General features: G+C 26.2%; 50 protein-coding genes, 2 pseudogenes and 1 riboswitch. Of the genes and pseudogenes, 44 read left to right on the top strand and 8 right to left on the bottom strand.

Annotated features, from left to right (window positions below):
- The first annotated feature begins 265 nt into the window (after positions 1-265).
- The 12 genes and pseudogenes from CSGHG_RS25215 (at position 266) to CSGHG_RS13510 (ending at position 13,991) form a co-directional block, all read left to right on the top strand.
- Positions 266-376: a hypothetical protein gene (locus tag CSGHG_RS25215; RefSeq protein WP_010296338.1), complete on the top strand. Its 111-nt coding sequence runs from the start codon at positions 266-268 to the stop codon at positions 374-376.
- A 60-nt stretch (positions 377-436) separates the two neighbouring features.
- Positions 437-595 (top strand): iron-sulfur cluster assembly accessory protein, encoded by a 159-nt coding sequence (locus CSGHG_RS24330; protein ID WP_010296335.1) that lies wholly within the window; start codon positions 437-439, stop codon positions 593-595.
- A gap of 259 nt (positions 596-854) precedes the next feature.
- Positions 855-1,550 (top strand): MgtC/SapB family protein, encoded by a 696-nt coding sequence (locus tag CSGHG_RS13565; protein ID WP_010296333.1) that lies wholly within the window; start codon positions 855-857, stop codon positions 1,548-1,550.
- 64 nt (positions 1,551-1,614) lie between these two features.
- Complete coding sequence (locus CSGHG_RS13560) at positions 1,615-1,932, top strand: hypothetical protein (RefSeq protein WP_010296330.1); 318 nt, start codon at positions 1,615-1,617, stop codon at positions 1,930-1,932.
- Between the two features lie 264 nt (positions 1,933-2,196).
- Positions 2,197-3,474: a uracil-xanthine permease family protein gene (locus CSGHG_RS13555; RefSeq protein WP_010296327.1), complete on the top strand. Its 1,278-nt coding sequence runs from the start codon at positions 2,197-2,199 to the stop codon at positions 3,472-3,474.
- 423 nt (positions 3,475-3,897) lie between these two features.
- Positions 3,898-5,403 (top strand): annotated as a pseudogene (locus CSGHG_RS20850) (YfcC family protein); the annotation flags it as partial.
- A 343-nt stretch (positions 5,404-5,746) separates the two neighbouring features.
- A complete protein-coding gene (locus CSGHG_RS13545) occupies positions 5,747-7,267 on the top strand; it encodes a YfcC family protein (protein WP_010296322.1) in 1,521 nt (506 codons plus the stop codon).
- 1,255 nt (positions 7,268-8,522) lie between these two features.
- A complete protein-coding gene (locus tag CSGHG_RS13530) occupies positions 8,523-10,253 on the top strand; it encodes an ABC transporter ATP-binding protein (RefSeq protein WP_010296319.1) in 1,731 nt (576 codons plus the stop codon).
- Between the two features lies 1 nt (position 10,254).
- Positions 10,255-12,015: an ABC transporter ATP-binding protein gene (locus tag CSGHG_RS13525; protein WP_010296317.1), complete on the top strand. Its 1,761-nt coding sequence runs from the start codon at positions 10,255-10,257 to the stop codon at positions 12,013-12,015.
- 569 nt (positions 12,016-12,584) lie between these two features.
- Positions 12,585-12,911: a hypothetical protein gene (locus CSGHG_RS13520; protein WP_010296315.1), complete on the top strand. Its 327-nt coding sequence runs from the start codon at positions 12,585-12,587 to the stop codon at positions 12,909-12,911.
- Between the two features lie 14 nt (positions 12,912-12,925).
- A complete protein-coding gene (locus CSGHG_RS13515; protein WP_010296313.1) occupies positions 12,926-13,162 on the top strand; it encodes a TIGR04540 family protein in 237 nt (78 codons plus the stop codon).
- A gap of 148 nt (positions 13,163-13,310) precedes the next feature.
- On the top strand, positions 13,311-13,991 hold the full coding sequence (locus tag CSGHG_RS13510; RefSeq protein WP_010296310.1) for a pseudouridine synthase: 681 nt from the start codon (positions 13,311-13,313) through the stop codon (positions 13,989-13,991).
- A gap of 76 nt (positions 13,992-14,067) precedes the next feature.
- Here CSGHG_RS13510 and CSGHG_RS13505 read toward each other — a convergent pair whose 3' ends face one another.
- Entirely contained in the window at positions 14,068-14,859 is a 792-nt protein-coding gene (locus tag CSGHG_RS13505; RefSeq protein WP_010296309.1) for an SDR family NAD(P)-dependent oxidoreductase, read from the bottom strand.
- A 166-nt stretch (positions 14,860-15,025) separates the two neighbouring features.
- Here CSGHG_RS13505 and CSGHG_RS13500 point away from each other — a divergent pair, with 166 nt between their 5' ends.
- The 9 genes from CSGHG_RS13500 (at position 15,026) to msrB (ending at position 23,413) form a co-directional block, all read left to right on the top strand.
- Entirely contained in the window at positions 15,026-16,372 is a 1,347-nt protein-coding gene (locus tag CSGHG_RS13500; RefSeq protein ID WP_010296307.1) for an FAD-dependent oxidoreductase, read from the top strand.
- A 117-nt stretch (positions 16,373-16,489) separates the two neighbouring features.
- Entirely contained in the window at positions 16,490-16,657 is a 168-nt protein-coding gene (locus CSGHG_RS13495) for a (2Fe-2S)-binding protein (protein ID WP_010296305.1), read from the top strand.
- A gap of 233 nt (positions 16,658-16,890) precedes the next feature.
- Entirely contained in the window at positions 16,891-17,889 is a 999-nt protein-coding gene (locus tag CSGHG_RS13490; protein ID WP_010296302.1) for a DUF4003 family protein, read from the top strand.
- Between the two features lie 154 nt (positions 17,890-18,043).
- Positions 18,044-19,255, top strand: a complete 1,212-nt coding sequence (locus CSGHG_RS13485; RefSeq protein WP_010296300.1) for an ABC transporter substrate-binding protein — start codon at positions 18,044-18,046, stop codon at positions 19,253-19,255.
- Complete coding sequence (locus CSGHG_RS13480; protein ID WP_010296297.1) at positions 19,245-20,105, top strand: ABC transporter permease; 861 nt, start codon at positions 19,245-19,247, stop codon at positions 20,103-20,105. The genes CSGHG_RS13485 and CSGHG_RS13480 overlap by 11 nt, the downstream gene beginning before the upstream one ends.
- Before the next feature lie 14 nt (positions 20,106-20,119).
- Positions 20,120-20,905, top strand: a complete 786-nt coding sequence (locus CSGHG_RS13475) for an ABC transporter permease (protein ID WP_010296294.1) — start codon at positions 20,120-20,122, stop codon at positions 20,903-20,905.
- A 37-nt stretch (positions 20,906-20,942) separates the two neighbouring features.
- Positions 20,943-21,965 (top strand): ABC transporter ATP-binding protein, encoded by a 1,023-nt coding sequence (locus CSGHG_RS13470; RefSeq protein WP_010296291.1) that lies wholly within the window; start codon positions 20,943-20,945, stop codon positions 21,963-21,965.
- 439 nt (positions 21,966-22,404) lie between these two features.
- Positions 22,405-22,992 carry a peptide-methionine (S)-S-oxide reductase MsrA gene (gene msrA / locus CSGHG_RS13465; protein WP_010296288.1) on the top strand — a complete coding sequence of 196 codons (588 nt, stop codon included), beginning with the start codon at positions 22,405-22,407 and terminating at the stop codon, positions 22,990-22,992.
- On the top strand, positions 22,967-23,413 hold the full coding sequence (gene msrB, locus CSGHG_RS13460) for a peptide-methionine (R)-S-oxide reductase MsrB (protein ID WP_010296285.1): 447 nt from the start codon (positions 22,967-22,969) through the stop codon (positions 23,411-23,413). The genes msrA and msrB overlap by 26 nt, the downstream gene beginning before the upstream one ends.
- Before the next feature lie 28 nt (positions 23,414-23,441).
- On the opposite strand, the gene CSGHG_RS13455 is transcribed toward msrB, so the two are convergent.
- From CSGHG_RS13455 to CSGHG_RS13445, 3 genes are all read right to left on the bottom strand, one after another.
- The gene (locus CSGHG_RS13455; RefSeq protein WP_010296282.1) at positions 23,442-23,975 is read right to left on the bottom strand and encodes a permease; all 534 of its coding nucleotides are present in this window, start codon (positions 23,973-23,975) and stop codon (positions 23,442-23,444) included.
- Entirely contained in the window at positions 23,972-24,457 is a 486-nt protein-coding gene (locus tag CSGHG_RS13450) for a hypothetical protein (RefSeq protein ID WP_010296279.1), read from the bottom strand. The genes CSGHG_RS13455 and CSGHG_RS13450 overlap by 4 nt, the downstream gene beginning before the upstream one ends.
- An 83-nt stretch (positions 24,458-24,540) precedes the next feature.
- On the bottom strand, positions 24,541-24,888 hold the full coding sequence (locus CSGHG_RS13445; protein ID WP_010296275.1) for a winged helix-turn-helix transcriptional regulator: 348 nt from the start codon (positions 24,886-24,888) through the stop codon (positions 24,541-24,543).
- A 350-nt stretch (positions 24,889-25,238) separates the two neighbouring features.
- Here CSGHG_RS13445 and CSGHG_RS13440 point away from each other — a divergent pair, with 350 nt between their 5' ends.
- The gene (locus CSGHG_RS13440; protein ID WP_010296271.1) at positions 25,239-25,958 is read left to right on the top strand and encodes an SDR family oxidoreductase; all 720 of its coding nucleotides are present in this window, start codon (positions 25,239-25,241) and stop codon (positions 25,956-25,958) included.
- Positions 25,959-26,047: 89 nt separating this feature from the next.
- Here the strand turns inward: CSGHG_RS13440 and CSGHG_RS13435 are convergent, their stop codons facing one another.
- On the bottom strand, positions 26,048-26,485 hold the full coding sequence (locus CSGHG_RS13435; protein WP_010296267.1) for a GNAT family N-acetyltransferase: 438 nt from the start codon (positions 26,483-26,485) through the stop codon (positions 26,048-26,050).
- 345 nt (positions 26,486-26,830) lie between these two features.
- On the opposite strand from CSGHG_RS13435, the gene CSGHG_RS20845 reads away from it, so the two are divergent.
- The 8 genes and pseudogenes from CSGHG_RS20845 (at position 26,831) to CSGHG_RS13380 (ending at position 36,353) form a co-directional block, all read left to right on the top strand.
- The gene (locus tag CSGHG_RS20845; protein WP_010296265.1) at positions 26,831-27,388 is read left to right on the top strand and encodes a hypothetical protein; all 558 of its coding nucleotides are present in this window, start codon (positions 26,831-26,833) and stop codon (positions 27,386-27,388) included.
- A 365-nt stretch (positions 27,389-27,753) separates the two neighbouring features.
- The gene (locus tag CSGHG_RS13425) at positions 27,754-28,500 is read left to right on the top strand and encodes an NUDIX hydrolase (protein ID WP_010296263.1); all 747 of its coding nucleotides are present in this window, start codon (positions 27,754-27,756) and stop codon (positions 28,498-28,500) included.
- Between the two features lie 31 nt (positions 28,501-28,531).
- A pseudogene (locus CSGHG_RS24910) lies at positions 28,532-29,163 on the top strand (histidine phosphatase family protein).
- Between the two features lie 754 nt (positions 29,164-29,917).
- Positions 29,918-33,055, top strand: coding sequence for a GNAT family N-acetyltransferase (locus CSGHG_RS13415; RefSeq protein ID WP_010296255.1), 3,138 nt, complete (start codon positions 29,918-29,920; stop codon positions 33,053-33,055).
- A 592-nt stretch (positions 33,056-33,647) separates the two neighbouring features.
- On the top strand, positions 33,648-34,049 hold the full coding sequence (locus CSGHG_RS22045) for a GNAT family N-acetyltransferase (protein ID WP_010296252.1): 402 nt from the start codon (positions 33,648-33,650) through the stop codon (positions 34,047-34,049).
- A gap of 185 nt (positions 34,050-34,234) precedes the next feature.
- On the top strand, positions 34,235-34,765 hold the full coding sequence (locus CSGHG_RS20830; protein WP_328284740.1) for a YdcF family protein: 531 nt from the start codon (positions 34,235-34,237) through the stop codon (positions 34,763-34,765).
- An 82-nt stretch (positions 34,766-34,847) separates the two neighbouring features.
- Entirely contained in the window at positions 34,848-35,516 is a 669-nt protein-coding gene (locus tag CSGHG_RS13385) for a Type 1 glutamine amidotransferase-like domain-containing protein (protein ID WP_010296245.1), read from the top strand.
- Between the two features lie 276 nt (positions 35,517-35,792).
- Positions 35,793-36,353 carry a histidine phosphatase family protein gene (locus tag CSGHG_RS13380; protein WP_010296242.1) on the top strand — a complete coding sequence of 187 codons (561 nt, stop codon included), beginning with the start codon at positions 35,793-35,795 and terminating at the stop codon, positions 36,351-36,353.
- 50 nt (positions 36,354-36,403) lie between these two features.
- On the opposite strand, the gene CSGHG_RS13375 is transcribed toward CSGHG_RS13380, so the two are convergent.
- A complete protein-coding gene (locus tag CSGHG_RS13375) occupies positions 36,404-37,093 on the bottom strand; it encodes a cyclic nucleotide-binding domain-containing protein (protein ID WP_010296239.1) in 690 nt (229 codons plus the stop codon).
- 565 nt (positions 37,094-37,658) lie between these two features.
- Between CSGHG_RS13375 and CSGHG_RS13370 the strand changes: the two genes are divergently transcribed.
- Together CSGHG_RS13370 and CSGHG_RS13365 are read left to right on the top strand one after the other, a co-directional pair.
- Positions 37,659-38,081, top strand: coding sequence for a DMT family transporter (locus CSGHG_RS13370; RefSeq protein WP_010296235.1), 423 nt, complete (start codon positions 37,659-37,661; stop codon positions 38,079-38,081).
- 11 nt (positions 38,082-38,092) lie between these two features.
- The gene (locus tag CSGHG_RS13365) at positions 38,093-38,533 is read left to right on the top strand and encodes a DMT family transporter (RefSeq protein WP_010296229.1); all 441 of its coding nucleotides are present in this window, start codon (positions 38,093-38,095) and stop codon (positions 38,531-38,533) included.
- Between the two features lie 27 nt (positions 38,534-38,560).
- Here CSGHG_RS13365 and CSGHG_RS13360 read toward each other — a convergent pair whose 3' ends face one another.
- Entirely contained in the window at positions 38,561-39,382 is an 822-nt protein-coding gene (locus tag CSGHG_RS13360; RefSeq protein WP_010296225.1) for a phosphotransferase, read from the bottom strand.
- A 196-nt stretch (positions 39,383-39,578) separates the two neighbouring features.
- Positions 39,579-39,752, top strand: a riboswitch (cobalamin riboswitch).
- A gap of 154 nt (positions 39,753-39,906) precedes the next feature.
- Between CSGHG_RS13360 and CSGHG_RS13355 the strand changes: the two genes are divergently transcribed.
- From CSGHG_RS13355 to CSGHG_RS13340, 4 genes are read left to right on the top strand one after another with little or no spacing between them, the layout of a single operon-like run.
- The gene (locus CSGHG_RS13355) at positions 39,907-40,821 is read left to right on the top strand and encodes an ABC transporter substrate-binding protein (protein ID WP_010296223.1); all 915 of its coding nucleotides are present in this window, start codon (positions 39,907-39,909) and stop codon (positions 40,819-40,821) included.
- Complete coding sequence (locus CSGHG_RS13350; protein WP_010296220.1) at positions 40,811-41,833, top strand: FecCD family ABC transporter permease; 1,023 nt, start codon at positions 40,811-40,813, stop codon at positions 41,831-41,833. The genes CSGHG_RS13355 and CSGHG_RS13350 overlap by 11 nt, the downstream gene beginning before the upstream one ends.
- A gap of 4 nt (positions 41,834-41,837) precedes the next feature.
- Positions 41,838-42,593 carry an ABC transporter ATP-binding protein gene (locus CSGHG_RS13345; protein WP_010296217.1) on the top strand — a complete coding sequence of 252 codons (756 nt, stop codon included), beginning with the start codon at positions 41,838-41,840 and terminating at the stop codon, positions 42,591-42,593.
- Between the two features lie 10 nt (positions 42,594-42,603).
- Positions 42,604-43,251, top strand: a complete 648-nt coding sequence (locus CSGHG_RS13340; protein ID WP_010296215.1) for a Dph6-related ATP pyrophosphatase — start codon at positions 42,604-42,606, stop codon at positions 43,249-43,251.
- A 128-nt stretch (positions 43,252-43,379) separates the two neighbouring features.
- On the opposite strand, the gene CSGHG_RS13335 is transcribed toward CSGHG_RS13340, so the two are convergent.
- Complete coding sequence (locus tag CSGHG_RS13335) at positions 43,380-43,835, bottom strand: MarR family winged helix-turn-helix transcriptional regulator (protein WP_010296212.1); 456 nt, start codon at positions 43,833-43,835, stop codon at positions 43,380-43,382.
- 360 nt (positions 43,836-44,195) lie between these two features.
- Here CSGHG_RS13335 and CSGHG_RS13330 point away from each other — a divergent pair, with 360 nt between their 5' ends.
- The 8 genes from CSGHG_RS13330 to CSGHG_RS13290 all read left to right on the top strand — a co-directional run bounded on the left by CSGHG_RS13330 (position 44,196) and on the right by CSGHG_RS13290 (position 57,411).
- A complete protein-coding gene (locus tag CSGHG_RS13330) occupies positions 44,196-46,412 on the top strand; it encodes an ABC transporter ATP-binding protein (RefSeq protein ID WP_010296209.1) in 2,217 nt (738 codons plus the stop codon).
- A complete protein-coding gene (locus CSGHG_RS13325; protein ID WP_010296206.1) occupies positions 46,405-48,267 on the top strand; it encodes an ABC transporter transmembrane domain-containing protein in 1,863 nt (620 codons plus the stop codon). The genes CSGHG_RS13330 and CSGHG_RS13325 overlap by 8 nt, the downstream gene beginning before the upstream one ends.
- 267 nt (positions 48,268-48,534) lie before the next feature.
- A complete protein-coding gene (locus CSGHG_RS13320) occupies positions 48,535-49,521 on the top strand; it encodes a sodium:calcium antiporter (RefSeq protein WP_010296203.1) in 987 nt (328 codons plus the stop codon).
- A 1,098-nt stretch (positions 49,522-50,619) separates the two neighbouring features.
- On the top strand, positions 50,620-52,122 hold the full coding sequence (locus CSGHG_RS13310) for a S41 family peptidase (protein ID WP_010296199.1): 1,503 nt from the start codon (positions 50,620-50,622) through the stop codon (positions 52,120-52,122).
- 146 nt (positions 52,123-52,268) lie between these two features.
- Entirely contained in the window at positions 52,269-52,511 is a 243-nt protein-coding gene (locus CSGHG_RS13305; RefSeq protein WP_010296197.1) for a hypothetical protein, read from the top strand.
- Between the two features lie 230 nt (positions 52,512-52,741).
- Positions 52,742-54,700, top strand: a complete 1,959-nt coding sequence (locus CSGHG_RS13300; RefSeq protein ID WP_010296194.1) for a GTP-binding protein — start codon at positions 52,742-52,744, stop codon at positions 54,698-54,700.
- A 346-nt stretch (positions 54,701-55,046) separates the two neighbouring features.
- The gene (locus tag CSGHG_RS13295; protein WP_010296191.1) at positions 55,047-55,577 is read left to right on the top strand and encodes a GNAT family N-acetyltransferase; all 531 of its coding nucleotides are present in this window, start codon (positions 55,047-55,049) and stop codon (positions 55,575-55,577) included.
- 499 nt (positions 55,578-56,076) lie between these two features.
- On the top strand, positions 56,077-57,411 hold the full coding sequence (locus CSGHG_RS13290; protein WP_010296189.1) for a phenylacetate--CoA ligase family protein: 1,335 nt from the start codon (positions 56,077-56,079) through the stop codon (positions 57,409-57,411).
- Positions 57,412-57,671: the final 260 nt, after the last annotated feature.

Here is a 57,671-nt window from a genome sequence, read left to right as displayed (position 1 = left end):
TATGGTAAAATTAAAATCTATAAAATGAAATATTAAAATTATAAATATTAAAAGTTTTCAGCTGAAGAGTTAAGAATTATTCTTCAGTTTTTTTATTTAAAAAAATATAGAAAAATATAGTTAGAGTAGTAATTATATTTTTGAATATAATAAAAATATATTGCAATGAAGTTAAATATGTATTATTATTGATTTGCGACTAAATAATAATTATTATCAATAACTTTGTCTTATTATTTAAAAAAAGGAAGAAAGAGGGATAAAAATGAGTATTATTAAAATAAGTGAAAATGCATTTAAAGAATTTAAACAATTCTTAAATGATAATGAAGTTACAGCTGATGTAATAAGAATACATTTTGCAGGTATGGGCTGAGGAGGTCCAGCATTTAGTCTTGTTCTGGATGAACAAAAAGAATCAGATAACACTGAAAAAATGCAAGATTTGACATTCTTAGTAGATAAAGATGTCACTGCACAATTTGGTGAATTAACAATATTATCCGGTGAAGAAAATGGAATGGGTGGATTTTCTATAGAGCCTGAAACTAAGCCAGAAGGTGGCGGATGCTCATCTTGTTCAAGTTGTAGTTAGTTTTTAATATATTAATTATAAATAAATCAAAAATGGTGCCAAATAGGCACCATTTTTAGTTTTGAAATAAAAAAGTTAAAATGAAAAATAATCACAAAACAATAGATAAGTGCATACTATATTAATATAAGTAAATATTCGCAGTATACTTTAATAAGGGCTTAATAAAATTTGAAAAGTTAAAAATTTAACAAACAAAGAATGTAGACATTTGTGCTAAAGGCTAATTGTATAGTACATAAATTTTGGGGGTGTAGCTATGGAGTGGACAGATATCGTCATTAGATTATTACTAGCTTTTGTTATTGGAGGGGTTATTGGACAGGATAGAGAGAACAATCGTAGACCAGCAGGGCTTAGAACTCACATGTTGGTTTGTGTAGGTGCTACAGTTACATCTATGGTACAACTTTGTACAATGGAATATGCAATTAACTTAATAAGTACTAACCCAGAACTTTCTCAAGTGTTAAAAGTGGATTTGTGTAGACTTGGAGCACAAGTGATAACAGGGGTTGGATTTTTAGGTGCAGGAACAATAATACATGAAAAAGGGTTAGTGAAAGGTCTTACAACAGCAGCATCTATATGGGCAGTTGCATGTATAGGTCTTGGTGTTGGAATGGGCTTTTACGTTTTGTCAATAGTTTCAACTATAGCAGTGTATTTTGTTTTGGTGTTTTTTAAAAAAGCAGAGAATAAGTATGCAGACGGTAAAAAAATGAAAATATATTTAGAATATGAAGATAAATATGAAGCTACAAAAGTTTTCTATGAAATTTTAAAAGAAGAAAATATAAAAATATGTGGAATGGAGTGCAATGTAAAAGAAGAAAGTAATAAAAAAATTGAAAGTTGCACATACTATATGATGATTCCAATAAGTGTTGATATCTTAGAACTTTTAGATAATATTATTTTAACTCAAAAATTTATACAAGTTAAGTTTATTTGAATATAAAATTAAATTTAAACAATTAATTAAGTAAATAGAAAATAACAACAAGGAGAGTAATATAATGGGTACAATTATAGAAAATGTTTCTCTTATAATACTTATAGTGTCTTTATATGTTATGGTAATAACTTTAAAGAGATTTGAAGATAAAGAGAGAAAAGTATTAACATTAGAAGAGTGTCGACATATTGTTGTTTGGCATAATGATCTTAATAGAAAAATAGATCCACCAGAAAAGCTAGATAAAATTGTTGAGCGGGTCACAAATGGCGAAATTGTCCAGGTAGATAGTAAAAAGGTTTATAATGATATTATAAAAATAACCACTAAAGCTATAAAATTCAATAATTTAATACTTGTAAAACCTAAAAGAAAGTGATATACTTAATAAAAAATAATCTTTAAAATAGTCCAGAGAGGCTGCAAGATTTAATAAGTTAAGTTGAAATATTACTATTATAACTAGGAATATTATAACTTCTTGCAGCCATGCAAGAAGTTTTTTTATTATAAAATATTTTATAATAAAAAACTTATAATAAAGATTATTAAATTAAAGACAATGTTGCCTTTAAATCAGTCCAGAGAGGCTGAAAAGGAGAAAGTTAATTTCTCCTTGAAAAAATTTTCAGGAGGTTTTTTTATGACAGAAAAAGCGATATCTATATCCAAGTCAAATGAAGGAGGTTGTTTACTAGCTAAATTAAAAAGGATAGTTTTAGCAAGTCAACACCTAATAGCAATGTTTGGAGCTACAGTGTTAGTTCCAATATTAACAGGTTTTAATCCATCAATAGCACTTATAGCAGCTGGAGGTGGAACTTTAATATTTCATTTTTGCACTAAAGGAAAAGTTCCAGTATTTTTAGGGTCATCTTTTGCATTCATATCTGTAATAATATCAGTTAGTGAAATGCATGGTGGTGACTTAAGTTATGCTCAAGGTGGAATTATGGTAGCAGGATTTTTGTATGTATTGTTATCCTTTGCCGTAAAAAAAGTAGGTGTAAAAAATATAAAAAGATATTTACCAGCACAGGTTGTAGGGCCTATGATTATAGTAATAGGTTTAAATTTAATACCTACAGCATTTAATATGGCATCAGAGAATTTATTAATAGCGGCAATAACACTTACAACAGCCATAGTAATTAAAAATTTTGGTAAAGGTTTTTTAAAACAATTATCAATATTAATAGCAGTTGTAATAGGGTATAGTATATCATTGGCATTACAAATTGTTGATACATCTATAATATCAAATGCACCATTAGTGGCAATGCCAGCTTTTAATTTGCCTAAGTTTGATTTAGCATCAGTAGTGGTGATAGCGCCAGTAATACTAGCTGTATTAATGGAACATGTAGGAGATATAACAACTAATGGGCAAGTTGTAGGAAAAAACTTCATAGAGGATCCAGGATTAAATAAAACATTACTTGGAGATGGTCTTGCAACAATGTTTTCTGCATTAATAGGCGGACCAGCTAATACTACTTATGGAGAAAATACAGGTGTTCTAGCTCTAACAAAGAATTATGATCCATCTATATTAAGGTTAACAGCTGTAATAGCCATATTACTCGGAGTTGTAGCTAAAGTAGGAGGGTTTTTACAATCAATACCATCTTGTGTTATGGGAGGAATAAGTTTAATATTATTCTCTATGATTTCTATGGTAGGAGTGAAAAGCATAAAAAATGATGGAGTGAAATTTAATTTCAATAACATAGCAGTTATGGCAACTATATTAATAGTAGGTTTAGGAACTGGTATAGTAGAAAGAAATTTTGGTATAGTTTTAGGAATTCCGGTTACAGAAACAGTAAAAATTTCAGGACTGAGCTTAGCAGCTATATTAGGAGTAATTTTAAATAGTATTATAAATAGAAAAACTATAAAAGAAAATAAAAATATATAGAATAACATTAGAATAAAGAATGCTTTAAGATGATACAACATCTTAAAGCATTTTTAAATTAACAAATGTTTTTAAGCGGTAAGTTTTTAATTTTAATAGTGGATTGTGCTAAAAAATATATAATATCAAAGAATTAACTACTAAAAATATTAACAAATAGTTAATAAAAAATGAATAAAAAAATGAAATATGTATATATAGCAATGAAATAAATAATAAGCAGTTACTAAAAATAATATACTATAGCTAAAAAAAGTATTTTATTATATATATGATTTGTTCAATTTAAAAGAAAATACAAAATTGACAGAAAAATTATAAAAGTATGTCGAAAATACTTGAAAAAAGACAAAGAGAAATATATAATTAAATTGTAACAATTTTAACAAAAATTTAACAACAAGGAGGAAAAATGATGAGTAACAAAAAAAGAAAAAATCATTCCCAACGGCCTTTACAGTATTATTTATAGTATTAATACTTGTAGCGTTATTAACTTACTTAGTTCCGGCAGGAAGCTATGCTAAACTTAAATACAATACAGAAGCAGATAAGTTTGTTATAACAATGCCAAAGGGTGACACTAAAGAGTTGCCAGCAACACAAGAAACTTTGGAAAGCTTAGGCGTTAAAGTTAATGTTGAGAAGTTTACAGAAGGAAGCATTAGCAAGCCAATAGCAATTCCAGATACATATGAGGAACTTCCAAGTAATCCACAAGGTTTAGTAAAAATTTTATCAGCACCGATACAAGGTGTTTATGATTCAATAGATATTATAATGTTTGTATTTATTTTAGGTGGGATTATAGGAGTAATAAATCATTCTGGAGCTTTTGATGCAGGTATTGCTAGTTTATCAAGAGCTACAAAAGGAAGAGAAATGCTACTTATAGTTATAGTTACTGTATTAGTAGCAGCAGGAGGAACAAGTTTTGGATTAGCAGAAGAAACTATAGCATTCTATCCTATACTTATGCCAATATATTTAGTGTCAGGCTATGATGCATTAGTATGTATAGCTGCAATATACTTAGGCTCAACAATAGGAACAATGTTTGCAACAACTAATCCATTTTCAGTTGTTACAGGTTCAAATGCTGCTGGAGTAAACTTTACAGATGGTATTATGTTCAGAGGAGTAGGTCTTGTATTAGCAATAGGATTAGCATTGATATACATAATTCGTTATGCAAAAAAAGTACAAAAGGATGCAAAAAATTCTTACATATTTGAAGATAAAGAACATATAGATAAAAAATTCTTAAGTGGATATGATGCTGATAATCTTCCAAATTTCAATATAAGAAGAAAACTTATGTTAATAATATTTGCACTTGCTTTCGTAGTTATGGTTTGGGGAGTTTCAACTCAAGGTTGGGGATTCCAAGATATGACAGCACTATTCTTAATAGTAGGAATAGTTATCGGAGTTATCTCTGGTATGGGAGAAAAAGTATTTGTTGAGAAATTTATAACAGGAGCAGGAGATTTGATAGGTGTTGCGCTTATTATAGGTGTTGCTAGAGGCGTTAACATAATAATGGAAAATGGCTTAATAAGTGATACTATACTTTACGGATCATCTAATTTAGTAACTGGTATGAATTCAATATTATTTATACTTGTTATGGTAGTAATATTCTGTGTATTAGGATTTTTCATACCATCATCATCAGGACTTGCAACACTTGCAATGCCAATTATGGCACCACTTGCAGATTCAGTTGGAATATCAAGAGATGGTATTGTTAGTGCATATATGTATGGTCAAGGTCTAATGTCATTTATAACTCCAACAGGGCTTATACTTGCGTCATTAGAAATGGTAGATGTAACTTATAACAAATGGCTAAAATTTGTATTACCATTAATGGGTATGATAGGTGGAATAGGAATAGTAATGTTAATACTTCAAGTATTAATCTAATATAATAAAAAAAGAAAGTAGGGGATTACGCTTATCTCCTACTTTCATTTTTTATAGTTAATGCAATATATATACATTAGTAACATGATTTTAATAATTTAGTGGTAAAATAAAAACAAAGCATTTAGAATACATATTATTTTGTAGAATAATAGTAAAAAAAGCAATAAAAAGGATTAAAATGGATATTTTATAATTATTTAAAAAATACCTTTAAATAACTATAAATAAGGAAAAAATCTAGGAGCAAACTTAGTTTTCTAAATATAAAAACTATTGAAAAAAATAACTCGATAGTACTATAATAGGATATGTAAAAGATTACAAGAATTGGGGGATTGAAATGTCAAAGGAAAAGAAGAAAAAGTCTTTCCCTACGGCTTTTACTGTTTTATTTATAGTGCTTATTTTAGCAGCAATACTTACATACATAGTTCCAGCTGGAAATTATGCAAAGCTTAAGTATGATAGTGAAAGTGAAGCATTAGTAGTAACTAAGCCAAAGGGAGACATAGAAAATTTAGAAGCAACTCAGGAATCTTTAGATAAACTTAATATTAAAGTAGATATACAAAAATTTAAGGATGGAAGTATAAGTAAACCTATAGCAATACCTGATACTTATGAAGTGGTTGAAAGCAATCCACAGGGATTATATGATATAATTTCTGCTCCGATAGTGGGAGTTTATGACACTATAGGTATAATAATGTTTGTATTTATTTTAGGTGGTATTATTGGAGTAATAAATCATTCTGGAGCCTTTGATGCAGGTATAGCTAGTCTTTCAAAGGCAACAAAGGGTAGAGAAGTATTACTTATAATAATAGTTTCTGCTGCGGTATCTTTAGGTGGAACAACTTTTGGTCTTGCAGAAGAAACCATAGCCTTTTATCCTATACTTATGCCAATTTTTCTGGTTGCAGGATATGATGCAATTGTATGTATAGCAGCAATATATTTAGGTTCGTCATTGGGAACGATGTTTTCAACAGTAAATCCATTTTGTGTTGTTATAGGATCAAATGCTGCAGGAATAAATTTCACAGAGGGACTTACTTGGAGAATTATAGGTCTTATACTATCTATGATAGTATGTATTATATATATAATTTACTATGCTAAAAAAGTTCAAAAGAATGTTAAAGCATCAGTTGTATATGAAGATAAAAAGCATATAGAAGAAAAATTCTTAAGTGGATATAATCCTGAAAATATACCTAATTTTAATTTTAGAAGGAAATTAATGTTAATTTTATTATTATTAGGATTCATTATTATGATTTGGGGAGTAGCAACCAAAGGTTGGTGGTTTGAAGAAATGACAGCACTATTCCTATTTATAGGAATACTAATAGGTGTAGTATCTGGAATGGGAGAGAAAACCTTTGTTGACAAATTTGTAGCTGGAGCTGCAGATTTAATAGGTGTTGCACTTATTATAGGTGTTGCTAGAGGCGTTAACATGATAATGGATAATGGCTTAATAAGTGATAGTATATTATTTTATTCATCTAACTTAGTAAATGGAATGAACTCAGTATTATTCATAATAGTTATGATGATTATATTCTGCGTATTAGGATTCTTTATACCATCAGCATCTGGACTTGCAACTTTAGCTATGCCAATAATGGCACCACTTGCAGATACTGTTGGACTATCAAGGGATGTTATAGTTAGTACTTATGCTTATGGTCAAGGTCTTATGGCATTTATAACTCCAACAGGACTTATATTGGCTACATTAGAAATGGTAGATGTAACTTATAATAAATGGTTGAAGTTTGTATTACCATTAATGGGATTAATAGCTGGATTGTCCATTGTATTATTAATTTTAGAAGCATATGTTCCGTTATAAAATATTAAAACGAATTCAAAAATTCTGTTTCATATTTAACAGAAATATTTATAGGTATAACTATAAAGGAGATATAAAAATAAAACAGGAATTGTTCCTGTTTTATTTTTATATACTTTTTCAATAACTAACAGATTATTTTAGTAAATAGTGAACAGTTATGTTTATTACTACTCACTTTGCTACTAGTAATTCTCAACGTATTTTTAACTTTAAGAAACTGATGCCCAGTTTCATCAATAAATTTTAATTCTTAACTAACTATATTTGTACTTATTTTTCTTAACTGATAACAAAAATTTGATGTATAAATTTAAGTTATAGATTACATCTGTATACTTAGTTAAAAATTATAAATAAAAAATATTTGCGATAGAAGATTCAATTGAGTGAAATAAAAAATATAAAGTAATTAAATATTTAAAATAGAAAAATACTAGTTTAGTATAATAGACTATTATATTGGGAGGAATTTATTTGAATGTTATAATAAAAGCCCTTATATTTTTCTTATTTTTATACTGGTGGTATATTAATAAAAAAATATGAAATTATTATTTATGGCAATCTTTTTCTTTATAGATTTTTGTAGAGTAGCATTTTTAGATAAACTATTAAACAATACTTTTATACTGGCTATAAGCATAATACAATTATTAATAATTATATGTGTTTTTATATTTTATATAAAATCAATTATAAAAACACATACAAATAGAACTTAAATACATTTGTTTTTCAGTGTTATACTTTTATAATTATTTTTTATGCATAACCAAAAACTTTTTATTATCGTAGATTTAATTTGAAGTAATTTTTATAAATAAATATTTTTTGTAAAAAATGTTTCAAAATTGAGAAAATTGATTTAATTGTATTGACCATTTAAAAAAACAATGTAATATTTAAATGTAATATAAAATAATGAAAAATTTGAAAAAAGGAGGTAAGATCATGAAAACTAATTTAAATATAATAAATGCTTTAATTAATTTAAAATTTAATAAATTATTGTTCTTACCTCTAGGTGAAAGTATAGCTGGGTTTTATGTCTTTAGTTAATAAAATATTTTTAAAGGTACTTTTAGAAAAAAGTATTATTGACATAGTTGCGTTAAATTAAAAATATTTTTAATAATTTTTAGCTAAAAAAGACTTTCTGTTAATCTTAGAGTGGTTAATAGAAAGTCTTTTTATTTTTATATTACAGAGTGAAATAACTTATAATGTTACAGTGAAAAAGGGGTGAATCTTAATGAAATTATTTAAAAATTATATCTTAAAACACATGAAAGTATTAATAATACCAATTGCAACTATGATTATAGCACTTACTATTGATAGTACTTTTCCATATCTCCAAAAAATATTTGTAGATGATATCATGTTAAATAGTAAATGGGAGTATATTGGAAAATTCTTTTTTATATTTATATGCCTTACATTAGCTCGTTCTATAATTGGGTATATTAAGGAATATCTTTTTGACAAGTTTGCTCTTAATGTAGCAAAGGAAATGAGAAATGATTTATTTAACAAAATACAATGTTTTGAGTTTTCATTTTTTGATAATACAAATACAGGGGAATTAATGTCTAGAATAGCAGAAGATGTAGATACTGTATGGGAAACTTTAGGTTTTGGAATGAGGCTTTTAATTGAAGGAATAATACTTTTTATTATATCTACAGTTATAATGTTTAGATTGAGTCCATTTTTAACAGGGATATCACTTTTTGTGTTACTACCAGTAGGATTTTTAGGTATAGTATTTGATAAGAAATTTTGTGATATATATTCTAAAATAAGTGATCAAACAGCACAAATTAATTCAATGGCTCAACAGGATATATCGGGTATAAGACTTGTTAAAGCATTTGCAAGAGAAAAACATGAAATCTCTAAATTCTTAAATGTAAATAAAGAATATTATAATTTAAATATTGCTCAAGCTACATTGTTAAGTAAGTTTATACCAGCTGTTGATTTCTTAACTAATTTAGCTCCTATAACTATAATAATATTTGGAGGCTTGTTAACTATAGATGGAAGTATATCCTTTGGCACAATACTTGCATTTAGTAGTTATATATTAAATATATCATTTTGTGTTAGAAACTTTGGGTGGCTTGTAAACTTGCTATCTCAAAACAAAGCTTCTCTTGATAAAATATTTAAAATATTAGAAAGACAACCGGAAATAAAATCGAAGGAAAATCCATATAAACCTGAAACTGTTTTAGGAAATATTGAGTTTAAAAATGTAAATTTTAAATATAAAGATGAAGAAATTCTAAAAAATATAAATCTTAATATTCCTAAAGGAAGTACTGTTGCAATAATGGGAGCAACCGGTTGTGGGAAAAGTTCATTAATATCTTTAATAGGAAGATATTATGATGTTTTTGAAGGTGAAGTTAAAGTAGATGATGTAAATGTAAAAGAATGGGATTTAGAAAAGTTGAGAGAAAGTATGTCAGTTGTTTTTCAAGATACATTTCTTTTTTCAGATACAATAAGAAATAATATTGATTTTGGTGGAAATTGTAGTGAAGAAAAAGTTACTAAAGCATCAAAAGATAGTTGTGCTTATGAATTTATATCAGAACTTTCAGAAGGATATAATACTGAAGTAGGAGAAAGAGGAGTAGGATTGTCCGGTGGACAAAAACAAAGGCTTGCAATTGCAAGAGGTATTATAAGAAAAAGTTCAATATTAATTTTAGATGATGCAACATCTGCATTAGACATGGAGACAGAGCTTAATGTTCTTAAAAATCTTTCTAAAATGGAGAATAGGCCAACAACATTTATAATAGCTCATAGAATTTCAGGAGTTAAAGATGCAGATATTATAATATTTATGAAAGATGGAGAAATCGCAGAAATAGGAAATCATGAAAGCTTGTTAAAGAAACAAGGGTATTATTACAATATTTATCGTCATCAATTTAAAGACTTTGAGTTAATACAGGAGGTGAGTTAATATGGAAAATAAGGTTCATAAGTGGAAGACTGTAAAAAGGTTAGGTGGTTATATAAAACCGTATAAGTGGAAGACTTTAGGCGTTATATTTCTATTACTTATTGTAATGAGTTGTAACACATTAAATCCATATCTAATGAAAGTTTCAATAGATAGATTTGTTAGTGTAAAAGATGTAAAAGGTTTATTTAGTATTGGATTAGTACTTGTAGCTATAAATATTTTAGCTATGTTACTTTCCAAAATAAGAATTTTATCTATGAGTAAAATAACAAATAAAGTTTTAATAGATATAAGACATGAATTATATACTCATATTCAAACTTTAAGCTTTTCATTTTTTGATAATAGACCAGTAGGAAAAATACTTTCAAGAGTTGTTGGGGATGTTAATGCCCTGCAGAATCTTTTAAATAATAGTATTGTAAATTTAATACCTAACATATTTACAGTATCATTGGTAGTTATAATGATGTTTATATTAAATCCAATCTTAGCTATGATATGTGTTATAGTATTACCTATACTTTTAGGGGCAATGTTTTTTATTGAAATAAAATCTAATAAACTTTGGAGTAATTATAGGGAAAAAAGATCCACATTGCTTGGATATACCCATGAGGCATTTTCAGGTATGAGAGTTATCCAGGGTTTCAGTAGAGAAAAGTATGCTAAAGAAAAATTTCAAGAAAATTTAAATGCCCATGGAAATGGATTTTTAACAGCTGTAAAGGTTCAGGATTATTTCTGGCCAATAGTTGATTTGTGTAGAGGTATTGGAGTATCTATAGTATTATTTTCAGGATATAGGCTAATTTTAAAGGATAGCTTATCTATGGGAACATTGATGGCATTTATTATGTATATAGAGATGTTATGGAGACCTATAATGAATTTAGCATCATTTTATAATGCATTTATAACAAATCTTTCAGCGGCAGAAAGAATATTTGATATATTAGATACTACTAATGATATGATAGTAAATGCAGCTACAAAAAAATTACCAAAAATAAAAGGTAATATAAAATTTGAAAATGTAACATTTTCTTATGAAAATGATGGTATTAATGCACTTAAAAATACTAATTTTATGCTAAAAGCAGGAGAAAAAGTAGCACTTGTTGGAGAAACAGGAGCAGGAAAAACAACTATAACAAATCTTTTAAGTAGGTTTTATGATCCTACATTAGGTAAGGTGTTCATAGATGGTATAGATATAAAAACTGTTGAATTAGAAAGTTTGCGTAGCCAAATGGGAATAATGCTTCAAGATTCGTTCTTATTTTCTACAACTATAAAGGAGAATATTAAATATGGAAAACTAGGAGCAACAGATGAAGAAGTTATAGCAGCTGCAAAGGCAGTAAATGCTCATTCTTTTATTGAAAAATTAGAGAATGGATATGATACAGAAGTAAATGAGAGAGGTTCTAGATTGTCTTTAGGACAGAGACAGCTTATAGCATTTGCAAGAGCATTAATTGCTGATCCTAGAATATTAATTTTAGATGAGGCAACTGCAAATATTGATACAGAAACAGAAAGATTGGTTCAAGAAGGAATAAAGAAGCTTATGGAAGGTAGAACATCTATTGTAATAGCTCATAGACTATCAACTATAAGAGATTGTGACAAAATATTTGTCCTATCACATGGTGAAATAGTTGAACAAGGTACTCATGAAGAGTTGTTAAGGTCAAAAGGATACTATTATAATTTATATTGTGCTCAATATAGTTTTTTAAGTGAAGGAGCATAATTTTAGTTAATAAATAGCTAACTATCTTGAAATAGAGGTCAAATTCTATTTTAAGATAGTTTTTTAGTTTTATATACTGAATTTTTAGATTATTTTTTATTAAATACTTATAAATTTGAAATGCAAATATTAAAATTGTATTATAAAAAAATATATATTTATGAATAAATATATATGATTAAGAAAAACTATTTTTAAAGACAGAATAGATTATAGTGTTTGATGTAAATAAATTTATAAATTTACTTTACTATACAAAAAAATATATATAATATTAAATGTACAATAAATTAATATTGTAATTAAATAAAGTATTTAGTTTTTAAGCTAGTGTAATAAATAATTTAATCTAAGCTTAATATAATACAATTTGAAGGGAGTAAAATATAGATAATATATGTTGAGTTTTATATTATGAAATGAATACATTAATATAAAATTTTATTATATATTTTACAAGGCATATTAAAATGCTAAAATAAATTACCATGGAAAGAGGTTTTATAAATGTCAACTTTAAATATATTTAGTAAAAAATTTCATGGCAAGGATTAAATCTAACTTGTACAATGGAAAGATATTTAGAAACAAATAATATAGCATTAGAGTTATATGATGAATTTGGAGAGTTTTATGATGGTATTACATTAGATTACAAAACATCTCTTCCAAAATCCAACAATGCTATTATTTCAAGAGAAAAGAGTGCAGAAGGAATATTAAGTGCTTTAACTAAAGTTGATATGGTTAAAGTTGTTGGTAAGATAGACGTTAAGTTGGTTATGCAAGAATTAGTTTTAGTAAATACTAGACAGTTTAAAGAAGTAGAAGAAGAAGTTTTCTTAGAATTTGCTAAAAGCGAAGAATATGATTTAAATGAATTTTTAAGTAAATAAATGAGGGGTATTATATGAGAAAGGTTTATAAAAATCCAAAAGAATTAGCAACATGTTTAAAAGATTTAGTAGATTTATATTTAGATGACCTTATGGAATATGAAACTTTAGAAGAAAAAGTGATGATACTTGTTGAACATAACGGTGAAAGAATTTATAAAGATGATAAAATGTCTTCAAAAATACATAATGTAATAGAAACATCAAGAGCAGATATTATAAATAAAATAGTAAAAGATAATAAAAAGTAAGTTTCATATTAGAAAATTATAAAAGGCGTGTATTATACACGTTTTTTTATATTTATTCAGAATAATGACTGTTATTATGTAAAATTAATTTATTATATGAGATTTGTTCAATTTAAACTAAATACTTGTAAAGTGAAAGGAAAGATATATGAGAATAAATAAGTTGTTAAGTAATTTTGGTATTTGTTCTAGAAAGGATGGGAATAGACTTATTGAAGAAAATAGGATAGTTGTCAATGGGGAATTTTGCAGTAAAGGACAATGGGTTGAATTAGAAGATGAAATATTTTTAGATGGAAAACCTTTAAAAGCAAAAGAAAAAATATATATAGCATTAAATAAACCTGTTGGAGTTGTATGTACTGCAGCAAAAGATGTTAAAAGTAATATAATTGAATTTATGGACTATAAAGAATACATATTTCCAGTAGGAAGATTAGATAAAGAATCACAAGGGCTAATTATAATGACCAATGATGGCGAACTTGCTAATAAAATTTTAGAATCTAAAAATTTTCATGAGAAAGAATATATAGTAACTGTTGATAGGCCTTTTGATGATAATTTTCTTCAAAATATGGCTAAAGGAGTTGAAATATTAGGGGTTAGAACAAGGCCATGTATTGTAAAAAAAATTAATGAAAATACTTTTAATATAGTTTTAACTCAAGGTATAAACAAACAAATAAGACGTATGACTAAAACTTGTGGGTATACAGTAAATAGGTTGGAGCGCATAAGAATTATTAATATAAAAATGAATGGACTAGATATAGGGCAGTGGAGGCATCTTACAAAAGCAGAACTTAGTGAGTTAGAAAAGTGTTAATATAATATATTAAAAAAAGATTTTTAGGAGGTAGTTAAAAACAATATGTTTTTTAACTACCTCTTTTTAAAAGCAACTAAAGTCCCATAATTTGTTTGATTTTAACATATACTCCTTGTGATTTAGGGGCAATATATCTACGTTTTACTTTTTTTGTTTCTACAGCTTTAATATATTCATCTACTATAGATGAAGTTGATTTTACTTCTATTGTACTAAAATAATTAAAATGTTTTCTTTTTAAATAATCAATTTTATTTTTGAAGTATGATTTGTCTTTCATCCAAGTAAATTGCTTATAAATATTTTTTTGATTAAATCCTGTATTATAAGCACCTGGTTCTATTATCGTTACTTGAATATTGTTGTTATTTAGTTCATTAAGTTCTTCACGTAATGATAAGGCTATACATTCTAGGGCAAATTTAGATGAGGCATATGGAGATAGAAATGGATATATAGTCTTACCCAAAAGGGATGAAATAAAAATTATTTTACCACTATTATTTTTTATCATTTGTTTAAGAACTAATTGGGTAAGTTCAATAGTGGAGAAAACATTAGTTTCAAAAACTTTTTTGAAATTTTTAATATTAATTTCCGCAATAGAACCAGAGTCTCCAATAGCCGCATTATTTATTAAAACATCTAAATTTAAGTTGGTTACTATATTTCTATCTATAGGATTTGTTATATCAAGTTTAAAACTTTTTATTGGCAAATTTAATTTCTTACCAATATTATTTAATATAATAGCCTCATTATCCGTATGGGTTGTGGCATAAACTAAATGGCCACGAAGAGATAATGCTATAGCAGCAGATTTACCTATCCCAGTTCCAGCTCCAGTTATTAAAATATTTTTCATAAAAATCACCTTAACTTTTTAAAAGTATTATTAACATTAATATAAAAAAATATTAAAAAAAATATAAAAAGCTATTTACTTATAATGTAAAATCATATACAATATAGTTAATAAATGCTATTAACTAATAATTATTATTTTTAAAGGTATTTTAGGAGGGAATTTTATGAAAGTTATTGTTATAGGATGTACTCATGCAGGAACTGCAGCTATAGTTAATTTAAAGGCAGATTATCCAAATAGTGAAGTGGTTGTTTATGAAAAAAATAATAATATATCATTTTTATCTTGTGGTATAGCATTGTCTATAGGAGGAGTAGTTACAGAAACAGAAAAGTTATTTTATAACTCACCAGAAAACTTAAAATCTATTGGTGTTAAAACTAATATGGAGCATGAGGTTTTAGATGTAGATTTGAAAAAGAAAATAGTTAAAGTTAAAAATTTGAATACAAAAGAAATATTTGAGGATAATTATGATAAGTTAATTCTTACATTAGGATCTTGGCCGATAGTACCTAATTTTGAAGGCAAGGACTTAGAAAATATATTATTATGTAAAAACTACAATCATGCAAAAGTAATTGAGAAAGAATGTAATTATGCTAAGAACGTAGTGATAATTGGAGCAGGGTACATTGGTGTAGAGCTTGCAGAAGCTTTTAAAATGAAAAATAAAAATGTAACATTAATAGATGCTGAGAATAGAATAATGTCTAAGTATTTAGATAAAGAGTTTACAGATATAGCAGAATCAGAGTTTGAAAAGAATGGAATAAATTTAGTGTTAGGTGAAAAAGTTAAGTGTTTTGAAGGTGAAGATAAAAAAGTATCAAAAGTAATAACAGATAAAGGATGTTATAAAGCAGATTTAGTAATTCTTTGCATAGGATTTGCACCAAATACAAATATTATAAAAGGTAAATTAGATACACTTAAAAATGGGGCAATAATAATTGATGAGTATATGAGAACAAGTGAAGAGGATGTTTTTGCAGCGGGAGATTGTTGCGTAGTAAGATATAATCCAGCTAAAGATACAAGATATATTCCATTGGCAACCAATGCTGTAAGAATGGGAACTTTAGTTGCAAAAAATATAAAAAATCCAACTTTGAAGTATATGGGGACTCAAGGTACTTCAGGAATTAAAATTTATAATAAATCTATAGCATCTACAGGTTTAACAGAGGAAGTTGGTAGAGCAAGTACATCATTAAATATAGAGTCTGTAATTATAAAAGATAATTATAGACCGGAATTTATGCCAACTTTTAAGGAAGCTACTTTAAAATTAGTTTTTGATAGGGACACAAAAAGGATTTTAGGTGGTCAAATTATATCTGATGTAGATTTAACACAATTTATGAATACATTATCTGTTGCAATACAAAATAATATGACAATAGAAGAGTTAGCAATGACAGATTTCTTTTTCCAACCGCATTTTAATAAGCCATGGAGTTTATTAAATATAGCAGCGTTAGAAGCATTAAAAAAATACCAACAATAATTATTTACAAATAATAATTATTAATATATAATATAAAGTATAATAATTAAAACATATATATTGCACAATTATAAAGTTAAATATTATTATACAAAAGGAGAAATATTATGGAAAAAAGTGTGTCTTTGTAGAGGCGTCACAAAAGAACAAATAATAGAATCTATAAAAAATGGAGCAAAAACATTTGAAGATGTAAAAGAAAAAACTGGTGCTGGAACTGGTGGATGTCGTGGCGGAAGATGTGAAGGAACAATAGAAACTTTAATAAAAGTATATGAAGAATAAAAAACTATGCTATATCTAAAATAAGATATAGCATAGTTTTTTACTTTAAATTTTGAATATATAAGTATAATCTTAAAACAATAAATGTTTGAAAGTGATATACAAATATAAAACTATGTTTATTCCATTATGACAACAGTTGTAAATTTGACAAAAATAGTTAAAATGTTACAATATAATAAATTTATAATTGAATTATTAAATATAGATTAGTAGAAATATTGGGGGATAATATGGAGCAATGTTTAAAAAATAAAATATTAAAAATGATAAGCAATTATGAAGAATTAGGAAAAACTAAGAGACACAATAACAACTTAATAAAAGCATGTAATTCACTATCACTTGCTATAGAAAATAGGGTTATAGATGCAAAAAGTACAAATGAGGCAATTAAAGTGATAAATAAAAATACATCTTTTTTTTCAGTTTTTAAAAATGATAACGTTTTACTTAGTTTGGCTACCACGATTTCTCTAACACATAATCCTAAGTTAGTTTTTTTAGAAATTAAAGGAGTATATGAAAAGTTACAGAAATATTTTAGTAGTAGCGAATATTTAGTTATGGCGGCTAACATCATATATAAACACGGTAAAAAATATGGTATATATGAAACAGTAGAAAGAACAAAAATATCCTATGAGTTAATGAGAAAAAATCATAAATTTTTAACATCAAAAGAAGATTATTGTGCAGCTGCAATGATAGCAATGACTTGTGAAAATTTAGATGAAACATTTAATGGCATTGAAAAAAATTATAAGTATTTAAGTGAAAATGGATTTAATAAGAGTAACGAACTTCAAACACTTACACACATGTTAAGTTTTGCTAATGGGACTGTAGAAGAAAAGGCATTAAAGGTTGTAAAACTATATAAATTTTTAAAGGAAAATGATTTCCCTTTGAAAGGGCAGTTATTACCGTTAGTTGGAATAGTTACATCTATTGTTAATGATAATGATAAATTTTTAGATGATGTAAAAAGTGTAGATGATGAGCTAGAAAAAAATGGATTTGGAAATTTTGTCTTTGGAAAAGATAATAGAGCAGTAGTATCAGTAGCACTTACATTGTCATCATATACTGATTCCATGAAAAATAAAGTTGTGAATGGATTGATAGAAAGCATAGCCACAAATACAATAACTAATGTATTAATAGAAACGCAAATAATAAATATAGCTGCAATATCATCACTTATATATGTATCAACAAAATCAAATTAAAAATAATAATTATAAAATTTAAATCTTATTTTTAAATAGTTATAAGTTTCATATAGAATTTATAAATAAATAGTGATTTTTTTATACAAAATGTAGAAAAAGTATATATTACTGCTATAATTTTATTAGAGAATAATAAAAGGAGCTAAGTTTAATGAAGAAGAAATTTTTATTTACAATATGCATAATTTTTGTTTTGGGATTAATTGGATGTTCTAATAAAACTAAGAATATTGAAAATGTAGATGTATCAAATATGAGTTATGAAGAAATAGAAAGTCATTCTAAAGAGAGTAATGTAAACTTTTATGGGTATGGGGGAAATGAAGTGATGAATAAGTGGTTTGATACTTATGTCATACCACAAATGAAGGAAAAACATAATATTACAGTAAAAAGAGTTGGAATGGATATAGAGAATATCATGAATAAATTAATTTCTGAAAAACAAGCAGGTAATGCAAGTGGAAATATTGATGTAGTTTGGTTAAATGGAGAAAACTTTAAATCTGCAAAGGACAATAGTCTATTATTTGGACCTTTTGTGGATAAATTACCTAACTATGAAAAATACATAGATAAAGATTCTGAAGATGTAAAAATAGATTTTGGAATAAGTGTAGAAGGATTAGAAGCACCTTTTGGAAAAGCTCAATTTGTAATAGCTGTTGATGATTCTAAAATAACTGATACTATAACGAATTCAACAGATTTAGAAAAAATTATAAAAGCAAATCCAGGAAAATTTACTTATCCAGCGTTGCCAGATTTTACAGGAAGTGCATTTGTAAGAAATATAATATATGATATTGTAGGTTACGATAATGTAAAAGATCTTCCAGAAGATAAGGAAATGGTAAGAACGGCTATAAAACCAGCAATGGAATATTTAAATTCTATAAAACCCTATTTGTGGAATAATGGTAGGACTTATCCTGCAACTTCTGCTCAACTTGAAAATATGTATTCTGATGGAGAAGTGTATTTTACTATGACGTATTCGCCAAATGCGTTATTAGGTATGATAGAGACGGGAGAATTTAGTAAGAATACAAGAATTATTGAATTTGATAAGGGAAATATAAGTAATACACATTTCTTAGCTATACCTGAAAATAGTAAAAATAAAGCTGGGGCTATAATGCTTATAAATTTTTTGACAAGTATAGATGCTCAAGCTTCTAAAAATGATATTAATAATTGGGGAGATGTATCAGTATTAGACAAAAATAAAATTAATGAAGAGGATATGAAAAAGTTTAGTGAAAGTATTAGTATAGAAAAATCATTACCTGAATTAAAGGCAGGATTGGTACCAATAATAGAAGAAATATGGACGGAAGAGGTTCTAGAAGGTGAAAAGTAGACTAAAACCATATATTCTTCTTATTCCAGTGTCATTAATATTATTAGGAATAATGGGAGTTGGAATAATAAATTGTATTTTTCAGAGTTTAGGATATTTTGAAGGCATAGGTCTTTACAATATAAGTTTTGCTTATTATAAGGAAGTGTTATCAAATCCTAAATTTATAAGTTCATTCTTTTTTACACTAAACATAGCGTTAATATCATCAATGTTAGCTACAATATTAGGAGTTGTTTTTGCTTATTTCTTATCAAAAGATAAATTTTCAACGTTTAGGTATGGATTAGTTAACCTTCCTATAATAATTCCTCATATAATAGTTGTATTGTTGATGATTATGTTGTTTTCAAAGACAGGATTTATTGCAAGGTTATTGTATAATATAGGAATAATAAATGATCCATCACAATTTTTTTCTTTAGTATCTGACAAAAATGGTATTGGGATAATTTTAGTTTATCTATGGAAGGGAATTCCATTTACTGCTGTTACAACCTATAATATCCTAAAAAATACAAGTGATAAATTGGAAAGTGTTGCTATGAATTTAGGTGCAAATAAATTGCAAAGTTTTATACATGTGATATTACCGTTATCCCTTCCAGCTATACTTTCGTCTTTTATTTTACTATTTGCTTTTTCATTTGGTGCTTTTGAGGTTCCATTTTTAATAGGACCATCCACACCTAAAACTCTTGCAGTTGAGGCTTATTTAAATTATATAAGTTCAGACTTGACTAAAAGACCTATAGCAATGTGTATAAATGTTATATTATCATTATTAAGTTTTCTATTATTAATGATTTATAATAAAATTTTCAAAAAAATTTACAATTATAAAATATAAGTGAGAATAAAAACATGAATAAGAAAAATATTATAGATTTTACAATTATAATTTTAATAGCACCACTTTTAATGTTATGCATATGGTCATTTACTAATTCCTGGCCATTTCCATATATGTTTCCTAAAAAAATTTCTTTCAGAGGATTTGAATATCTTTTGATAGGGGAAAATTTGCAAGTTCTTTTAATAAGTGTAACTGTATCCATAGTGACTACTTTTATAACAATTATTATAAGTATACCAGCAGCGAAGGCAATAACATTATATGAATTTAAAGGTAAAAAATTCTTTGAATTACTTATAATATCTCCTATAATAGTACCATTAATTTCTATAGTCATGGGAGTACATATAACTTTTATAAAATTAGGTTTAGCAAATACAATGGCAGGTGTTATTATAATAAATATATTGCCGTGTATTCCTTATGCTGTGAGAATAATAGGAGATGTCTACAAGATGGTAGGAGATAAATTTGAAATGCAGGCAAAAATGTTAGGTGCTGATAGATATAATACTTTTAAATATGTAACTTTTCCACTAATATTACCAGGAATTATAGGAGCAGCAAGTATGTCTTTTATAATTTCTTTTAGTCAATATTTTTTAGTACTTATTATAGGTGGTGGAAATATTGTAACTTATCCCATAGTGATGTTCCCATATATTCAAAGTGGTGATAGAACAATATCCGCTTTATATAGTATGGTATTTTTGATAGTAAGTATAATTGTACTAATTTTAATAGAGTGGGGTGTAAAGCATCGCTATAACAGAGAAAAGAGTTTTTTCGATTAGTATATATAAAAATATAAATAGGGAGTAGATAATTTAAATGTCCAGTGTTGAGCTAATTAATATATATAAAAAATTTCAAAATGTAGATGTCTTAAACAATATAAATTTACATATAAATCATGGAGAGATGATAACACTTTTAGGTCCTTCAGGTTGTGGTAAAAGTACTACTTTAAAGGTAATAGCAGGCCTTTTAAAACCAGATGATGGAGATGTAATTTTTAATAATGAATCAGTAATTGAAAAAAAAGCAGACAAAAGGGATGCTGTTATAGTATTTCAAGATTATTCACTTTTTCCACATATGACGGCTTATGAAAATGTAGAGTTTGGTCTTAAAATGAGAAAAGTAAAAAAATCAGAAAGAAAGGCAAAAGTGAATAGGCTTTTGGATTTGGTAAAATTAAAAGGATATGAAAATAAATATCCATCACAATTATCAGGAGGACAAAAGCAAAGAGTAGCTATAGCAAGAACTTTAGCAGTTAATCCTAAAGTTTTACTTTTAGATGAACCATTTTCAAGCTTAGATATAAATTTAAGAAATGAAATGAGAGAATTTGTATTAACTTTGCAAAAAGATTTAAATATAACGACTATACTAGTAACTCATGATAAAGAAGAGGCATTAATGATGAGTGATAAAATAGCTGTTATGTTAAATGGTACTATAATGCAATTTGATACTCCTATTAATTTATATAAAAATCCTAAAACTAAAGAAGTTGCTAATATATTTGGAGAAAGAAATTATATAGGTGGAAATATAAAAAAATGGTTTTTTAAAAGCGAAATTTTAAATTTCAAAACCAATTACATAGAAAATTTAGATTATGTTGAAGTTATGATACCAAAAGAGAATATACAAATACATAAAAGTGATAAAACAGAAGGTATAGAGGGAATAATATATAGAAAGAAATACGTTGGTGAATTTACATATTATGATATAAAAGTAAAAGAAACTATAATTAAGACTTTTTCTAAAGAACACTCATATAATAAAATGGAAAAAGTAAAAGTGAAAATAAGTTTAGATAATATAGTTTATTTTAAATAAAAACATTATAGAATAAAGGATTATTCAAACATAGAATTTATATTTTATGTTTAAATAATCCTTTTATTTTAATCCTTAAAATTATGATTCTGAATTTAATGGTAAAAGTAATAAGATTATTGTTATCAGTTAAGAAAAAATAAGTAGAAGTATAGTTAGTTAAAATTCAAGAATTAAACTTTGAATTTGGGATATAAAGTTAACTGAAGTTATATCCAAAGTTTATAGGCGTAACAAGAAGGACAGAAGTTGCGAAATTTATTTTCTGCAAGTTATTTTTTCAGTAAAATCGAAAGGATGTCAATAAAACCTGAATAAATCAAAGCTGATCCTAAAAAAGTACGTTTAGAATTATTCTATACTGATTCAAAAGTAAACATAAATCTATATAGAAATAAATTTATAAGAAAAGGGAATATTATAGAAAGATAAGTTATAAATGAAAAATATAATTTTCATTCATAAAAAAATAAAAAATAAAGGTGATAGTATGAAAAATATAAAAAAGGCTATTTTTGCTGGCGGATGTTTTTGGTGTATGGTTAAACCGTTCTTTAAATATGATGGAGTATTAGATGTGATTGTAGGGTATACTGGTGGAGAGGTAAAAAATCCTAGTTATGAACAAGTTTGTAATGGTGGCACAGGACATTATGAAGCAGTGGAAATTACATATGATGAAGATATAATAACTTATGAAGAACTAGTTGATACATTTTTTAAATCTATAGACCCTACAGATAATGAAGGACAATTTTTTGATAAAGGAGAAAGCTATAAAACTGTAATATTTTACAGTGATGAAGTGCAAAAAGATATAGCTATTAAATATAAGGAAAATCTCGAAAAAAGCAATAGATTTGATAAACCTATAGCTACTGCAATAAAACCGGCAAAAGTTTTTTATAAAGCTGAGGATTATCATCAAGGGTATTACATAAAAAATCCATTAAGATATAAGGCATATTATAAAGGATCAGGAAGGGAACATTTTTTAGAAAGTGTGTGGAGAACATCAAAAAAATGAAAAAGAAAAATTAAAAAACTCTTTAAATAGACTTCAATATATAGTAACACAGGAAAATGGAACAGAACCTCCTTTTGATAATGAATATGATAATCATTTTGAAGATGGAATATATGTAGATATAATATCTAAAAAGCCATTATTTTCATCTAAAGATAAATTTAAATGTTCCTGTGGATGGCCAGCATTTTCAAAACCTATAAATGGAGGGTATGTAAAGGAAAAAGAAGACTTAAGTCATGGAATGATGAGAATTGAAGTAAGAAGTGCGTCAAGTAATGCTCATTTAGGACATGTGTTTGATGATGGACCTAAGGAACTTGGTGGGCTTAGATATTGTATAAATTCAGCTGCACTGGAGTTTATACCAAGAGATAAAATAGATGAGTTAGGTTATAGTAGATATAAAAAATATGTTTAATAAAAATCCACAAAATTTTTGTGGATTTTTATTTTTCATTATAAAGTTTTTTTAGGGAATAATCATCCATAAAATAATTAACTATATAACCCATTAGGATTACACCAGGTATGTCTATAATTAATCTAATTAATGTGAACTCATATCCTAAAGAGGATATTTCAAAGAGTAATGTTGAGATTTTTGTTACACACCAAGCATTCATAAAGATTATAATATTTGAAAATTTTACCCCTTTTTTTATTAAAACAGCTGTAAAGGGAAAGGCAGCATACATTGGTCCTGCTGCTAATGAACCAATAAGCATGGCAAAAAAAACTCCTAATGCACCGGAGTTATCACCCATATATTTCATAAGAGTTTTACGTGGAACCCAAACATCCATAAGGCCAAGCAAAATCATAATAGGTGGCAACACCATTAGCATTTGTAGAAAGTTTGATTTAGCACTTTCAAAAGTATTAAATGCTACATATGGATTAATAAAAAATATTATTATCAATAGAAGCAAAGCGGTTAAAAAGAAAGAATAACGTTTTAAAATTTTATACAAATTATTCATAAAATCATCATAACCTTTCCAAACAAAAAAGCTACTAAAAAAGAAAATAGGAAAGCTATAAAGTTTCTAAGAAAAGCGGCTTTTTTACCGATATACTTGGCTTCCAAAGAAAAAGTCATAATTCCAACTAAAGTTAAAGTAGAAACTAATGCAGCCACTTGACTATAACCAGCACCATTTTTAAGTAATGTGTTCCCCGTTGAAAAAGCAACAAAGGTTGGCATCATTGTAATAGAACCAATCATTGATGAAATTAAGACTCCTAAAAATCCGGAATTTTCACCTATTAACTTAGAAATACTTTCCGGATTTAAGATAGCAAGAATTAATCCTATGGTTATAATTATACCTAGAAATTGAGGCATAATAGCTTCAAAGGATTTGATAGAAGACTTAAGTGCTATTTTAGTCTTTTCTTTACTTTTAAAAAAAGAAAAACAAAGAAGAATAGTAGCTAAAAAATATAAAATAAATCCGGTCATAATAAAACCTCATAAATACTATCATTATATAATATGATAAATTATTTATAATGTTATGTTATTTCTTATATAAAATCTTGAAATTATTCACATAATGGATTAATAAGTTCATATTTTTCAGTAAGATTTTCTTCACCCCATTTACACATTTCTTCTAAAATGTTAGATAGGCTATTTCCCTTTTCTGTAATGCTATATTCAACTTTAGGTGGAACTGTTGGATAAACAGTTCTTGTGATAAGTCCATCCGCTTCTAATTCTCTTAATTGGTTTGTTAATGTTTTATGTGAAATATTTCCTATGAAGTTTTTAATTTCTCCAAATCTTTTTGTACCTTCATATATTAACAAATGTAATATTAATGGTTTCCATTTACCACCAATTACATTTAAGGTTATCTCCATTTCACAAACAACTTTAATTTTATTCATATAAGCCTCCGTTAAAAAATTTATTTATATAAGTTTTAAGATTAATATTATATTAATAGTTGACAGTTTATTTAAGTTTTCTCACTTGATAAATGAATAACTTAATTGTTATATAGTAACCTTTAGGTTACTATATAACAATTAAGTGCGTACTTTAAAGATTAAATTAACATAGGTATAATTAATTTGCAACTATATGATTTCAAGTGGATTTTTAAGATTATTCATTCCAAAAGGTGGATATCCAAAATAATGATTGATGCTTTAAGGCAATTAGAATTTAAAACTATAGTTTTATACAAACTATATAAACAATAAAAAATTATAATTTTAATCTATGGAGGTAAAATATGAAGAAATTAATTGTAGTAACAGGTGCAAGTTCAGGTATTGGAATGGAAACAGCAAAAATGTTTTCTAAAAACGGTCATCCAGTCTTATTAATATCAAGAAGACTAGAGATTATGGAGGGGTTAAATCTAAAAAACTCTATATGTAAATCTGTTGATGTTACAAATAGGGGAGAAATGGAAAAGGCAATAAAAGAAGCTGAAAGTAAATACGGCAAAGTTGATTGTTTAGTAAACTGTGCTGGAATTATGTTATTAGGTCATCCAGAAAAACAAGATTATACTGAATGGGATAATATGATAGATGTAAATATAAAAGGAATATTAACAGGCACAAGTATAGTATTAAAAGATATGGTTGAAAGAAATGAAGGTACTGTTATTAATATAAGTTCAATAGCAGGTCGAAAAACTTTTGATAATCATGCAGTGTATTGTGGAACAAAGTTTGCAGTTCATGCAATTTCAGAAAATATAAGAAAAGAGGTTGCAAGTAGCAATGTAAGGGTTATAACAATAGCGCCAGGAGTTGTTGAAACGTCACTTTTATCACATACAACTGATGAGAATATAAAACATGATTATAATCAGTGGAAAGAAACTATAGAAAGTGGTTTAGAAGCAAGGCAAGTAGTAAATTGCATAGATTTTGCATATAATCAACCACAAGATGTTTGTATAAGAGAAATTGTTATTGCTAAGACAAAACAAGAAGATTAAATAATTTTACAAGCTAAATTTCAAATATAGATAAATTTAGAGGGTGATTTTAAATGCCCTCTAAATTATTTTTTATAATACATATGATTCTATAATTCTTTACCCATCATAACAATTTTGTCAAATGTATGAAATCCTCTTTTTTTATAAAACTTTTCATTACTATCATCTTTTGAGGTAAATAATACAATCTCTGTTATCCCTTTATTTTTCAAACGTTTTTCAAATTCTTCCAAAATCATCTTCCCAAAACCCTTATTACGAATATCATTTCTAACACAAAATTCTTTAATATTGAACATAATTCCGTTATAAAATTGTTCTTCATTTCCTAAAATCATACCACAAATTAACTCATCTTCATATGCAATAAGACCATATGCACCGTCACAATTCATCATTTGACATAGTCGTTTTGAAGCAGTTTTAACTGTCCACTCATCATTCCAAGGTGGAGAATTGAAAGTAGTAACATACATATCTACAATGAGTTCTATGTTTGAAATATTCATCTCTTTAAAATACATTATTTTTCCCCTTTTATGTTTAAAAAAATTATTATTAATTTATATACTAATTATAACATGATTTCTATACAGTTACATGAATTCAAATTAAAAGGTATAGAATTTAAAGCTAATTTTTCAATTTAAGTTTGAAATTTTAGTTGTAAAATCTTTATAAGTTTAAAAGTTTTTTATTGAATAATTTTAAAATTATAATAAGTATTTTAGAACTTTAGGTTATTTTAAAATGTATATAAATGTATATAATAGTAAATTTATATATAGAATGATGGCAAGAATTTAGTGATGAAAAATAATAATCAATATGATATAATAATTATTATTAATTATTTGGAGCGTGTTATTATGGAAAAGAAAATAAGTTTAGTATATGAAAATGGTGAATATACAATTTTAGTAAATGGTACTATAGTAAATAAAGAAAAGGATTTTGAAAAGTCAGTTGATAAATTTAATAAAGTCATAAATGATAATAAATCATTAAATACAAGAAGTTGGGAAAGCATATTAGATGGACTAAAAGACTTATATGATGAAAAAGTGGAAATTAATAATGAATATAAGGCTTTAAGTTTTGAATCTATGAAATACTTTTATAACACAGGAAAAGCATTTTATATGAGAAATGGACAAATGACTGAATTAAGTGGTTCTTATAATTTATTTTATTATAGTTTGAAAATGATTTTAAAAGGAAAAGTTAAATCTTGTGAAGAGTTATTAGAATTTTTAACTAAAGTTTTAGAAAATAAAGCTGTATACACAATCAATGATACTAAAGTTAGAGTATCTAGTCCTAAATTTAATTATGGTTTTGCAGAATATGATTATGTAAATGATAAAATAGATAAAGGTACATCAGTAGAAAGTGGTAACTTTGAAAATTTAAGGAATATGTTTTAGAGAGGCTTATGTAAAATGTAAATAGATATCTATATAATAATAGAGATATTGCCATGAAAGTTTTGAAATTTGTGGTGATGTCTCTATTTTTATTTAAGATATAAATAAAATTTAATATAAAAAATAAAAGAAATAGATAAGTTAATTTCTTATGAACAATGTAAATAATGCGTATATATAAGTTACAATATATGCTACATATTTCTACAAAAATAGCAATGAAATAGAAATATAATATATAGATAAAGAGATTAAAGAAAAAATAAAATTGTAGAAATACTAGATGGAATAAAACATATGATAAATAAATGTGAAAAATAGATAATCAATACTTAATAAATTAGAAGGGGAATATAGTGAAATAAATGGTTATAAGAAAAATAGATGGAAATGTTGAAATTATATATGATAAGGAATATATAATGCCAGATCATGTAAGAGAAAAAGTGGAGGCACATTGGGAAGAATTATTAAAATCTGGAAAAAGTTTTACTAGGGGAACTGTATTTACTATAAGTAATATAGAAAGTATAGGAAAAGCCTTAAAGGTATACATACAATCTACGGATTATGCTCATTATTTGTACACAATTCATAACAATATAGAAGAGTACGGGTGTAGGGTCATTTATGTATCTATATTAGTTGAAACTATAGATTCAAGTTTTATTATAGGAGAAATGGCTTGTAATACAGCATTGCCTAATAGATTACAGTGCTGTGGAGGAGGATTTGATGATGAGGATTTAATTGAAGGCAAAATTGATATTTATAATAATATACAAAGGGAATTATATGAAGAATTAGGAATTAATCTATATGATACTGATATAGTATGTAAAGCTCAGCCTAAGTATATACAAAGCGGAGGAGAACATAATTTTATAGGATTAGTATTTAAAGTTGAATTAAAAATTAGTGAGAAGGAGTACATTAAATTATACAAAAAGTATATAAAAAAATTGAAAATGAACAATGTAGTTCCAGAATTTAAATCATTAGTCTTTATTAAATCAGATTCAAGTTCTGTAAAGGATTTCTTCAACAAAGATAAGAGACCAAGGGCAGATTATTTAGAAGAATTACTTATGACAGAAGTAGAATTATATTGATTGTTAATAAATTGAAAAAGTATTAAAACTATTGCAGAGGTGGTTTAAAATTAATATTTATTTAGTTAGACATGCTAAAGATGATGAGAGATATAGAGGTGGATGGAGTAAGTTAGATTTGATATCGGAAGGCAAAGAACAAGCTAAAAAACTTGCCGAATTTCTTTATTTCAAGCAAAAAGAGTTTAAAATAACAAAAGTTATTTCAAGTGATTTACCAAGAGCTTTATCTACAGCAAATGAAGTAGTAAAAAAATAGATGTAAGAGTTGAATTTGATAAAGAGTTAAGAGAGATGAATAATGGGAATTTAGCAGGAATGTTGAATAAAGAAGCATTAGTGAAATATCCTGGATTGTTTTTTAATACTTTAAGAATGGATGAGAAATATCCTAATGGTGAAAGTCCAGATGATTTTTATAAGAGAGTAAAAAGATGGTTTGATGATGTGATATGTAAATATAAACATTCTAACGAAAATATTTTAATTGTAACTCACGGTGGTGTAATAAATATAATATGCCACGTTGTAAAAGATATTGAATGGACTAATAAAAATAAACTATTTAAAACCTCAGATGTTGCAATCTACAAATTAAATTGTGAAGGAAAGTTGGAATTTGAGATAGAAAATTATAATGATTTTTTAAGAGTAGATTTTTGAATAAAAAATTAATGAAATTCATTTACATGTATACTTTTAAAATAAAAAAGCTCAAAGGTTTTATATAAAAAATGGATTTGAAATAAGAGGATATTATTGTGAAAATACTTACCAAGAATAAATTTTTATAAGGCATATGAAAAGAAATAATAAGTCAAAGATTCAAAGTATATTTGTCACGAGACAAGGAGGTTAAATCTAGTAATAGTGGGACTATGGCTGGATTTTACCCACGAAATATTCGTGGGAAATAGGTGAGAATACTGGCTTATTATTTATTTGACTATGCCTAAGCAGACAGAATGTTTAAATTAGAAGGTTTTGCTCAACTTTAATACCGAAATGTTTTGGTAATATATAAAATATTTAAGGTTAAGTATAATTAAATTAATAGAATAAATCTTTATAAATAAGTTTAGAATACATCATTTAGTCAATGAATTATATAGGGAGGAGCAAGAAATTATACATGATAGTAATTTAAACGCTGAATTTTATATGTAATTATATGGATATGGATTGGTTTTAAAGATAATTCATTAATCTATATAGCAGATGAAAATATTTATAAATTTTCAAGATGATTAAAGAAAATAAATATGATTAGTAATTGCAAAATTATATTTAAAAATGATGATTGATTTATATGGTAATGTAGGTAACTTTAAAGATAAAAAATTTTATTGCAATAAGTAATTTATAAAAAGTTAAATGGATATATTTTTATAACTATATGACATAAGGGGGAAAGATTATGGATTGCTTGAAAATTGTAGAATATACTCCAGCCTACGCAAAGGCTATTGCAAAGATGTGGACAATGAGTACTGAAGGATGGAATGGAAGTTATGCAAATGTAACTGAGGAAAGTATTTTAGAATCTCATAAAGCTAATTCAAACTTAAATACTTTTCTTGCTGTTAATAATGAAGAGGTTTTAGGATACTGTGCTTTATTATCTCAAAAAGAAGCACTTAGGATAAAGTTATTAAATACAAGATATGACTGTCATGGTAATGGAATTGGAAAAGAAATTATTAAAGCTGTAGTTAATAGAGCTTTAGAACTCGATTATCCAATGATAGATCTTCATACATGGTCTTCAAATAAGAAATCTATACCATTTTATAAGCGTTGCGGATTTTTCTTGGAAAAGAACAAATGTTCTCATTGCATAAGCTTTATACCATATATTTTAAAAATAGAAGCTCTTAAAGGATACTTCGAAAATGAGGATTGGTATAGTGGTTTAAAGCAAAATATGGACATGGAGCCTAGTGGAATTGAAGAGAATGGTCATGAATTTTATGAATATAATTGGGAAATAAATAATAAAAAACTAAGGCTACAATTTGAAAGTCGGAGTAGAGGATTACGACTTATTGAGACAGATGATTATTTAGTATCTGTAATAATTAATGATGAAACTTTTATGTTTGGAAAGAAATACAAAGTGTTCTATGAAATAATTAATAAGACAGGAAAAGCAATAAAAATAAAAATAAAAGGTGAAGATGATAAGAATATAAAATTTCAATTAAACAAGGAAGTAGATGTTCATGAAAAAGATATAGTGGAGGGTGAGTTTTATATTAAGTCTTCAGATAAGGAAATTGATGATGAAAAAATATATCCAGCAGTTGTATCACAAATTTTCATAAATAATAAAATAGCTTTGTTTAAGGTCGGAATATTGACAAGGCTACCAGCAAAAATAAATATTTTATCAGAAAGTAGCGAGAGAGTTTCTGGACAATATTCAAAATTTTATATAAACATTAAAAATAACTTATGTGAAGAAGCTACTTTTGAATTTAAGCTTAATAAAAATGATAATATAGAATTTAAGAATAGAGATTTTAAAGTTAAACTTAATGATAATGAAAAAAATTCAGTAGAAGTACCTTACTATCTCAAGAAACCAACAGTTTATTCAGAGTGGATTAATGTTACTGCTATTTTGAAAAGTGGAGAAAAAATTGAATTTAAAGCTAATGTAATAGAGTTTTTTAAAGGAAGAGGAGGAAAATTTGGAGGAGAGACGAATACTGATTATATTATTGTAAATGGTGCATATTCAGTTGTTTTAGCTAAAGATGACAACTGTATATGCTTTAGAAAATTTAAGAATCAATTTAGAGAAACAGTTTTATTTACTCCTGAATTTGAAATGTCTAATCATAATGAACTTCTAAGTAAGAAAATAGAAAATATTTGTTGGTATGAAGAAAATGAGCATATGATTCTCAAAGGAGATTATTTTTTAAACAATTATAGTGAAATGAAGGTAACTTTAATAGTAAAACTTCACATAACTGGCATTGCTCAGAGTTATTTTGAAGTATACAATTTAAGTGATAACAAAACAGATGAGGAAATATTAATAAAGCAACAAATATATCATGGTGAACTAAGTAGAGGAGTAATACCTTATAATAACAAGTTTATTAAGTTATCAGATATGGCTTTAGAGGATACAACTCCATTTAAAAGTGAATTGCTAAGTGAAAATTGGATCTTTTCAGGAGATGACAATAATACACGTAGCCTTTGGTGGGATAAAGACAAACTTCTCCATTTTGGAGAGTGGCCTTACATGTACCTTGAAGAGAATGTTGGCATAGTTAATGGAAAAAGTAAAAAAACTACTAAATCAATTTATGTAGCATTAACAACTTTCGAAACTTGGCAAGATTTGAGAAGTTTTGCTTTGAAGACATTTCAGAGGGGGTTAATATGCAACGCTGAAGGTGATAATTTAAAAGATAACAAAACTCTTAAATTATGCACAACTAATGATTGCGAAGTATCTATAAATAAAGGAAATCCGTTTATTAAAGATGGTGCTTCAATAGAACTAAGAAAATATAACGAAATTCCCATTAAAGGCAAAATAAAAGTTGACTCAAAAAAGGGATTAGTATGTTGTATAGAAAAAAACTTTGAAAATATGACATTGGCCATGAAAGTTTTTACATCAATAGCAGATGAGTATGATTCTGATATTATTTCTGTTAAAGCAGATTTAGGTTTATTACTTTTTGAAAAAAATTCTGCCTTATTTAAAATTAAAGATGTAGACTTTAAAATGCATATGAAAAAATATAAAGGATTTAACATTTATTCAATAAATAATGGGGTGATGACCATTAAGTCCTCTCCAGATTTTACAAGTGGAATATATTCATTAACCTATAAAAATGAGGAATATCTCCATAGTAAGTTTCCAAATTCAGAAATGCGAACATGGTATAATCCATGGTTTGGTGGAATGCAGACTGTACCTAGAAATTGGTACGTTCAATCTACAAGTTTATTAAATGAAAAAGTTATAACAAACTTTGTTAAAATGACAGATACATGTGGAAATCAATGGCATGGCATAAAAACATCCTTGAATATAACTGAAAATGAGCAATATAAAGGCTTGAAAATTAATGAATATTATTTGATGCTGCCAGGAGTTCCTGTATTATGTCATACTTCTGAAATTATTAATAGTACAGGAGAGTTTATGAAAAATATGCTTTTGGGTCATAGAAATTTCTTTAATATTGGAAATGATATGATGAAGAACTTTATCACATTCAAAGATTCTAGCAATGAAATAATAACTTATAGAGCTGGAGTTGAATTTTGTGATATTTTTCCAAGCTCATCATTGCTTTATGGAAATTATGATATAGAAGATAAAATTCAAATATATGCAAGTAAAGAGGATACTATGGAAAGGTCTACTATAAGTGTAGATGATAATGTGTATTTGGTTACAAAAAATTTAGATATTGCGAATCATGATAATATATTTATGAATCCAATGTTCTATATTTTTACAAATAAAAGTATAGATGATGAAATGCTTAATAATTTAAAAAATATTCAATTTAAATAGGAGAATTAAAAATGAAAATGTGTGAATTAAAATTATAAAAATAAAGTTTAATTACTGATCGAATAAATATTAACAAGAGGAAAATTGTATGAAGATATAAGAATTAATTATGCATATTTTAACATGAAATTAGCAAATGGATTTAAAAATATTTTAGGTATGAAGAATAATATTTAATGAAATAAAAGAATAAGAATAAAAGTCTCTTGAATATAAGTTTAAGGGGCTTTTCTACTCTAAATTTAGAAAGATTTTGGTGAAATTATAATATAAATGCAAAATATTTAAAGTTTAAGATTATAAGAAAATGAAAATTATATTTTATTTTTACAGTAGAATATAAAAAATAATAGAAAAGGAACTATTAAATTAATAGGATGTAAATAATATGAATAATGTATATATATAAGTTACAATACGTGCTACAAGTTTTTACAAAAATAACAACTATATAGAATTATAATATAAAAAGGAATCAAAATAAGAAATATGGTAGCAGTATATAAATAAAGGTAATGCTAAATAAGAGGGGATTAGATATGAACTATAAATTAAGAAGGGTAACTAATGAAGATGTAGAAGATTTTTTAACATGGAAATATGGTGGAATATATTCATTTTTGATAATGATTTTTCACAGGGGAAAATTGATTATGTCAAAAATTTTCCAAATGATAATAATGTTATTTCTGTTTATAGTGATAAAAATGAACTTGTAGGGAATTGTGCAATTTATTTAAGTGATAAGGTAACTTTTTCAGTACAGTTAAGACCTAGTTTAACAAGCAAAGGTCTAGGAAAAGAATTTTTAACTTCAATTTTAAATTGTATAAAAGAAAGATATAATTTAAAAACTATAGGGCTATCAGTGCTTAAGTTTAATGAAAGGGCAATTAGGCTTTATAAAAGTTTAGATTTTAAAGTAACTAATGAGTTCATTGGAAAAACTGTTAAGGGTGAAATGGAGTTTTTAGCTATGGAAAAAGAGCTTTAATTATTAAGGGAAGTGGAGAAAAATATGGGACAAGCAAAATTTTACTATAAAAATAATAAGGCCCCAAAATCTAATATATATTAAATTAAAAATAAATTTATTAAGTAATTTATGGGGGTAAGAATGAAATCTATAAATGATATTACAAATTTTATATTTTTTGAAAATAACCTTAAAAAGCAGATATTATTTTTATACCTGGAGGGTCCTATGCTGAATTAGGGGAAAAAGCAGCAGAACTTTGGAAAAATAATTATGCCCCACGCATTTTACCTTCTGGAAAGTATAGCCCTAAGTATGGATATTTTCCAAATCCATCATCAAAAACAGATGAATATAATAATGCATATAACACAGAATGGGATTTCTTTTATGATGTTTTAATTAAAAATGGTGTTGATAAAAACGCAATCTTAAAAGAAAATAATGCTGAAAATACATATGAAAACGCGTTTAAATCTCGTATGGTTACAGATAAGTTAGGGTTGAATATAAGAAGAGCAATAATCTGTTGTAAAAATTTTCATGCAAGGCGTTGTCTTATGTATTATAAGTGGGCATATCCAAATTCAGAATTGATAATTTGTCCATGTGAGGTACAGGGAATAAATAAGAGTAATTGGTTTAAAACAGATAAAGGAATAGAGAGAGTTATGGGTGAGTTAACAAGATGTGGCTCACAATTTAAGGAGTATATCAAGGAATTTGCTGAATAAATTTGATGAAATTCTATTAATAATTGAATTAAAATTAATAGATAAGCTATGAAAAGATATTGTAAAAAGGAGAATAAGAACTATGGTGAATATATTATTAAGTCAATATAATTTTCATGAAAAATGGGCTAGAGAGACCATAGAAGAATATATACATTCTTATAATAAAGTTGTAGTTATTCCTTTTGCTTTTAGTAATGAGGCTATATGTAATTCTGTAGATTGGGAAAAAGCGTATAATAAGGAAAAAGGTAAGTATTATAAGCAAATAGTTGAGCCTTTTATAGATTTAGGTATTAGTGAAGAAAATATTACTTTTATCAATTATTTTGAAGATACTAAAGATAATATGAAAAGAGTAATAAAGAGTAGTGATGTGGTGTTTTTAACAGGTGGACTTCCAGATATGGCAGTTGAGCACGTTTTAGAGAAAGATATACTCAGTAGTATAAATGAAAGCAAAATAGTTATAGGTGTAAGTGCAGGTGCTTTGATGCAATTAAATAATTATTATATATCCCCAGATAAAGACTATCCTGAATTTATATATTTAAAAGGGTTAGGTTTAATAAAGGAAAATTTCTATATTGAGGTTCATTATGCAGAAACTGATATGGAAAATAACTGTATAAAAAAAGCATTAGAAGAAAAGACAACTACAGTTTATGCTATTAAAGATACTGGAGGTATAATTTTAGATAGTGATAAAATTAGATTAATTGGGGATGTAACTAAATTTAATAGAGATTAACCTGACACAAATAGATGGAAATTAAATAGACTTATGATTGATAAAAAGTATAAAAAAGGATATAGAAGAATTGTTATCATGAAGTTGTTGGAGAATTTAAGGTGTAAGTTAGGAAAAATTAAGTTTTTACAAGTGATGTACCTAAAAATATTGTTACAAAAAATTTTATAAAAATATAGGTTTTAAAGAAACAAGAGAGGTAATCGGGGATGAAGAGGTTATGGTAATATAATTATAATAGTAGTTTTAAAAAGCAATATAGAGGGGGAAATCATTATGACTAAAATATATTTTGTAAGACACGCAAAACCAGATTTTAAAATTTTGGATGATCTGACTAGACCATTGACCGATGAAGGTCTTAAAGATAGTGAAAGTTTATGTGAGCTTTTTAAGAATAAAGATATAAATAAAGTATATTCAAGTCCGTATAAAAGAGCTATAGATACAGTTTTACCTGTGGCACAAATGTTAAATTTAGAGATTAATATTGTAGAAGATTTTAGAGAAAGAAGAATTTGTAATAAATGGCTAGATGATTTTGATAGCTTTGCAAAAAATCAGTGGAAGGATTTTAATTATAAAATTGAAGATGGTGAGTGTTTATTAGAAGTACAACAAAGAAATATAAATGCTTTAAAGAATATATTAAGAGAAAATAATAGTAATAACATAATTATAGGAACTCATGGTACAGCATTAAGCACTATTATAAACTATTATGATGTAACTTTTAAATATGAACATTTTGAAAGAATAAAAAATATAATGCCGTGGGTTGTTATGTTAGAGTTTGAAGGTGAAAATTTTGTTAAGTTTGAATATGTAAATAATTAACGTAGTAAAGAAGCTATAAACTATTTATTTTTAATAGTTTATAGCTTTTATTATTTTTCATTTTTATATATGTCTCTTGCTAACTTTTTTAGTTCATCCATATTTAAAATTGTTATTAAATTAGAATCTTTTATTATTAAGTTTTTTTCACAAAGATTTTTAATAACTCTATTTAAATGCCTATAGCTAGAACCTAGAAGCTCGGATATATGGGTTAATTCATCTATTTCAACAGTATTGTTACTGTTAATAGGTAAAGATAAAAGATAACTTACAAATCTATTTTCTAATGGATATAACATATTTATTGAGCTAAAAATAGAATTGTTTCTCAGCTTTTTTTCTAAAGAGGATATTATAAATCTTAAAAAAACAGAATCATCATATGCAAGTTTTTTAACTTTATCAATAGGAATTGCTATAAGGTGACATGATTCAATTGTTTTTACAGAACAATCAGCAGCTGAATTATCCAAAAATTCAATATCCCCCATTACCGAAAGAGGGGTTATAAAGCATATAAGTAATGACTTGCCTGTGGAGAGAAGAGTATAAACTTTTGCTTTACCTTTAACTAAAAAATATATATATTTCATATCTTCATTTAGAGTGCAAATCATTTCATTTTTATCAAATGTATGAAGTTCGCAACATAAAGATAAACTTTCACTTAGGTATTTATTTAATGAGTATTTTTCTAAATAAGCATTTATTAATTTTCTGTTTTTAGATTTTTTCAACTAAAACACCCCTTTATATAATTCAAAAATTAAAAAAATTCTATTTAAATCTATTATATAGGACATTTGTCCTATATAATAGATTATTATTTTGATATTATATATCTAATTTGATTAAGTTATAGGGTTTCAAACTGACTTTTAAATTTATGAACTTATCAAATGAGAAAATTTAAGATTAATATTATACTAATAGTTTACAGATTATTTTAGTTAAAAGTTAAGAGTGAATAGTTAACAGTTGTGGCTATTACTATTCACTTTGATCCTAGTAATTCTCAACGTATATTTTTATAAATTTGCAAAGCAAATTATATTATTAGATTAAAAGAAAGTGGTATTACTTTCCTCCTGAACTCTTAATTATTAATTATCTCTTTTAAATTGAAATACTTAATTATGCTTCTATTATCTTTAAACTTTATATGAGTTTAATGTGAGAAGATTTAAACTTCTAGGTTCTTAACTAACTATATTTGTACTTATTTTTCTCAACTGATAACAAAAATTTGATGAATAAATTTAAATTGGAGCTTGTCTCTATATAGTATTGGGGTGATTAACAATGTATAATATTTTAGCACTTTTTATAGGAAGTTTAATTTCTGTTATGATTACGTTTAATAGTCAATTAGAAGGTAAAGTTGGATCAATGTATTCTCTTATAATAATTCATTTAGTTGGACTAATAGCAATAATTCTAATTATGATAATAAAAAGAGAAAGTGTAAGCATTAAAAGAGATGTTCCCAAATATTTATTTTTAGGTGGTGCTGTAGGAGTAGGTTTAACTTTAAGTAATATTATAACAATAGGGGGAATAGGTGTTACATTAACTACATCGCTGGCTGTATTTGGACAGTTAATATTTTCTTCATTTATAGACCATTATGGCTTGTTTGGAATGAAAAAGTATAAGTTTAATATTAAAAAATTAATGGGATTTACTATTATAATAGTAGGGTTAATAGTAATGACAATAGGATAGGAGGAGAAAATTTGTATATACTTGCAATAATAGGTGGAGTTTTAACAACCTTATCTATGGTAATTAATTCATCGCTAGGAAAAAGAATAGGAGTATTACAAAGTACTTTAATAAATTATATTGTAGGACTATTATGTTCTATGGTAGTACTTCTAATTTTAGGAAGTAATGTTGAATTATCTATGGTGGAATTTAAAAATATACCTATATTTGTATTTTGTGGTGGTATTATAGGCGTTATTATAGTATATACTTCTAACATAATAATACCCAAAATACCTGTGGTTTATAGCATGCTATTACTATTTATAGGTCAGATAGTAGCTGGTATTATAATTGATTTTTTAATAAATAAAGAAATAGAAATTAATAAAATATTAGGTGCCATGGTAGTTACAATAGGAATTTTATACAACTCCAAGGTAGATAATAAGATATGCAGTGATAATTAAAAAACGTATATAAAAGACGATAAGTATTTACAAATACTTATCGTCTTTTAAGTCATTATATAGATCTATAAGAACAAGATCGCCACCTTTTTTATAATCATAATCAGATGTTGAAGAGAACGATTTTACATAACTCCAACATATATTCCATAGTTTAACTACAAAAAGATATCTTTTAAATTTAAGATGTAATTCCTGTGAAAAATTATTAAAATAAGACATTAAAAATATTTTTCTAGAATTATCGTCTAGTAGCCAACAAAATGTTGCAATGTCATAAAAAATATCCCACATACCACTAAATTCAAAATCTATTAAAAATACTTCATCATTTTTATAAAGGATATTTGACGGGTTTAAGTCATTATGACATAAACCATAATTTATATCATTACACAAAATGGTTTCAATAGCGTCAAGTTTCCTAATTATAAATATAAATTCATTAGAAAATTTAAAATTGAGTTTTTTTAGTATAGATAGCTTTTTTCTTATTTCATTAAAGGGATTATATATATAATCACATTTTAGGTTGTGCATATTTTTTAATTTGTTAGATAAACTTAAAAGAAATTTTGGGTCTGTACAAGTAGATTCATCTATACGTGAATTTGAAATGAACTCGCTTATTATAGTGTAGCTACAAGTATCTTTATAGATTACTTTAGGACATATGTGGTTAAGGTCTAATAAAGTTAAAAGTTTATATTCATAAGAAAAGTTCTTATTTTTATCTTTAAAATTACATTTCAAAAAATAGCTTTTATCATCATAGCTTAACAGATAATTTAAATTGTTTAGCCCATCAAGTCGAGTTAGTTTAACCGTATTTTTAGAGTTTTTTATCATTAAATCACCTACACAAAATTTAATAAACATATTATAACATATATAACTATTGTAAAAATAAGAAGAATATCAAATTTATATGTAAAATTATTGAATATTTATTATATAATTGTAACTAATACTTAAAAATACTTAACAAATAGACATTGACATAGATATATGTTCATAATATAATAATAATTGTTACAATTATAAAAATTATCATTATATTATAGGTGTTTTTCTTAATAGGGAATGAAGTGAGAATCTTCAACTGACCCAGTAACCGTGAAGCTGACGAAGTTTTATAAGCCACTGCAGTATAAACTGTGGGAAGGTAAAATGGAGGACGAAGCAAAGTCGGGAGACCTGCCTATTAATTGTACTATAGTTCTCTGTGGGTGGAATATTAGGGTACATGTTATGTTATTTTATTTAAAGAGTAAAATAATTTAGTGTATTACGGCATACCTACGGGTGTGTCTTTTTTATTTTGAATAATAAATATAAAATTATTAATAAATATATAATTTGGAGGAAAAATTATGAATAAATCAAAGAAAATTCTATTGGTATTATTATCAACAATAATGAGTTTAATCTTATTAGTTGGATGTTCAAGCAAAACTACAACTATGAAAGACAGAGAAGGAAACGAATTCACAGCGCCAGAAAAATTAGAAAAAATAATTTCTACAGCGCCATCAAATACTGAAATTTTAATGGGACTAGGTTTAGGTGATAAACTTGTAGCTGTTGATACATATTCAGCAGATGTAGAAGGAATTAAAAAAGATATAACTAAAATAGATTTTAGAAACCCTGATGCAGAGGCAATTATAGCACTGCAACCAGATATTGTAATAGCTTCAGGTCATAATAAAGAAGGAAATGAAGATCCATTTAAAGTTATAAAAGAATCAGGAATTCCTGTTGTATATCTACCAAGTAGTGATAGCGTAGATGGAGTATATGAAGATATCAATTTCTTAGCAGAACTTACTGGAACTAAAGAAGAAGGAAAAAAAATTGTTGACGACATGAAAAGTGAAATAGATAAAATAAAAAAAGTAGGAGAATCAATTACAGATAAGAAAAAGGTTTATTTTGAAATAGGATCAGCATCAGGATTATATAGTTTTGGAAATAATACATTCTTAAATGAAATGATTCAAATAGTAGGTGGAGAAAATATTTTTGTTAAAGAAAATAGCTGGATTGCACCTAGTGAAGAAAATGTAATTTCAGCTAATCCAGATGTTATATTAACAAATGAAGAATATATTCCAAATGCAGTAGAGGGAATTTTAAAACGTCCAGGTTGGGAAAATGTTAATGCAGTTAAGAATAAACAAGTTTATTTAATAAATCAAAACGCATCATCACGTGGAAGCCAAAATATAGTAAAAGCTTTAAAAGAAATGGCTAAAGCTATATATCCAGACAAATATGAAAAATAAAAAATTATTACTAATATTGGCTGTTCCAATAGTATTTTTGGTAATCTGTATGGGAACTTCTATAGGAAGTTCCCATATTGGTATAGGTGATATTGTTTCAATAATTGGAAATAAATTATTTAATATACCACTACAACCAGGGATACAGCCTAAAGATGTATCAATAATTTGGGTTATTAGGCTTCCAAGAGTGATTTTAGCATTTTTAGTAGGTTCAGCATTGGCAGTAAGTGGTGCAGTAGTTCAATCAGTTTTAAAAAATCCATTAGCATCTCCTTATACTTTGGGGGTTTCATCAGGAGCTTCTTTAGGTGTAGGAATATACATAGTTTTACATATTTCAATACCGTTTATAGGCAATTTAGCATTACCGTTTATAGGATTTTTATCTGGTATAATAACAGTATTTTTAGTAATTGCCTTTGCAAGCAAGGTAGATAAAGGTTTATCAAATAGCACTATAATTTTAGCAGGTATAGTATTTTCATTATTTACAAATGCTCTTTTAACAACAATTTCATCATTTTTTAGTGAAGATATAAAAACAATAACGCTTTGGCAAATGGGTTCTTTTGCAATGAAAGGATGGTCATATGTTACAGCAGGCATTCCGTTTTTTATAATAGGAATGGCAATTGTTTTAAGATATTGTAGAGAAATGGATATTTTAAGTTTTGGAGAAGAACAGGCAAAATCAGTAGGCGTTGAAACTGAAAAAGTAAAAAAATTATTATTTGTAGCTACTGCAATATTAACAGGAACTGCAGTGGCGTTAAGTGGTGTAATTGGTTTTATTGATTTAATAACACCACATATGGTAAGAAAAATATTTGGATCTAATCACAAAATAGTAATTCCAATGTGTATAGTGGTTGGTGGTTCATTAATGGTAATTACAGATTTAATTGCAAGAACAGTAGTATCACCATCAGAATTGCCAGTAGGTGCAATTACAGCACTTATAGGAGCGCCGTTTTTTGGATATTTATACTTTAATAAAAGAAATAGGTGATAATATGCTGAAAATAAAAAATTTATATTGTGGTTACAATGGTTTTGATATAGTTAAAGATATATCTATAGAAGTAAAAAGAGGGCAAAATTTATCGATAGTAGGGCCTAATGGATGCGGAAAAACTACTATGTTAAAGGCAATAGCAAATCTTATAGAGTATAAAGGTGAAATAAATATAGATGGAGAAGAATTAAAGACAATAAAACGAAAAGAACTTGCAAAAAAAATTGCTTTTATGACACAAACATCTGAAATTTATTTTCCTTATACAGTTTTTGAAACAGTAGCTTTAGGAAGATATGCACATTTTGATGGAATATTTTCTAAGCTTTCAAAAGATGATGAAGAATTAGTTTTAAGTTGTATAGAAAATGTAGGGTTATTAAATTTAAAGGATAAAATGATAACAGAGTTATCTGGTGGCCAACTTCAAAGAGTATATTTAGCAAGAGCTTTTGCTCAGGATCCAGATATAATTTTACTTGATGAACCAACAAATCACTTAGATTTAAAATCTCAAATAGAAATATTAGGACATATAAATAAATGGACTAAAGAAAAGAATAAAACGGTAATAGGTGTATTGCATGATTTAAATTTAGTTCAGATGTTTAGCGAAGAAGTAATAATGATTAAAGAAGGACATATTATAGCTAAAGGTAGTTGTAGTGATGTATTAGAAGAGGAAAGACTTAAAGAGGTTTATGGACTGAATATAAAAGAATTTATGGTTAAAGCTTTAGAGAAATGGAAGTAGGAGAAGCATTATGAAAAAGAAATTTATTATGTCATATAGTTGTGGAAAAGATAGTACATTAGCCCTTTATAAAATGGTTAATCAAGGCCATATTCCAAGTGGGTTATTAGTTACAGTTGATGAGAGTCTAAATAGAAGTTGGTTTCATGGAATTCCAGAACCAATGCTAGAAAAAGTTTCGGAATCAATGAATATTCCATTAATGTTAGTAAAGTGTAAAGGAAATCAGTACGAAGCAACTTTTGAGAATACATTAAAAAAAGCAAAAGAACAAGGCGTAACTACTTGTGTTTTTGGTGATATAGATATAGAGCAACATAGACAGTGGTGTAGTGAAAGATGTGAAAAGGTTGGTATGGAAGCTGTTTTCCCATTATGGCAAGGTAATAGGGAAGAAATAACCTATGAATTTATAGAAACTGGGTTTAAAGCAGTTTTGAAGAATGTTAAATTAGAATATTTGGATGAGAATTATTTAGGAAAGATTTTAACTAAAGATTTAGTTGGGAAAATAAAAGGCACAGGTGCAGATCCTTGTGGAGAAAATGGAGAATATCACACTTTTGTTTTTGATGGACCACTTTTTAAATTTCCTATAGAATTTACTACAAACGGAAATATAACAAATAATGGATATGGTTACTTAGATATAAGATAACATGTTATTAAAAAGTTCGGAATTATATTGAATTAAAAAAATTGCAGAATTCATTTTATAAGATAAAAGATTATAAAATGAACTCTGCAATTTTTTATTATAATTTATTTAAGAAGTATAAGCTTAAATTAATCCTCAGAGCTTATTGCTGTAAGAACTTCCTTTAAATTATGTATAGATAATGCTAACTTGTCTATTTGCTCTTCTGATAATGTAGAAAATTTACTTGTTAAAGTATCTAATACTTCATTATATTTTTCATCAAGATATTTTTCACCTTGTGGTGTTAATTCTATATTGATTATTCGTCTATCTTTATCATCAGGAAGTCTAACAACCATTTCTTTTTCAATAAGCTTATTTAGAAGTTTAGTCATATTAGGCATAGATATAAAAAGTCTTTTACTAACGTCAGAAATAGGCTGCTTACCATAGAATTTTAAAGTAGCCATTACTTGAAAATGAGAATGATTTAAATTATCTTGAGAAAAATTACAATTTCTTTTTACAAGCTTTTTTTGAAATAATGGTACTATAGTTAAAAAATCCTTAGCAATTAATTTTAGATTTTTATTATTATTCATTAAAAATTCCTCCCTTTAACATTATACCCTATTTTAATTAATCTTACATATTTATACAATCGAAAAAATATAAAAATTTTATTGACTTTCTTTTTTATGAGATATATACTTAGAAAATAATAGTTAAAAAATATAACTATTAAAAAACATAACTATTTAAAACTATAATTATTATATACCAAAATTAAAAAAATCATAGATATAAATAATAATTATAAAATAATCAATACTATAAAGGTGGTGACAAATAATAAAATTTTGTTAGTTATAGTTAAGCTGTTATTTGAAAATGAACTTATATTTATAATTAGTAAGTTTTAAATTACATATAAGAACGATTTAAAAGAAAGGGGAAGATTTATGTTTAAAATTGTAAAGTACTTAAAGCCATTTTTCATGTCAATAGTCGCAGTTATTTTATTATTGACACTTCAAGCAGTTTGTGATCTTTCGTTACCAGATTACACATCAAAGATCGTAAATGTAGGAATTCAACAAGGAGGAATTGAAAATGCTATTCCAAAATCCATTCGTGAAAGTCAATTAAATAATTTAACATTATTTATGGATGATGCAGATAAAAAAATAGTATTGGACAATTATGAATTGTTAAGTAAAGATAATCTTGATAAAAATGAATATGATAAATATGTAAATAAATATCCAATTTTAAAAGATGAATCAGTATATGAATTAAAAGATATAAAAGATGAGGATACAATAGATTCATTAAATACAATAATGTCAAAATCTATTATGAGCATTTCTGCCTTAGAAATGGCTATTAAAAATGAAAGCATTCCTAATGTACCAAAAGATATGGATGTAGATACATTAATTAATAGTATACCTAAAGAACAATTTTCTAATTTAAAAACTCAAATGGATGAGAAAATTGCAGAAATAGACGAAAATATGTATACTCAGGCATCTATTTATTTTATAAAGGATGAATATAATAAAATAGGAATAGATACAGATAAAATGCAAACTAATTATGTATTTTCTTCTGGAGCTAAAATGCTTTCAATAGCATTATTAAGTATGGTAGCTACAGTTGCAGTAGGATTTATAGCAGCCAAAATAGCTGCAGGTATGGGTCGTAATCTGCGTGGACAAGTATTTGAAAAAGTGGTAGGTTTTTCAAATGCAGAATTTGATAAATTCTCCACAGCATCACTTATAACTCGTAGTACTAATGATATACAACAGATACAAACAGTTACAGTAATGCTTATAAGAATGGTATTTTATGCACCTATACTTGCAATTGGTGGAGTTATAAAAGTTTTAAATACTGATACATCCATGGCTTGGATTATTGGTGTTGCAGTATTAGCTATTATATCAGTAGTGCTTGTATTATTTGGTTTAGCAGTACCTAGATTTAAGAAGGTTCAAAAACTTGTTGATAAATTAAATCTTGTAACTCGTGAAATGCTTACAGGAATGTTGGTTATTCGTGCGTTCAGTAATCAAAAGACAGAAGAAAAAAGATTTGATGAAACCAATACAGAGTTAAGAAAAACTAATACTTTTGTAAATCGTATAATGACTATGATGATGCCGCTTATGATGCTTATAATGAATCTTATAACTATACTTATAGTTTGGGTTGCAGCAAATAAAATTAATGCAGCTGAAATACAAGTTGGAGATATGATGGCATTTATACAATACACAATGCAAATAATAATGGCATTCTTAATGATTTCAATGTTATCAGTAATACTTCCTCGTGCATCTGTATCAGCACAACGTATAGATGAAGTGTTAACTACAGAGTTTTCAATAAAAGATCCTGATGTAAGTAAGGAAACTAAAAATAAAGGAAACATAGAATTTAAAAATGTATCTTTCAAATATCCAAATGCTGAAGATAATGTTTTAAGCAACATAAATTTTGTTGCAGAACCAGGTAAAACTACTGCTATTATAGGAAGTACAGGAAGTGGTAAGTCAACACTTATAAATTTAATTCCTCGTTTTTATGATATCACAGGTGGAGAGATTTTACTTGATGGCGTAGATATAAGAGACATCAAACAAGAAGAGCTTAGAAAAAAAATAGGATATGTTCCTCAAAAAGGAATATTATTTTCTGGAACTATTGAAAGTAATATAAAGTATGGAGCTGAAAATGCAACAAAAGAAGAAGTAGAAAAGGCGTGTAAGATTGCACAGGCTACGGAATTTATAAGTAAAAAAGAAGAAGGTTTTGAATCTCATATAGCACAAGGTGGAAGTAACGTTTCTGGTGGACAAAAACAAAGATTATCAATAGCCCGTGCCATTGCTAAAAAACCTCAAGTATACATATTTGATGATAGTTTTTCAGCATTAGATTTAAAAACAGATGCTATACTTCGTAAAGAATTAAAATCTGAAACAAAAGAAAGTACAGTTATTATAGTTGCTCAAAGAATAAGTACAATTATTAATGCTGAACAAATAATAGTTTTAGATGAAGGAAAAATGGTAGGAATAGGTACACATGATGAATTGTTAGAAAACTGTGAGGTGTACAAACAAATAGCTGCATCCCAACTTACAAAGGAGGAATTAACTCATGAGTAATGGAAAGCAAAATAAAGGCAAAGCATCCATGGGCGGTGGTCCTATGGGAGGCATGGCTGCTGGTGGAGAAAAAGCCAAAGATTTTAAAGGAACAATGAAAAAGCTGCTTAGTTATTTAAAGCCTTTTAGATTAGCTATGGTAGTTGTAATAATTTTTGCAATAGGAAGTTCTGCATTTTCAATAATTGGACCTAAAGTTTTAGGTACAGCAACTACAGAAATATTTGAAGGTTTAGTAAGAAAAATTAGTAGCAACGGTGTAAATGGTATAGATTTTGATAAAATTCAAAGAATACTATTAATCTTAGTAGGTTTATATATTATAAGTGCATTGTTTTCATTTATACAAACATTTATTACATCAGATATATCTCAAAAGGTTTCTTATAATTTAAGAAAAAAAATATCAGAGAAAATAAATAAAATGCCACTTAAATATTATGATAAAAATACTAATGGTGAAGTATTATCTAGGGTTACAAATGATGTTGATGCAATAAGTCAAAACTTAAATCAAATTCTATCACAAATGATAACAGCAGTTACCACAATGATAGGTGTATTGATAATGATGCTTTCTATAAGCGTTAAAATGACTATTGCAAGTTTAATAATAATACCATTATCTATGGGGTTTATAGGGTTAATAGTTAAAAAATCACAAAAATACTTTAAATCTCAACAAAGATATTTAGGAAACACTAATGGACAGGTAGAAGAAATATATAGTGGACACAACATAGTTAAAGCTTTTAATGGCGAAAAAAAGGCAATAGATGAATTTAATGGTTTAAACGAAAAATTATATAATTCAGCTTGGAAGTCTCAATTTTTATCTGGTATTATGATGCCGGTAATGACTTTTATAGGTAATTTAGGTTATGTTATGGTTACTATACTTGGAGGTTATCTAACTATAAAGAAAACTATTCAAGTTGGAGATATTTTATCATTTACACAATATGTAAGATCATTTATGCAACCTATAGCTCAAACAGCACAAATTGCAAATGTAATGCAATCAACTGCAGCTGCAGCTGAGAGAGTTTTTGAGTTTTTAGAGGAAGAAGAAGAGACAGAAGATGTAAAGGTATCTTGTAATACTAAAGATATAGAAGGAGCTGTTTCATTTAGAAATGTTAACTTTGGATATAGTGAAGACAAAACTATAATTAATAACTTTTCTGTTGATATAAAACCAGGTCAAAAGGTTGCTATAGTAGGACCAACTGGTGCAGGAAAAACTACAATAGTTAAACTTCTTATGCGTTTTTATGATATTAATAGTGGTAATATCTTAATAGATGGTCATGATGTAAAAGAATTTAAGCGTAATGATTTACGTAAAATATTCGGTATGGTACTTCAAGACACTTGGTTATTTAGTGGATCATTAATGGAAAATATACGTTATGGTAATTTAGATGCTAGTGATGATAAAGTTATAGAAGCAGCTAAACTAGCACATGCAAATCACTTTATAAAAACATTACCTGACGGATATGATATGGTTATAAATGAGGAAGCTAATAATATTTCTCAAGGTCAAAAACAATTATTGACAATTGCAAGAGCAATAATTGCAGATCCTAAAATATTAATACTAGACGAGGCTACAAGTTCAGTAGATACTCGTACAGAGGTATTAATTCAAAAGGCTATGGAAAACCTTATGGAAGGAAGAACTAGCTTTATAATCGCACATAGATTATCAACAATACGTGATGCAGATTTAATTCTTGTAATGAAAGATGGAGATATAGTAGAACAAGGAAATCATGAGGAATTATTAAAAGCAAACGGATTCTATGCAGGATTATATAATAGTCAGTTTGAAGAAGTAGAAGCTTCATAATGATTTAAAAGTAAAATTAAAAGCTATGAGTTAAATTGTAAAATTTAATTCATAGCTTTATTTTTATGTTTATATAAAATAAAACAGTATGTTATAATTATTTGTTAGATAAAAAGAAGTTTAATATAGGATTTTGATATGAAGTTTGAATTTAAAGTGATTTAGACTATGTCTAACTTTTGGGATATCCAAGATTCAAAGGGATAAATTTAAAAATTCAACTTGGAACTCTATATTATAAAAAGTTTTTAAGGGGATGAAATATTCATGATTTATTTAATTTATTTTGTTGTAGCTACATTGGTAGTTTTATTATCTATTAAAGCAGCATATTATGTGGATTTAATAGATAAAACTACTAATCTTTCTGGCGCATTTATAGGTGGGGTATTATTATCTGCAGTTACTTCTTTGCCAGAATTATTAACAAGTATATCAGCTACAATGTTTTTTAATAACTCTGGACTTGCGTTAGGAAATATACTTGGAAGTAACATATTTAATCTTACAACTCTTTCAATACTAATACTGTTTTCATTCAGCACTTTTAAAAAGTCAAAGGTATCTATTAGTCATAAACATACTGCAGTATATACTGTAATTATTTACATAATAATTATTTTAAATATGTATAAGATATTAGATTTGAATATTTTAACTGTAAGTTGTACTTCAATATTTATACTAATTATATATATATTAGGTGTAAAATCTATGATTAATGATAATAGTGAAAAAGATATGGCTTTTGAAGAAATAGCTAATGATACTGTTACTGAAGAAGAATGTAGTTTAACATTAAAACAAATAATAATAAGATTTATATTTACAAGTATAGGGCTTGTTATAGCTAGTATATCAATAACATATGTAACAGATATAATATCAGGAAGACTTAATATGTCAGCTAGCTTAGTAGGTGCATTATTACTAGGAATTGCTACATCTCTACCAGAGGTAAGTTCAAGTATATCATTAGTTAGAATGGGTAATTTCAATGTAACCGTTGGTAATATAGTTGGAAGTAACTTGTTTAATTTCTTAATATTATTTGTAGTAGATGTTTTATATATAAAAGGTTCTATTTATAACTTTGGTGATAAGCAAAGTAAAAATTTACTGTTTTTTGGAATGATAAGTACCATATTAATGATTATTATACTTAAAAGCAAAAAAGAAAAAGCAAATAAATATATTATAATTGGAAGTGCTTTAGGTGTGGTTATAAGCTATATAATGTTTTTATCAATATAGAATTTTGTTTATAAATATAGGGAAACAAGCTCCCATTTAAATTTATTGAACACTCTTAAAATATTTTCATACAAGATTCAGCATTGAATTCTAAGTGATTCGGAGAATGTCTCACTATTTTAGGTATCCAAGTATTGGAATGAATAACTTAAAAAGTCAACTTGGAACCCTATATAGGGTTTCAAATTAAATTTTAAACTTATTCATTTATTAAATGAGAAAACTCAAATTAATATTTTATCAATAACTAACAGATTATTTTAGTTAAAAGTTAATAGTGAACAGTTAATAGTTGTGGTGATTATTACTCACTATGTTCCTAATAATACTAAACGTACTTTTTAGGACAAGCTTTGATTGCTTTAGGTTTTATTTATATTTTTTCTTAAATGATAACAAAAATTTATTTGATAACCTTAAAATATTTTTATACAAGATACAGTGTTCAATTCTAAGTGATTAGGAGGATGTCTCACTATTTTAGGCATTCAAGTTTTGGAACAAGTAATTTTAAAACTTAACTTGGAATCCCATAGACGTAAAGTTAAGGCTAAAAACTCCAAAATTATAGTGTTAAAAAGTAATAATGAAAAATATAAAATCCTAATCTGTAAAATTTTCAAAAAATATTTTATTGAAATAAATTGGAATAGCTCTATGCAGATATTTGTAACCATATAGAATAAGGGTCTCTAATAAATTTTTATTTATTAGAGATTTTTGTTTTTTATAAATTAAAAGAATTAAATGCATAAATTTGGAAGGGAATTAGTTTAGTATATTGAATTATGAAAGTAAGCTTAGCTGAATATATACGTATAGAAAAATTATAAGTTTTATATAGGGAAACAAGATCCAATTTAAATTTATTCAATAACTTTAAAATATTTTCACACAAGATACAGTGTTGAATTTTAAGTGATTCGGAGCATGTCTCACTATTTTAGGTATCCAAGTTTTGGAATGGATAATTTTAAAAGTCAACTTGGAACGCTATAGTGTATAAAAATATAAACATATCTTATTTTGTATTAATTAGAATTTTTTAAATTGTTTTTCATAAAATGTAATAATATTCTTTTAGAAAGGATTAGTGTTATGAAAAAAAAGTTAATTAAGACATTAACTCCAATTTTAATATTGTCAATTATATTTTCAGTATACTTAATTAAAAAGAATTCAGAAGTTAATAAAAAAGAGAATTTTAACAGATTTGTAGAAGGTATTAATTTATCTAGGGATGAATTATTTAAAAATGCATCATCTATAAAAGACGAGTATATAAATTGGCATTTAGGTGATGAATATAAATTTACCCCTGAAGAAACCAGAGAATTTGTAGAGTATCAAAAACTTTTTTTTGATAAAAATTTAATTCTAAATCCTAATATAATTTATAATGAAAAAAAGGTAATAACTTATGATGAAGCTAAAGAAGATGTAGATAGTTTATTTAAGTTTTTTAGATATGGTTATGGGGCTTATGGATATTTTGGTGGTGATACTGTATTTAATGAAGCTAAAGAAAATATAATGGATGTTTTAAATGGACAACAATCAATTAAAGCTGATGATTTTTCAAATTTATTATTAAATAATTTGAATTTTATAAAAGATTGCCATTTTGCATTAGCTAATAAAAATCCATTTTTCACTAGACATCAAATATATTATATATATAACAAAGATGAATTTTTTAAAGATGCTAATGGATATTATAAAATTGTAGATAAAAAACATTATTATATAAAAGCGATAAATAAAGATAATAATATAGATAAATATATGAAATATACAATTAACAATGATGGAAAATTGGTATATAGCATAGCTATTTTACAAGAAGAAGTTTCATCAACTATTAATACAGATGTTGTTTATTCAAATAATAAAGAAAGTTTTAATGAAAGTATAGTTTTAAATATGTTACCCTTTGATTTTCAAAAAGAGAATAGTCCTTTTGAATATTCAATAGAAGACAATGTTCCTATTGCTAAATTAGGAGCTATGTATGCATCTAGTGAAGAAGATGACAGCCAATTTGATTTCCCAGGTACAGGCTTTGAAATGAAAAAATATCCAGTGTCAATATTAGATCTTCGTGGAAATAAAGGTGGATTTGTAACTGCTGGTACTAGTTGGATTCAAAGTTATTCTGATGGGTTTGTAGAGATTAGAGGGGCTTGCACAGGTGTATCTAACAATATGATAAAAGAATTCGAAAAATACAATGGTAACTATATTTCAAATGCACATTCAATAACCCCTACATCATTATCTAGAATACCAAATGATAAATTAGTATTTGTATTAATTGATAAAGCAATTGCTTCTTCAGGAGAGTATTTCATTGAATGTCTTATGAATATGGATAATGTAATATTAGTTGGAACAAATACACTTGGTGCTAATATAACTCGTAATGCATATTATTATAAACTTAAAAACTCATCAATAACAGTTAGATTAGGAAGTGGCTTATACCTTCAACCATGTAGTAATGATTTTGAATTTAATGGATTTCATCCAGATATATTAGTAGATTCTAATGAGGCATTAGAAAAGGTTCAAAAGTTAATAAAATATTATAATCTTAAATAAGGAATAGAAACAGTTAATATACTTTATTTATTAATTTTGGTGATATTATATTGTAATAATTTTATTATAAAAGCTTAAATTAATAGTGTGTTCATCATGTTATCAATAGATAGTTTGAATTATTTTATCCCTAAGACATAATTAATATGCCACAACAAGTACCAAAGTTAGCAGTAGCTAACAATATATCAAAAAGCGGTAGTGTTAGTTTTAGTAATAAAATTTATAATGAAGCAGAAATATTAATTAGTAAAGGTATTAGTACTGAGGCTACTACAAGTGGCAAGTTTATTAATAATGCTAGTAGAGCTGATTTTGGAGTTTGCTTTATAGCTGAAACTAAAATAGCATTAGAAGATAGAAACAAGCCTATAGAAAAAATAAAGTGAACCAGCTGAAATTTAAGTAGGCTGGTTCATTATTTTTTATAGTAATAATAGTAATAAAATATACTGTAGCTAATAAATACTAATATCTTTAGGGGCAAGTGATACAAAGAGAAAAATATGTATAGCATAAATAAATAAGTAATTTGTTGTATTGTATGAAGTATAAATATAAAATAAAGGATTATGATATAATAAATTGGCAATAAAAAAGTTTATTAGGGGTAAAAATTATGTATAAAACAATTGGAATATTAGCGCATGTTGATGCAGGAAAGACAACTTTTTGTGAGCAATTATTATATAATACAAAAGTAATTAAAGAGAGAGGAAGAGTTGATCATAAAAATTCTTTTTTAGATAATAATAACATTGAGAAAAAAAGAGGAATAACAGTATTCTCAAATGAAGCTACATTTTATTATAATGATTCTACTTATTATTTAGTAGACACTCCAGGGCATGTAGATTTTTCTACAGAAATGGAAAGGGCAGTTCAAATTATGGATTATGCTGTGGTAATAGTAAGTGCAGTAGAAGGTGTTCAAGGTCATACAGAAACTGTATGTCAATTACTTAAACAGTATAAAATTCCCACCTTCTTTTTTATTAATAAAGAAGATAGAGATGGTGCAAATGTTTTAAAAGTAATAAATAAAATTAGGGAAGTTTGTGATGGAGAAGTTATTTATCTTAATAATTTATTAAAAGAACCGTTGGACTGTGAACTTATTGAAGAGATAGGAGCAAAGGATGAAAATTTATTAGAATTATACTTAGAAGATAATTATGAAAAAAATTTATGGGTTAATTTTATAAAAGATGAAACAAAAAAATGCAATATTCATCCCTGCATGTCTGGTTCAGCACTTTATAATAAAGGGATTAAAGAATTTATGGAAAACATAGATGTTCTAACATATAGTGAGTTTTTAGTGGACAAAGATTTTGCTGGTAGAGTATACAAGGTTAGGCATGATGATGATGGAACCAAAATAACCTATATAAAAGCATTACAAGGAAGTTTAAAAATAAAAGATGAACTTAAATATATAAATGCAGATAATGATAAAATTTATGAAAAGGTGAATCAAATAAGAATTTACAACGGTGAAAAATTTAAAACCGTAGATAAGGTTGTAGCTGGTGAAATCTTTGCAGTTGTAGGTCCAAAAGGGTTACTGCCTGGTGATGGAGTAGGGGAAGTTTTAAAGAAAACAAACTTTAAAATGATTCCTACTTTAACTTCTAAAGTAATATATGATAAAAGTTTGGATGAAAGAGAAGTTTTAAAATATTTTAGGATTTTAGAATGTGAAGATCCCAATTTAATGATAGTGTATAATGAAAAGTTAAAAGAAATACAAACCCATATTATGGGATATATACAACTAGAAATATTAAAAGACGTTTTAAAAGACCGATTTAATATAGAAGTTGAGTTTGGTGATTGTGAGATTTTATATAAGGAAACCATAGAATCAACAGCTATAGGATATGGTCACTTTGAACCTTTAGGTCATTATGCAGAAGTACATTTAAAGATAGAAAAAGGTGAAAGGGGTAGTGGAATAGAATTTAAAAATACTTGTCATGCAGATGATTTAACTATAGGAAATCAGAATTTAGTAAAGACACATATATATGAAAAAAAACATAAAGGAATATTAACAGGATCGGAAATAACAGATTTAAAAGTTACTTTATTAACAGGACGAGCACACAATAAACATACTTCTGGTGGAGATTTTAGAGAAGCTACACTTAGAGCGTTAAGGTATGCATTAGAAGATGTTCATTGTATATTGTTAGAACCATATTATAGATTTAAAATAGAAATAAGTTTAGAGCATACTGGAAGAGTTATATCAGATATTCAAAAGTTAAATGGTAATTTTCAATTAAAAAGTACTTCTATAGAAAGTAATATTATAACAGGAAGAATACCAGTAGCTACTTTTATGAACTATCCAAAAGAATTTATTTCCTATACAAAGGGAAGAGGTAGAATAAGTCTTGCATTTGATGGATATGATGTTTGCCATAATAGTGAAGAAGTAATTAAAAAAATTAATTATAATAAGAATAGTGATGGTGAATATACATCATCATCTATATTTTGTTCAAAAGGCCAAGGCTTTACAGTGAGAGGTGAAGAGATTAAACAATATATCCACTGCTCAATTAATTAATTGAGCAGTGGATATATTTTGTTTATAAATTGATGTTTTAAATTATTTAAGAAATTTAAAATGGTAATTTAAAACTATTATTTAGTTAATTGATTTGATAAATTCTAATACAAGTATATTATCTGTTTAAGTTTGAATACACAAACCATTTTTTATATAAATTAAAATATATTTTAAAGTAATTATAGAAATAATATACATATGAAAAAGATATGAATAAATATGGAGAAGTTCACTTTTTTGTTACAGATTATAGAACAAATTTCAACAAAAAATATGAAAACAAAGGAATAAGATAAAAGTAGAGAAGAATTTTACATAATATGTAAAGGATAAGGTGAACATCATGGAAATTAATTTAATTTTAGCAGACAATAATAATGGCAATATTATAAGAAATTTATATCCACTATATTTATATGATTTATCAGAAATTTATGGAAATGTTCCAAATGAGTATGGAATTTATGAAGAAGAACCTGTAAAAACTTTGGAAGAGCAATATCATATTCAAGATTTATGGTTTAAAGAACCAGAATTATTATTTCCATTTATAATTTATGCAGATGGTAAACCAGCAGGATTTGTTTTAGTAGGTAGAGGAAAATATATACCTAAAGAATTAAACTATTATGTTTATGAGTTTTTTGTGTTAAGACCATATCGTAATAAAAAAGTAGGAGAAAAAGCAGCAAAACAAGTTTTTGATAAGTTTCATGGTAAATGGGGACTTTTTACAAATCCTACAGAATCAAATAGAAAAGGACAAGCATTTTGGCGAAAAACACTTAATAACTATACATTAGGAAATTTTCAGGAGAGTTTTGAAAATACTCTAAAAAGTGATAAGTTAGTATTTAGATTTGAAAATTATTAAAAAATAATAATTTAGAATTCAAAATTTTATAATATATACTTAAAGTTTTAAAAAAAATTCCATGTTTATTTCATATTACAAATGAAATAAATTTAACAAATTATTACAAAATTTATATAATAATAATATAATTAAAAATTTAATTAATATAGGGAAACAAGCTCCAATTTAAATTTATTCATCAAATTTTTGTTATCAGTTGAGAAAAATAAGTGCAAATATATTTAGTTAAGAATTATTCACTCTTAACTTTTAACTAAAATAATTTGTTAGTTATTGATAAAATATTAATTTGAGTTTTCTCATTTGATAAGTGAATAATTTTAGAACTTAATTTGGAACCCTATAGTAAGAAAAGCTTGAATTTAATTTTAGATATTTTAATGTAATTTGAATTATATTCAAGCTTGTATACGCTTTTGTATTTGAAAAATTTATAGCAATGAGTTAAAGCAGATTTATAAGTTAACGTTTTATTACATTAGTGGGAGTGAATTTTATGCTAGTAGATTTAGCTAAACATGGAAGAGAGCTATATAAGCATAATAGTTTATCTAGAGAAGAAATTTTAAGATATAGTGAAGAAAATTTTAGAAAGACATTAAAATATGCTTATAAAAATAGTGATTTTTATAAAAAATTATATTTATCAAAAGGAATAATGTATAAGGATCTTGATGATATTTTAATAAAAGATATACCAATAATTACAAAACAACAAATTAGGGAAAATTTTTATGATATATCTGTAAAAAAGATTGATAAGAAAGAAATTGATAAAATTTTAGCTAGTGAAAAATTATTATTAAGAATTAAAGACAGATACATTGTGCATACTTCTGGTACCACAGGTATTCCTACAAATTTTATATATGATAAAAGAGCACTTAGAATGTTGTCGGCTAACTTTATAAGATTGACTATGAGAGGTGGAAATGTAAAGTTAGGGTTATCTGATATACCTTTAAAAAACTTGTATATAGCTCCTGTTGGAGGAGGGTATGCATGTACTGCTCTTGCTTTGTTTGGTATGGAGGAATATAAATGTAAAAGTCGTGTAATAAATGCTCAAAAACCTTTAAATCAATGGATAGATTTAATAAGAAACTATAATCCTAATTATTTATCAGGTTATCCTTCCTGTTTAAATCTTGTAGCAGAATTAAAAGAACAAGGAAAAATAAATATAACACCTAAAAAGATAATTACAGGAGGAGAGCCACTAACAAGAGAATGTATTGAAATATATAAAAAGGTTTTTGGAGCAGATATAATAGATTACTATGGATGTACTGAGTCTATTTTTATAGGTGCTAGAAGTAATAATGAAAAAAGAATGTATCTTTATGATGATTTAAATTATGTAGAGATAGATGATGAGAATCACCTTATTATAACTCCACTTTATAATAAAGCTTTTCCACTTATTAGATATAGATTAAGTGATGTAGTTTATGGATTTAATAAGGAGGGAGATGGCGATCTTCCTTATACTTATATAAGAAAGATAATGGGGAGAAATGAAGAAATTATGTGGTTTGTTAATGAAAGAGGAAAAAGGGATTTTCTTCATCCCTTATTTTTAGATGATTTAAATGTAAGAGGGATAAGTAAATATCAATTTGTACAAAAAAGTTTAAATTATTTTGAATTAAGGTGCATTTATGAAAGTATAGGTAATAGACAATTAAAGAAGGAAGAATTAGAATATCAACTACATGCTTTTTTAAAAGAAAAAAACTTAGAAAATGTCAAATATAATATACGATTTGTAGAACATTTGCAAGTGAGTCAAAATACAGGAAAATCAAAATTAGTAATTAAAGAGATATAAAATCTTATAAAAGAGTTATCTAAAATTTTATTTTAGATAACTCTTTTATTTCTTTTTCAATAATAAATTATTGAAAAACAATAATTTATTATTGAAAAAGAAATAAAATGTGGTAAAATAAAGTTAAGGGTCATTAAAAGGTTATTTATGGAGGGGTAAAATTATGAAAGAAATAAAAATTCAAGGATTCATTGTAGCATTATTATCTTTAGTTTGTTTTAGTATGGCAATAATGACAATAATGATGATAGTAGAGTTTA

Source organism: Clostridium senegalense JC122 (assembly GCF_000285575.1).
Classification (GTDB): Bacteria; Bacillota; Clostridia; order Clostridiales; family Clostridiaceae; genus Clostridium_J; species Clostridium_J senegalense.
This window is presented reverse-complemented; position numbering and strand designations above follow the sequence as displayed.

Coding starts and splice junctions, on each gene's coding strand:
- CSGHG_RS25215 (WP_010296338.1), top strand. CDS start 266: ATGAGTATTATTAAAATAAGTGAAAATGCATTTAAAGAATTTAAACAA.
- CSGHG_RS24330 (WP_010296335.1), top strand. CDS start 437: ATGCAAGATTTGACATTCTTAGTAGATAAAGATGTCACTGCACAATTT.
- CSGHG_RS13565 (WP_010296333.1), top strand. CDS start 855: ATGGAGTGGACAGATATCGTCATTAGATTATTACTAGCTTTTGTTATT.
- CSGHG_RS13560 (WP_010296330.1), top strand. CDS start 1,615: ATGGGTACAATTATAGAAAATGTTTCTCTTATAATACTTATAGTGTCT.
- CSGHG_RS13555 (WP_010296327.1), top strand. CDS start 2,197: ATGACAGAAAAAGCGATATCTATATCCAAGTCAAATGAAGGAGGTTGT.
- CSGHG_RS13545 (WP_010296322.1), top strand. CDS start 5,747: ATGTCAAAGGAAAAGAAGAAAAAGTCTTTCCCTACGGCTTTTACTGTT.
- CSGHG_RS13530 (WP_010296319.1), top strand. CDS start 8,523: ATGAAATTATTTAAAAATTATATCTTAAAACACATGAAAGTATTAATA.
- CSGHG_RS13525 (WP_010296317.1), top strand. CDS start 10,255: ATGGAAAATAAGGTTCATAAGTGGAAGACTGTAAAAAGGTTAGGTGGT.
- CSGHG_RS13520 (WP_010296315.1), top strand. CDS start 12,585: ATGGAAAGATATTTAGAAACAAATAATATAGCATTAGAGTTATATGAT.
- CSGHG_RS13515 (WP_010296313.1), top strand. CDS start 12,926: ATGAGAAAGGTTTATAAAAATCCAAAAGAATTAGCAACATGTTTAAAA.
- CSGHG_RS13510 (WP_010296310.1), top strand. CDS start 13,311: ATGAGAATAAATAAGTTGTTAAGTAATTTTGGTATTTGTTCTAGAAAG.
- CSGHG_RS13505 (WP_010296309.1), bottom strand. CDS start 14,859: ATGAAAAATATTTTAATAACTGGAGCTGGAACTGGGATAGGTAAATCT.
- CSGHG_RS13500 (WP_010296307.1), top strand. CDS start 15,026: ATGAAAGTTATTGTTATAGGATGTACTCATGCAGGAACTGCAGCTATA.
- CSGHG_RS13490 (WP_010296302.1), top strand. CDS start 16,891: ATGGAGCAATGTTTAAAAAATAAAATATTAAAAATGATAAGCAATTAT.
- CSGHG_RS13485 (WP_010296300.1), top strand. CDS start 18,044: ATGAAGAAGAAATTTTTATTTACAATATGCATAATTTTTGTTTTGGGA.
- CSGHG_RS13475 (WP_010296294.1), top strand. CDS start 20,120: ATGAATAAGAAAAATATTATAGATTTTACAATTATAATTTTAATAGCA.
- CSGHG_RS13470 (WP_010296291.1), top strand. CDS start 20,943: ATGTCCAGTGTTGAGCTAATTAATATATATAAAAAATTTCAAAATGTA.
- msrA (WP_010296288.1), top strand. CDS start 22,405: ATGAAAAATATAATTTTCATTCATAAAAAAATAAAAAATAAAGGTGAT.
- CSGHG_RS13455 (WP_010296282.1), bottom strand. CDS start 23,975: ATGAATAATTTGTATAAAATTTTAAAACGTTATTCTTTCTTTTTAACC.
- CSGHG_RS13450 (WP_010296279.1), bottom strand. CDS start 24,457: ATGACCGGATTTATTTTATATTTTTTAGCTACTATTCTTCTTTGTTTT.
- CSGHG_RS13445 (WP_010296275.1), bottom strand. CDS start 24,888: ATGAATAAAATTAAAGTTGTTTGTGAAATGGAGATAACCTTAAATGTA.
- CSGHG_RS13440 (WP_010296271.1), top strand. CDS start 25,239: ATGAAGAAATTAATTGTAGTAACAGGTGCAAGTTCAGGTATTGGAATG.
- CSGHG_RS13435 (WP_010296267.1), bottom strand. CDS start 26,485: ATGTATTTTAAAGAGATGAATATTTCAAACATAGAACTCATTGTAGAT.
- CSGHG_RS20845 (WP_010296265.1), top strand. CDS start 26,831: ATGGAAAAGAAAATAAGTTTAGTATATGAAAATGGTGAATATACAATT.
- CSGHG_RS13425 (WP_010296263.1), top strand. CDS start 27,754: ATGGTTATAAGAAAAATAGATGGAAATGTTGAAATTATATATGATAAG.
- CSGHG_RS13415 (WP_010296255.1), top strand. CDS start 29,918: ATGGATTGCTTGAAAATTGTAGAATATACTCCAGCCTACGCAAAGGCT.
- CSGHG_RS22045 (WP_010296252.1), top strand. CDS start 33,648: ATGGAAATATGGTGGAATATATTCATTTTTGATAATGATTTTTCACAG.
- CSGHG_RS13385 (WP_010296245.1), top strand. CDS start 34,848: ATGGTGAATATATTATTAAGTCAATATAATTTTCATGAAAAATGGGCT.
- CSGHG_RS13380 (WP_010296242.1), top strand. CDS start 35,793: ATGACTAAAATATATTTTGTAAGACACGCAAAACCAGATTTTAAAATT.
- CSGHG_RS13370 (WP_010296235.1), top strand. CDS start 37,659: ATGTATAATATTTTAGCACTTTTTATAGGAAGTTTAATTTCTGTTATG.
- CSGHG_RS13360 (WP_010296225.1), bottom strand. CDS start 39,382: ATGATAAAAAACTCTAAAAATACGGTTAAACTAACTCGACTTGATGGG.
- CSGHG_RS13355 (WP_010296223.1), top strand. CDS start 39,907: ATGAATAAATCAAAGAAAATTCTATTGGTATTATTATCAACAATAATG.
- CSGHG_RS13350 (WP_010296220.1), top strand. CDS start 40,811: ATGAAAAATAAAAAATTATTACTAATATTGGCTGTTCCAATAGTATTT.
- CSGHG_RS13345 (WP_010296217.1), top strand. CDS start 41,838: ATGCTGAAAATAAAAAATTTATATTGTGGTTACAATGGTTTTGATATA.
- CSGHG_RS13340 (WP_010296215.1), top strand. CDS start 42,604: ATGAAAAAGAAATTTATTATGTCATATAGTTGTGGAAAAGATAGTACA.
- CSGHG_RS13335 (WP_010296212.1), bottom strand. CDS start 43,835: ATGAATAATAATAAAAATCTAAAATTAATTGCTAAGGATTTTTTAACT.
- CSGHG_RS13330 (WP_010296209.1), top strand. CDS start 44,196: ATGTTTAAAATTGTAAAGTACTTAAAGCCATTTTTCATGTCAATAGTC.
- CSGHG_RS13325 (WP_010296206.1), top strand. CDS start 46,405: ATGAGTAATGGAAAGCAAAATAAAGGCAAAGCATCCATGGGCGGTGGT.
- CSGHG_RS13320 (WP_010296203.1), top strand. CDS start 48,535: ATGATTTATTTAATTTATTTTGTTGTAGCTACATTGGTAGTTTTATTA.
- CSGHG_RS13310 (WP_010296199.1), top strand. CDS start 50,620: ATGAAAAAAAAGTTAATTAAGACATTAACTCCAATTTTAATATTGTCA.
- CSGHG_RS13305 (WP_010296197.1), top strand. CDS start 52,269: ATGCCACAACAAGTACCAAAGTTAGCAGTAGCTAACAATATATCAAAA.
- CSGHG_RS13300 (WP_010296194.1), top strand. CDS start 52,742: ATGTATAAAACAATTGGAATATTAGCGCATGTTGATGCAGGAAAGACA.
- CSGHG_RS13295 (WP_010296191.1), top strand. CDS start 55,047: ATGGAAATTAATTTAATTTTAGCAGACAATAATAATGGCAATATTATA.
- CSGHG_RS13290 (WP_010296189.1), top strand. CDS start 56,077: ATGCTAGTAGATTTAGCTAAACATGGAAGAGAGCTATATAAGCATAAT.